Genomic DNA, 57,671 nt, shown 5'->3' on the forward strand with positions numbered 1-57,671 from the left:
AGCGGGACATGGATGTCCCGCGCCCCGCATTCGGACAGGATGTCCGACTAAGGGGCGGAGCAATCCCCAGCCCGGCGAACGACGCCCTTCCGCAGGAGCAAGCCGGGCAACGCCAAACTTCAAGCCCCAAAAGAACAGGGGCGCCGAAGCGCCCCTGCTATCACCGTCCCAAAGCAACCGCGCCTTACGCCGCGCGCAACGCCTCGGTCACCGGCAGCCGCGCCGCGCGCAGCGCCGGGAACAGGCCGCCGACCAGGCCGATGCCGAGCGCCCACTTCAGGCCGTTCCACAGCAGCTCCGGCGAGACCTTGAACTGGAACACGACCTGGCTGAAGTTGTTGCCCAGTGTCGACACCGTGTAGCCGTTGAACACCAGCCACGCCAGCCCGGCGCCGATCAGCCCGCCCAGCAGCGCCAGCAGCATCGTCTCCAGCATCACCGCCACCACCACCGGCACGCCGCGGAAGCCGATCGCGCGCATCGTCGCGATCTCTCGTGCGCGGCCCGCGACGGCGGCGAACATCGTGTTGAGCGCGCCGAACACCGCGCCGATCGCCATGATCGTGCCGATCACCTTGCCCAGGATGTTGATCAGCTTGGTCAGACCCTCCGACTGCTTGGCGTAGTAGTCGTGCGTGGTCTGCACGTCCAGCTTCAGGCGCGGATCGCCGGCGAGCGCGGCCTTCAGGCGGTTGAAGCCGTCCTTGCCATCGAGCTTGGCCGTCACCGACTGGAACGCCTGGCGCTGATAAGCCGGTCCGAGCACGTCGACGTCGGCCCACAGTTCCGAGTCGTGCGAATCGCCGGACGAGAACGCACCCACCACGGTCCACATCTGGTTGGCGAGCTTGAGCTGCTTGCCGACCTCCAGGCCGACGAACTGCTTCTGTGCGCCGCGGCCCACCACCAGCTCGCGCATGCCGGGGTTGAACTTGCGGCCTTCGACGATCTTCAGCTTCGGTCGCAACGTCCACGCCATCGGACCCACGCCGCGGAACTGCACGTTGGCGTCGGTGCCGTCGGCTTTGCTGACCAGGTTGACCACCTGCGACAGCTCCGGCGAGAACACCTGCTGGCCGTTGGCGTCGCGCGCGATGCCGGCCAGCGACGAGATCAGCGGCACCTGGTCGCGGGTGATGACCGAATTGGTCTCGGCCTGCGAACCGCCGCGCAGGATGATCGCGGTTGTGTCGCTGCCGGTCTGGTTGAGCGTGGCCTTGAAGCCTTCGCCCATTGCCAGCATCGCCACCAGCACGCCGACCACGCCGGCGATGCCGACCACGATGACCGATGACGCACCCCAGCGTTGCGGCAGGCTCGCCAGGCCGATCTTCGCCGCCTCCCATGCCAGTCGCCCGGAGCGCGTGACCAGCAGCCAGGCCACGAACAGCACCAGCACCGCCAGCACCAGGTACCAGGGCAGCAATGCCCAGGCCACCAGGCCGGCGATGAGCAGGAGGGCGATGCCCAGATTGATCAGGAATTTCATCAGGATCTCCTTGGCTCAGCGGCCGGCGAGGGCATCGACGATGTTCAGGCGCATGCCACGCAATGCCGGCAGCAGGCCCACGATCACGCCAATGGCGAGCATCAAGCCCAGTCCCAGTGCCCAGGTCTGCCCCAGCACCGTCGGCAACTGGATCATGCCGCCGCTGGCCTTGCTCACGCCCGGCATCAGCAACGCCGCGATGCCCATTCCGATCACGCCGCCGAGCACCACCAGCAGGATCGATTCGGCCAGCACCAGCCACAGCACGCTGCGGTTGGAGAAGCCGATGGTCTTGAGCACCGCCAGTTCCGGAACGCGCTCGCGCACCGCCTGCGCCATCGTGTTGCCGGTCAGCAGCAGCAGGGTGAAGAACACCGCAGCCATGATGCCCGTGACGATCAGGCCGATGTCGGCGAACTGCTTGGCGAAGGCCTGGTTGAATGCCGCCTCGGTCTGCGCCTTGGTTTCGTGGTCGGAGTTGGCCGAGAGCGAGTCGATGGTCTTGGCGACGCCGTCGGAGTTGGCGCCATCGGCGACCTTGACGATGTACCAGCCGACGCGACCCTTGACGTAGTCGTTGGCCTCGTCGAAGTACTTCCAGTGGAAGAACAGCACGTTCTCCTGCGCTTTCATCTTCTCGTCGTCGATGCGGAAGATGCCATCGAGCTTGAACGACCAGTTGTTGCTGCCCTGGGTCGGGAAGATGGTCGCCTGCAACGGGATGGTGTCGCCGATCTTCCAGCCGTGGCGCTTGGCCAGAGACTCGCCGACGATGGCGCCGGTGCGGTTGCCTTCCCACGCCTTGCGCTGCTCGGCCGGGAGCTTGAACTCCGGATACAGGTCCAGGTAGCCGGGGCCGACGGAGAAGTTGGCGAAGAAGTTCTTCGGATCCTGGTAGATGCCGCCGAACCAGGCCGCGTAGGCCGACTGCTTCACGCCCGGGATCGTCTTGATCTGCGTGTCGAGGCTGTACGGCAGCATCTGCGTGATCGACAGGCGCGAAGCAACGACCAGGCGGTTGGCGCCGGTGACGCTGCCACCGGAGTTGAACGCCACGCGCACCGAGTCGAGCATCCCGAACAGCAGGAATGCGGTTGTCACCGACAACAGCGTCAAAAACGTGCGGGTCTTGCTGCGGAACAGCGCGGCCCAGATCAGGTGCAGGTATTTCATCTCTGCTTCCTCGAATCTCTGATGATTCCTTCTCCCGCGCGCGGGAGAAGGGGCCCGAAGGGCGGATGAGGGCAGGCGGCCGATAACCTATCCGCGCGCTGCCCTCACCCCAACCCCTCTCCCGCAAGCGGGAGAGGGGCTATCGATGTGTCAGTGCTCCACCGCCAGCTCACGCTCGACCAGGGTGCCCTTGTCGAGGTGGATCGTGCGCTGGGCGTGGTCGGCGGCCTTGGGATCGTGGGTGACCATGATGATGGTCTTGCCGTGGTCGCGATTGAGCGACTGCAGCAGCGCCAGGATCTCCTCGGCGGACTGGCGATCGAGGTCACCGGTCGGTTCGTCGCAGATCAGCAGGGTCGGGTCGGATACGATCGCGCGGGCGATCGCCACGCGCTGCTGCTGGCCGCCGGACAATTCATTCGGGCGGTGCTTGCCGCGATCGGCCAGGCCGACCAGCTGCAGGGCGATCTCGGCGTTGCGCTTGCGCTGCGCCGACGACAGCTTGGTCAGCAGCAGCGGCAGCTCGACGTTCTTCTGCGCGTTGAGCGTCGGCATCAGGTTGTAGAACTGGAAGACGAAGCCGACGTTGTGGCTGCGCCACTGCGACAACTGGCCGGCACTGAGCGTATCGATGCGCTGGCCGTCGACCTGGATCTCGCCGCCGGTGGGCGAGTCGAGACCGCCGATGAGGTTGAGCAGGGTGGTCTTGCCCGAGCCGGACGGGCCCATCAGCGCGACGAAGTCGCCCTTGGGGATGTCCAGGTCGATGCTATGCAGCACCTCCACCTTTTCCGGACCGCGTTGATAGGTCTTCCTGAGATTGCGGATCGAAACCAGCGTAGACATTGCGACGTCCTCGATACGGTAGGAGGAGGAACTGCGTGGACTTCCAGTTTGGATTGCTGTGCGGTCGGATTTCTATTCGCTTGCCGAATCGCCGTCCTGCTCGGCGCCGGCGGCGGCAACGCGCACGCGGTCGCCATCGGCCAGACTCGTGGGAGGATCGAGCACGACCGTCTCGCCGCCTGAGAGGCCCTGCGTGACCTCGCGGTCATCGCCCAGGCTGCGGCCAACGCTGACTTCGCGCCGTTGCACCTTCTCATCAGAGACGACGAAGGCGAGTTGCTTGCCGTCGCGATTGCTGATCGCCGCGGCTGGCACCAGCACGCCCGGCTTCTGCTTCGGCGCATCGGCCTTGCCGGCTTCCAGGAAGCTTACGCGCACGCCCATGTCGGGGACGATGCGCGGGTCCTTGGCCTTGAGCGCGACGCGCACCTTGACCGTGGCCTTGCCGCGGTCGGCGGCGGGGATGATCGCGATCACCTCGGCCGGGATCTTCCAGTCCTGGTAGGCATTGAGCGTCGCCTCGACCGGCATCTTCGGCTGCACGCGGCCGATGAAGGCCTCGCCGACCTCGACCTCGATCTCCAGCGAATCCATGTCGACGATGGTGCCGATGCCGGTACGGGTGAAGCCGCCGGTAGCCAGCGGCGAGACTATTTCGCCCGGCTGCGCGGCCTTGGCCGTGACCACGCCGGCGAACGGCGCGCGCACGATGGTGTTGTCCACGCCCAGGTCGGCGATGTGCAGGCGGTCGCCGGCAACCTTGGCGTTGCGTTCGGAGGTGGTCAGCTCGGCGCGCAGCGAATCGCGCGCGGCGATGGCTTCGTCGTACTGCGCCTTCGACACCAGCTGCTGGTTGACCAGCGTCGACAGGCGGCGGGCGTTGGCTTCGGCCTCGGACAGGCGTGCGCGCACGCTCTCGACCTGGCTGCGCGAGGCGCCGACCTGGGCGTTGGCGAGCGTGCGTTCGGCGTTGGCGTCGATCGGATCTAGCGTGGCCATGACCTGACCTTCCTCGACCTTCTGGCCTTCCTCGATCATCACCTCGCGCACCTTGCCGGTGATCTTCGCCGACACCGTAGCCATGCGTCGGGCGACCACATAGCCGGTGGCATCGAGCACGGAGGCGTTGCCGCCGTTGCCGATGGCGGTGACGGTCGCGGTCCGGACTTCGACCGCGCGTTCGCGGCCGAGCACGGCCCACGCCGCCAGTACCAATACGAGCACACCCGCAGCGACGGCGAGCGCGATCCACAGGCCGCGGCGTGAAGCCGGCGGCGGTGGCGCGCTACGGTCTATGCGCAATTCCTTGAGCAGGTCGGACGAGGCAGTCATATGCACACCAGACGCAAGACGGCGCCTAGTGTGACGTCACAGAACCGATTGCGCCAACCTGCCGGAAGTCAGTTTGTGCAGGAGCCGAACGGGCCCGGAGCAGGGGGACGGGGCAGGGATATCGCTATCACTACGTCGAGGACAGCTTCCTGAGCAGCCCATAGGCGCCGCGCAGACCTTGCGCTTCACCGCCGGCCGGACGGCCCGGACGGTCGCTGTCGTTCCAGCTGTAGACGTCCAGGTGCGCCCACTTCTGCGTGGCCGGAACGAAGCGCTCCAGGTAGATCGCAGCCGCAATGCTGCCGGCCATCTTCGACGGGCCGCCGTTGGCGATGTCGGCGACGGTGCTGGTCAGGTAGCGCAGGTACGGCCGCCACAGCGGCATGCGCCACAGCGGATCGCGCTGCTCGATGCCGGACTCCAGCCACAGCCGCGCGACGTCTTCGTCGTTGCTGTACAGCGCCGGCAGGTCCGGACCCAATGCGATGCGTGCGGCACCGGTGAGCGTGGCGAAGTCGAGCAGCAGCGCCGGCTTCAGCTCGCCGGCATAGGTGAGGGCATCGCACAGGACCACGCGGCCCTCGGCATCGGTGTTGTCGATCTCCACCGACATGCCCTGGCGCGTGGCGATCACTTCGCCCGGGCGGAACGCATTGGGGCCGATCGAATTCTCGACCGCCGGCACCAGCAGGGTCATGCGCAGCGGCAGCTTGCGCGCCATCACCAGCTCGGCCAGGGCGATGGCATGGGCGGCACCGCCCATGTCCTTCTTCATGTTGCGCATGCCGTCGGCCGGCTTGAGATCGAGGCCGCCGGTGTCGAAGCACACGCCCTTGCCGACGATGGCGACGTGCGGGTGTGCTTCGTCTCCCCAGCGCAGCGCGATCAGCCGCGGTGCGCGGTGGCTGGCGCGGCCGACTGCATGGATCGCCGGGAAATTGCGGGTAAGCAGGTCGTCACCGCTGATGACCTCGATCTGCGCGCCGAAACGCTCGGCCAGTTCGCAGGCCACCTGCTCGAGCTGGTCCGGGCCCATGTCCTCGGTCGGCGTGTTGACCAGGTCGCGCACGCGGATGCATGCGGCGAGCTGGGCGAATGCTTCGTCGTCGCCGCGGGTCTGCAACTGCGCCGGCTGGCGCAGCGGTTGCTTGTAGCGGTTGAAGCGGTAGCTGCCCAGGCCCCAGCCCAGGTGCAGCGCCGAGCGCGCCTCGGGCGCGAGGTCGGTCGCCAGCGACCAGGCACGCACCGGCAGCGCGTAGGGCGCGTGGCCGTACGAATAGGGATCGAGCAGATCGGCGACACCGATCACCGCAGCGGCAATGCCACCATCGGCGGCGGGCAGCGTGATCGCGGTCCATGGCGAACCGTCGAATGCCTGCGCATCGAGCCAGGCCAGTACCGAAGCCTCCTGCGTCGCGCGCCACTGGCCGATCGTGTCGCGGCTGACCACGTGCAGTGGCAGGCTGTCGATGCTCGCGTCGGCGAAACCGTGCGGGATGCTCATGCGGTCAGGAGTTCCGGTTGTTGTGCGATGTCCAGCCAGTCGGCCAGTGCGGACAGTGTGGTGAATTCGAGGTCGGGGCGGAGGTCGGCGTGCGGCCAGCGTGCGCTTTCGCGATTGATCCAGCAGCTGCGCAGGCCGGCGCGATGGGCGCCGACGACGTCCATCTCGACGTCGTCGCCGACGTGGAGCACGTCGCCGGGTGCCAGCTCGAGCTGGCGGCACGCGGCGTGGAAGATGCTCGCCGCGGGCTTGGGCGTGCCATGTTCGCGCGCCCCGAGCTGGAAGACGAAGTGCGCGGACACGCCGACGCGTGCGAGGTCGGCATTGCCGTTGCTGATCGCCGCCAGTGGCACGCGTGCGGCCAGGCGTTCGAGCGCGGCAAGCGAATCGGGATAGAACTCGACGCGGTTGCGCTCGGCGTAGAAGGTTTCGAACGCGGCGTCGGCATGGACCGGATCGTCGCCGCTGAGTTCCATCGCCCGCACCAGGCTCAGCTTGCGCAGCTGGCTGAAGTCGTGGGCGAGGTCGGGACGCTCGATGAACACGCGCTCGCGCAACTCGCGCATGGCGGCGATCGGGAAGCGCCGCGCGGTGCCGGGGCAATGCTGCTGCAGCCACTCGTGCAGCACCTGCTCGACCCGCGCCCCGATCGGCGCGAACGGCCACAAGGTGTCATCGAGGTCGAGGGTGATGGCGCGGACGGGGAAATGCATGGCGATATTTTAGCCTGTTTGCGGTGTGAACCCCTGACTCCATCGCCATCGCCATCACCATCACCATCACCATCACCGTCATCCCTCCATCACCGTCATCCCGGCGAACGCCGGGATCCAGTTCGAAGGCTCAAGGCTGGAGGTGAAAGGGCGGGCGCTGCCCATGGGTTACGGGCCTGGATCCCGGCGTTCGCCGGGATGACGGTAAGGGCCGGGGACGGTAAAGGGTGGGTTGGGCTACCTCACTCCAACAGCCGCGCCCAGCCCCCCATCCCCTCGATCCGGTCCAGCACCAGCTTCACGCACACCAGCAACGGCACCGCCAGCAGCAGGCCGATGATTCCCCACAGCCAGCCGAACAGCATCAGCGCCAGGATCAGCACCAGTGGCGACAGGCGCATGCGCCGGCCGAGCACGATCGGGGTGACGATTTGCCCTTCGATGGTGTGCAGGATCAGGTAGATGCCCGCCGGCAGCAGCGACGGCAGCGGCTTGTCGAACGCGACGAAGCCCATCAGCAGCATGATCACGATGCCGATCAGCGGGCCCACGTACGGCGCGAAGTTGAGGATCGCCGCCATCGTGCCCCACAGCAGCGCCTCCTGCAGCGGCACGCCGAGCCAGTACAGCGCACCGGCCAGGGCCAGGCCCAGGGCGACATTGATCAGCGTGATGGTCAGGACATAGCGCGAGATCTCGCGCTCGATCGAATGCAGGAGGTCGACCGTGAGTTGCTTCTGCTGGCGCGTGGGCAGCAGCGCGATCGCGTTGCGCTGCAGGTTGTCGCCATAGACCATGAAGAAGAACGTCAGCAGCACCACCGCCAGCACCGACGCCACGCGCCGCGGCGTCGCGGTCAGCGCCTTGTAGGGTTCGTTGAGTTCGGTGCGGATCACCTGCACCGGCTTGCCGGTGCTCTCGCCACCGGCGGCGCGGGCGATGTTCTGCGCGGCCTTGTTGGCATCGAGCATCGGCTTGGTCAGGTCGCGCAGCTTGGGCGCGATCGACTTCATCTCGCGCGGCACCTGCCGCACCCACTCGCCGGCCGGTTCGATCAGCTGGTTGCCGAGCGCGCCCGCCGCCGCCAGGCCGCCGGCCAGCACCAGCACCGCGCCGAGAAAACGCGGGATGAAGAGCCTCTGCAGGCCGCGGATGATCGGGTTGCCGACCAGGGCGAAGAACATCGCCAGCAGCACCGGCAGGATCAGTTCCTGCGCCGCCCACAGCGTGTAACCGACCGCGAGCGTGGCCAGCACCACCGCTGCACTGGTCGACCGCGGTCGCGGCTGCAACGGGCTCGGTGGAACCTCGCCGTCGTCGGGCAGTCCCGGCTCGGAAGGTGTCTCGGGTTCTGGGATGCTCAAGTTTCGACTGGATCGACGACGGCGACGCGTGCAGCTTGCACAGTTGCCTCGGCGCGCGCCAGCGTCGCGGCGTCCTCGTCTTCGGTCGTCGCGGTCGCAGCAGTGGCCGGCCCCGCTGAGCCGGCCGCCGCGTCGGCACTGGCGGCTGCATCCTGCGCACCTTCGGCGGCGACTTTGGCGCTGCCGCTGGCGAACAGGCCCGACACCATCGTCAGCACCTGCATCAGTCCGCCGCCCTTGCTCAGGGTGCGCAAGGGTTCGGCGCGGCCGACGACGAACCCGGCGACCAGGCCGGCGATCACGATCCTGCCCGGCGTCCACGCCTCGCGCCACGAGGTGCGCAGCCGGTCGAGGTCGGCGGCGACGCCGCGCTCGCTCGCCTCGAGCACGTCCTCGGCCTGCTCGACCTTCTGGATCAATTGATCAAAGCGCATGGCGCGATCTCGCGGAGAGGGTCACGGCATTGGTCATGGCGGCGCTGCGTCAGTGTCCTGGTCGTTCTTCTTCGGAGGGTTCTGGCTGGCTTGCGCATGGCGCCTGGCCGCATCGCGCGCGGACTCGCTCGAGCCGGGGCCGGGCATGATGTCGGACAACTCGCCGATGCCCAGCCGCGCCAGCTGCCGGCGCGTGGCCTGCAGCCGGGTGTGGTCGAAATAGTGCATCGCCCGCCAGCAGGCGTAAGCGGTGACGGCCAGGCTCAGCAGCGCGGCGACCAGCATCGCCAGCAACCACGACAGGCCCAGGCTGGTGAGCAGGGCGACCAGGCTGCCCATCAGGAACAGCCACGCCGAGGCGCCGAAGACGATCGCCACGCCGGCGAAGGCGAGGGCGCGACCGAGCGCGCTGCGCGCCAGCGACAGATCGGCGGCGACCAGGCTGCGCATCGCTTTCGCCGATGCGGTTGCGGCGCTGAGGCTGGCGCGTGCGGTGGCGCCCAGATCCTGCAGCGTCTCCCCCAGGTCAGGCATCCGGGCCGATCTCCCGGGCTCCTGGCCATCGGGCGCGTTGCTGTCGGGGTCGCGCCCGTCGGGTTCGCGTCCGTCAGGCGCGCGCTCGTCCCCGGCCTGGCTCACGTGGGCTTACTTGTCGCCGCTGCGGGCGAGCTTGGCGATGATCCAGCCGGCGGCGAATGCCACGCCGAAGGAGGCCAGCGGACGCTCGCGGATCAGTTCGGCGGCGCTGTCGATCAGGTCACGGCCCTTGTCCATCAGTGCATCCACCTGTTCGCGGGCGACGCCACCGGCCTGTTCGGCCGCAGCGATTCCCGACAGCGCGGAGTCGGCCAGGTCGGCTTTCACGTTGGCCTTGCCAACGCGCAGTTCATCGCCGGCCGCAGTCGCCGCGCCGCGCAGCGCCTCGCCGGCATCGGCGGCTGCCTGCTTCAGGTGTCCGCCTGCTTCGCTCAGATGGGTCTTCATGCCGTCGCCGGGGGTGGAATTCATCAGGTACTCCTCCAAAGGTCGCAGGTCTGTCCTGCCCAATGTGACTTGAAGTCAGGGTGACCCAAGGTCACTGCATCGGCAAGTTGCCCTGCCGGCCGCCGCCGCGGACGACGCGCAGGATCAACTGTGCAGGAGCCTGCGTGAAGCTGGCGCGGAAACCCGGAAGATCGTCGAACTTGCCGGTGGTGGCGGCCGTCACGATGTCGTCCTTCTGCAGGCCGTTCTGCGCGGCGCGGCTGCCACGCGCGACCGATTCGACCAGCACGCCCGAGTAACCCGACTGGCGCAGGCGCTCGGGCAGTTCGGCGAACACCGCGCCGGCCAGTCGCGGATCCAGTTCCATGCCCTGGAACGATTTGGGTTGTTCGCGCAGCGAAGTGGCCAGCTGGATCGCCTTGCCGTCACGACGCACGTCGAGCGCGACGCGGCTGCCCACCGCCTGCAGGCCTTCGAAGTTGCGCAGCGCATCCGGGTCGTCGATGCGCTCGCCGTTGGCGGCGACGATCACGTCGCCCGGCTTGAGTCCGGCCGCGGCGGCACCGCCACCGGAGTAGACCTGCGTGACCAGCGCGCCGCGCGCCTCGTCCAGGCCCAGGCCCTGCGCCAGTCGCGCATCGACCGCCTGCGATTCCAGCCCAAGTGTTCCGCGGATGACCACGCCGTTGTTGGCGATCAGCTGGCCCATGATGTTGCGCGCCAGGCTGGTGGGGATGGCGAAGCCCAGGCCGATGTTGCCGGCCATCGAGCCGCGCGGGTTGAAGCTGGCGGTGTTGATGCCGACCAGTTCGCCGTTGAGGTTGACCAGCGCGCCGCCGGAGTTGCCGGGATTGATCGAGGCGTCGGTCTGGATGAAGTTCTGGAAGCCCAGCCCGCGCAGGCCGGTACGGCCCACGGCCGAGACGATGCCCGAGGTCACCGTCTGGCCGATGCCGAAGGGATTGCCGACAGCGACCACGAAGTCGCCGACGCGCAGCGCATCGGAGTTGGCCAGCGGCAGCGCGATCAGGTTCGGCGCGGCGATGCGCATCAGCGCCACGTCGGTATCGGGATCGGACCCCAGGAACTCGGCCTTGAGCGTGCGCCCGTCGGCGAGCGTCACCGAGACTTCGTCGGCGCCTTCGATGACGTGGTGGTTGGTCAGCACATAGCCGCGCTGCGCGTCGACGATCACGCCCGAGCCGAGCGACTCGTTGATGCGCTCCTGGGTCAGCTCCGGGAACATGCGCCGGAACATCGGGTCGCCGCCGAACGGGCTGACCTTGACCCGCTGCTTGGTGTGGACGCTGACCACGGCCGGGGTGACCTTGGCCAGCATCGGCGCCAGCGACGGCAGCGGCTGGCCGCTGACCACCGCAGGCAGCGCGGCGATCGCCGGAACGGTCGCGGCGGCGGCGGGAGCGGCCTGGGCGGGCGTTTCCAGGCCGTCGCGGATCGCGGTGGCGGCAAAGCCGCCGAAGGCGGCGGCCAGGGACAGGGTAAGCAGGGTCGGCAGAGGGCGCATCGCGTCGTTCTGGGTGGAGGGAAGGTGGGCGTCCGCCGCATGCTGCGGCTGAACGGCACAGTGTCTGGCAAGACCACTAAATAGGCCATGAAGTTTCCGGCATCCGTGCCGTCTCCGCAGCCCCCTCCAGCGGCAATCGCGCCCGCACCGCCCTTGCAAGTGCACGTGCCGCAGTGCGTCGCCGACGGCCGTCACGAATTGAGACAGCGATCAAAAAAGCGTTGACTAAATCCAGGACCGGGTTTAGCTTGAACCCTCGCCTCTGCCCACTACATGTAGTGGTTTGCAGGCGACGGGAGCCCAAAGCTAGGGATTTCCGGCTTAAAGTTGCAGTACTGTGAGCGTCCTCGGGGGATGGCGCGGAACGGGAGCAAGATGAGCCCTTATTCGAACCAAAACCAATGCTTCGCGGACGCGCAAGACCGGTCGCGGGCATCGCCGTCGGCGACCCTGCCGTCGACGGGCCTGCTGTCGACGGGCATTAGGTCGACGTTGGCACAGCGGCAACCAATATAAGAATCCACCGGCAGCGGTCCCGATCCGCTGCCAGAACGAGGAGAAAGGACAGGCATGAGCACAGTGCGCCTCGAGGCGGTCAAGGCGGCCGCGGCTGACAGGGAAATCCCCATGCAGCCCGCTTCCCAGGACATCTGGGACAAGAAGTACCGGCTGAAGACCAAGACGGGGAAGGCCGTCGATTCCGATATCGACGCCACCTACCAGCGCGTGGCCAAGGCCCTGGCCGAAGCCGAGCCCAATGCCGAGAAGCAGCAGTACTGGAACGAGCGGTTCGTGTGGGCGCTGCGCCGCGGGGCCATTCCCGCCGGCCGCATCACCTCCAACGCCGGTGCCCTGGAGCACAAGCCGGCCACCTCGACCATCAACTGCACCGTCTCGGGCACCATCGAGGACTCGATGGACGGCATCCTGGAGAAGGTCCACGAAGCGGGCCTGACCCTGAAGGCAGGTTGCGGCATCGGCTACGAGTTCTCGACGCTGCGTCCGCGCGGCGCCTTCGTCGCCGGCGCCGGCGCCTACACCTCCGGCCCGATGTCCTTCATGGATATCTACGACAAGATGTGCTTCACCGTGTCCTCGGCCGGTGGCCGTCGCGGCGCGCAGATGGGCACATTCGACGTCTCCCATCCGGACGTGAAGGACTTCATCCGCGCCAAGCGCGAAGACGGCCGCCTGCGCCAGTTCAACCTGTCGCTATTGATCACAGACGGCTTCATGGAAGCGGTCGACACCGACGCCGACTGGCCGCTGGTGTTCCCGGTCAACATGAAGGAAAAGGGCGACATCAACCTCGACGACGCGACCCAGGTCGTGTGGCGCGAGTGGCCGACCCACCGCAACTACATCGTCCGCGAGGACGGCCTGGTGGCCTGCAAGATCTACGGCCACATCCGTGCCCGCCACCTGTGGGACATGATCATGGTCTCGACGTACGACTACGCCGAGCCAGGCTTCATCCTCATCGACCGCGTCAACGAGATGAACAACAACTGGTGGTGCGAGAACATCCGCGCGACCAACCCCTGCGGCGAGCAGCCGTTGCCGGCCTACGGCGCCTGCCTGCTGGGCTCGGTCAACCTGACCAAGTTCGTGCGCGACCCGTTCACCGACCAGGCCTCCTTCGACTGGGAGGAATACAAGGAAGTCGTGCGCGTGTTCACCCGCATGCTCGACAACGTGGTCGAGGTCAACGGCCTGCCGCTGGAACAGCAGCGCAACGAGATCATGCGCAAGCGCCGCCACGGCATGGGCTTCCTCGGCCTGGGCAGCACCGTGACCATGCTGCGCATGAAGTACGGCAGCAAGGAGTCGTGCGAGTTCACCGAGCGCATCTCCCGCGAGATGGCCGTGGCCGGTTGGGAAATGGGCCTGGCGCTGGCGAAGGAAAAGGGCGCCGCGCCGATCATGGACGAGCTGTTCGCGGTCGACGCCGAGATGCTGCGCAAGCGTCCGGAGATGGTCAAGGACGGCTGGAAGATCGGCCAGGACATCCCGGGCCGCGTGCTGCACGCCCGCTACAGCCGCTACATGCAGCGCGTCGCCGCGGTGGCGCCGGAGCTGGTGGACGAGCTGGCCGAGACCGGCGCGCGCTTCACCCACCACAGTTCGATCGCGCCGACCGGGACGATCTCGCTGAGCCTGGCCAACAACGCCTCCAACGGCATCGAGCCGTCGTTCGCGCACCACTACAGCCGCAACGTGATCCGCGAAGGCAAGAAGTCGAAGGAAAAGGTCGATGTCTACTCCTACGAGCTGCTGGCCTACCGCGAGCTGATCAACGCCAAGGCCATGCCGTTCTCCGACGAGGAGCACGCCAGGCTGCCGGAGTACTTCATCTCCGCCGACGACATCTCGCCCAAGGAGCACGTCGACGTGCAGGCCGCGGCGCAGAAGTGGGTCGACAGCTCGATCTCCAAGACCGCCAACGTCCCGACCGACTACCCGTACGAGCAGTTCAAGGACATCTACCGTTACGCCCACCAGCAGGGCCTGAAGGGCTGCACCACGTTCCGCTTCAACCCGGCGGCCTTCCAGGGCGTGCTGGTCAAGGAAGCGGACCTGGAGAACACGACCTACCGTTTCGAGCTGGAAGACGGCAGCGTGCTGGAGGTCAAGGGCAACGAACAGATCGAGTACGACGGCGAGATGCACACCGCCGCCAACCTGTTCGATGCCTTGAAGGAAGGGTATTACGGTAAATTTTAGGTGATGGTTATAGGTATTAGCTTGTAGAACAATATCTTAGGTGTGTTTAGTGTCTGTCTTGATGTCTGGCACGATGGGGGGTATCTTCTCGTCGTGCCAGCTTTCTTCCATTTCAAGGGAAGACAGACATGGAGTTGTTCTTCACTGATTCACAGTTCGCGGTGGGCGCGACGCAACGCCCCCGCGTTCCCTTCGTGCTTGACGAAAAGATGGAACTGGTCAGTCCGGTCAATGAGTGGCTCTTTAACGTAGCCGTAATCAGTGGGCGAACTCGCAACAAGCCTTTGACCTGGCAGGCGTACGGCTATCGCATTGTCGACTTCTTCAGTTGGCTTGAAGCTCGAAAGCTACGTTGGGACGCCGTCAACAAGAAGCACATCGCGCTCTACCGAGACTGGAGCTTGGAGCGGTGTGAGCCGGGCACAGTTAATGCGCATTTGTCGGCAATCGCCTTGTTCTATGCGTTTCAGGTCAAGCAAGGTTCGATAGAGCGGACTCCGATCGATCGGGTCGACCTGAATAGCCGGACCTTGAACGTGTCCGACCGCGGTCGCGGAAAGCGTCGAAAGAAGTACGATGTGACGGTCCCTGCGCCGATAACGCTTCCCCAGCACTTTGCCTTGGACGAGATGCGCCTGCTTTTAAGGGCCGCAAATGACTGGGAAGAGCAGTTACAGATGGCAGTTTGGGCGATGACAGGCATGCGCCGCGCTGAACTGGCATCCATCGAGTTCAAGGCCGTCCAATCCTTGACTAAGCGACTGATGAGCTCAGATCGCCCGATGCTCTCCCTGCGGCTAACCAACACAAAGAACGGGGATTCTCGCGACGCATTCCTGACCCGCGGATTGGTTAGCGAACTGCACCATTGGGGCATGCTCGTGCGTCCCCAACGAGCGGAACTGTACAGACAGCGGTACGGCGAAGAGCCGTCGGCGTTCTGGTTGACCGCAAAGGGAAAGTTACTGAACCTGAGTTGGCTCAGTACCAAGATCAGCAGGATTGGGCAGTCGGTAGGAGTGCATGCGAACCCGCACAAATTCCGTCATACATTTGCGACTGATACGTACGCTGCGACGGGCGATCTTCGAAAGGTTCAGAAGCTTCTTGGGCACAGGAGCATCAGTTCAACAGAGATCTACGAGCACACCGGCGATTTCGACGAGAAAGGCTCACTGGAGCGCTACCAGCAAAGCATAGATGGAATCCTCTCCGCGGAGGTGCGCCGTGGGTGACATCGCGAGACGCCGTAAGGACTACAAGCCTGCATCGGGCGGGAAGCGAGTCGTCCCGATGCGAAACGAGCCTCCTGGTTACGCGTTCCGCGCCAATGGTCTCGAAATCGACCTTTCGCGATATAGGCTTACGAGAGGAAAGGGCGACATCGCGTGGAACTTCGCGGTCGCCATCTGGAGGAGACGCATTGCGTTTCGGGCGAGGACGCTCGAAACGTATGTGGTTGCGATAGATCGCTTCTTCGAGTTCATACGTGCCAGACACCCACAAGTGGCGCGAGTGTCCGAGCTAACGACCGACGTGCTCGTTGACTTCAACTACTGGGCACAGCGCCTTGCACAGCGACGGCGAGGTGAAAAGCCCCTCGCAGAGGGGACTCCGTTGCGTTGGTGGAAGTCGCTTGCCGCTGTGCTCACCGAGTTGCTGCGTGATGACGACAGCAAATTGCCTCGTGACCTGATCATTCCTTGGGGCGTCACCAAGGGGCATGTTGATAATCAGACAAAGCCCTACACGGTCAAGGAAAGGGATCAGATCATCCGCGCCTGCCACAGGGCGATCGAGGGCACGCGGAAAGAGGTCGATGCAGTGGGGTGTGAGAACCTCAAGGGCAGCGGGATGATCAGGCTCATTCCCTACCTCCTTCTGCTCGCGCTAAGAACAGGATTCAATGCAGGGGTTCTGCTGGGACTTGAGATCGGTTGTGTGGTGCCGAGCAACATATCCGGTCTGGGATGGGTGAGGGGTGGGATCAAGTTCCGATCGGGGCTCACACCCAACCATCCGGTCAAACCGAACCCGGACATGAGCACTCTTCCGCTTTCGCTGCGAGAGGCGGAGCTGATTGCCGAGGTGGAAAAACTAACGGGGTCAGTGCGGCAAGAGGCCGCACAATGTTATCGAAGGCTACTCTGGCTGGCGCGGCCCCGCGGGACCGGAACGGGCCGGCAGGCGATTCCTCTCGGCGAGACAAACTACTTCCAACCGTTGCGAGCATTCGCCGAACGATACGATCTCCGGGACGACGAGGGTGGACGCTTGGTACTGAACTTGAGGCGGTGCAGGCCGTCGTTCGCCGAGGGGCTGTTGAAAGCCAATGGTGGCGACATCATCGAACTGAAGAAGCGGCTCACGCACAAGTCCCTTCGAGCAACGATGCGCTACATCGATCCCGATGCCAAGGAGCGCAAGCATGCATTTCGCTTCGCTGGCCTTGCCATGCAAGCCTGGGCGCTCGGAGAGGGATCTCTGCCAGACAGGCAGGCGCTGGCCAAGGATCTGCATCTAGGTCCTGAAGAGGTTGACCGGCTCTTGAGCGGAGAGCACAACATGCGGGTCGCCAAATGCAAGAATCCCTGGAACTCTCCGGTCAAAGGGGTCAAGCCCGGTGAGGCGTGCTCGGAGTTCATGGTGTGCCTGCGTTGTCCCAACGTCGTCATCCTGAGAGAAGACGCCCATCGCCTGTTCTCGTTCTACTGGTTTATCCACGCCAAGCAACATCGGATCGATCGGAAACGATGGGAAGCCGGCTACTGCTGGATTCTCAAAGTCATCGATGAGGAAATCGCGCCGCGACTGGGTGATACGCAATGGATTGAACAGGTGAAGGTGGCGGCCAAGGCTAATCCCCATCCGCTGTGGGAAATAGATGACGACTGGGAGTCGGAAACGTGAACCGGGGCGCCAAAGAGCGAGCCGCCCGGCCGGCTGCGTCAGATCGGGGAAATCACGTGACCCCGAAATCCAGGCTTTATGACGATCGGTGGGACTACCGCCCGGTTTGGACTGACAAGAGCGTTCCTCCAAACAGCAAGGTCATCAAATGGGACTTTGAACTGGCAGACAAGCGGACTTCGTTCGCAGATCCCGAGCACACGGCGCTAAGGAGAAGTGCGCAACGGGCACTGGACGTGATCCAGAAGAACAATGGCGCGACCCTGAGGCCTTCTACTGTCAAGAGGGTATTTACGGACATGAAGTCGCTGCTCCGGTACATGGTCGCGCGACGAATCTGCCAGTTCTCAAAGATTACGGCCGGTCAGGCCAAAGGTTTCATCAGGCTGACGGTGGACTCGGACCTGTCCCCAAACAGGAGGCTGGGCCATCTCAAGATTCTTGAGTACCTCTACGACTTTCGCCTTCAGCTCAATGACGCGCTGGCATTCCAACCGTACCCGAACGAGTCAGCGTTCGAGCTCTTGGGGAATGTCAATCAGGAGAGGCGCAATCGCAAGACACCGGTCATTCCTGATTCTGTCGCTACGGTGCTGATCCGGCATGCGGTCAGGCTAATTGATGACTCCGCGGCCATTCTTGACGCGCATCTTGCTCGCGAAGGCGCGTGGCCGTGTCGTGGGCAGTCTCGCGCGGCCCGCGACAGGGCCAGGCGCAGCGCGGCGGCAGGGGCCGGTGTATCCGATGGCTTGGAGTTGACGCGCCAAGTGACATTGCTTCGTACCGCCTGCCTGATCGTCTTGCTGTTCTTCGTGGGCGTGCGCAAAGGTGAGTCCGCCAGCTTCCACAAGGCAAGCTTGACCACGGACGATGAAGGTTTCCTATGGCTGGATGGCCTGACCACCAAGCTGCGCAGGAAGCGAGCCAAGTGGATGGTTCCACCGGTGGTGCAACAGGCTGTCTCAGTAGCAACTGAGTTGTCGCGGCCCTATGCCGAGAAGCTTGCTGCCGAGAGGGATTGGCTGGAGGCGGCGATCGAGACGGTCAAGTCGCCGCGGCGAAAAGCTGCCTATCAGGCCCGCCTGCGAGAGATTGATGAGATCAAGGACCAGTTGTTCTTGTGCGTCGGCGCCCGGTCGGAGCCTAGCGAGTTCGGAAACCGCATATCCGTTCTGACGAACACGTATGACTGTCTGCGCGCTTTTGTCAGAGAATTTGACATTCGTTACGAAGGCGAGCTGTGGCGTCTGGCGTGTCACCAGTTCAGGCGGACATTTGCCCGCTTCATGGCCGCCAACCTGTTGAACCTTCGCTACTTGCAGGAGCATTTCAAGCACATGGCGCTGGACATGACTGCGTGGTACGACGTGGACGATGTGGAAATGACCGGATTAATCCTCGAGTACTACGAACAGTTCAAAACGAAAGTGCTCGCAAGGATCATGGAGACGGGCATCGTTGCCGGGAAGGCGGCCAAGGGCTTTCGCGCGGAGCGCAACTCGTTGTTTCTCGGGCTGGCGTCCCAGGAAGGCAAGGATTCGTTTGTTTCCGGCCTGTCTTCGGCCATCAACTTCAAATCCACTGGCATCTCTTACTGCATGGGATTTCGTGACAGGGGGCTGTGCACTGGGGTGGTCGGCTGCATGTTGGATCCAAGAAACGTCCGGGCATGCGAGAACGCATTCGTCCCCGCGGAGTTTCTGCCCGCATGGAAGCGCATGGAAAGGCGAAGCGTGCGGGCATTGGCGCAAGGAGACCTAGGTGTTGTCGAGAGGGATGACCAGCTTGATCTGCTTGCCAATACGATCAGGCCGATCATTGCGGAGCTGACAGGCGAGGTGGAAGGATGAGTGTCCCCAGGAAGGCCGCCGGCATAGTCGAAGGCGCGAAGGATCGCGCGATCGACGTGCGCCATGACTTCATCCTTGCCCTCAAGAGGATCCAGGAAGGAGCTGCACTGCATGTCCGGGTTCGACCCAAGCAGAAGATCACGCCGGCGATGGTGGCTAAAGAGGCCGAACGTGCGAGGAGCCAGCTGTATGCCACGCACCGTGATCTCCTGGGACAGATCAGCGAGGCCAATACGAAGCGAAATTTGCCAAAGCAAGAGGAGAATCGCCAGCGGCGGAAGACAGAGCTTGAGCTTAGAGCGCTGATTGCAGCGCTGTCCCGGGACAAGGAACTGCTGGCCCAGCAGAACTATCGGCTCCAGACGGAGAACGACGAGCTCAGAAGTGAGATTCAATCGGCCGCGTTTGTCAGTACGCGTCCTGCCCAACCGGCTAAGGGCCGAAAACGGACGAGGCGGACGTAGGTTGGCCTGCTTTTGGAGTGATACTTACTCCAGATGCTGGTGATGAGTTCGTCCAGGTAGGTAGGTGAATCGACCAGCCGTGCCGCGATCGATTCCGGTAACCTGGACGGCGGCGCTTCACGATTGAGCGCAGAAACCGTCATTCGCGCTGATCCATCGTCGTTCTCGCCTGCCACCGACGCGTTTCGACAAGTGAACATGCACACGCTAACTCGTGGCGGAGCCAGCCACAGTGACTTAATGGCTCCGCGGTGAAGGCTCCTTCCCCGAGTTTGTGCAAAGATCAGTAGCCTTCGGAGAGGGCGGCGCCGGCGCGTACTGGCTGATACGCACGGACTGACCTAGTCGGCCATTTGGATGCGGATACGAAGGGTGAAGAACGCGTCGCGCTGGACGGCACACTCCCAAGGCATGGATCGCACGCATTGCCTTTGTGCCTGCTTCTGGCCGATCCCGATCATTCCAGCGAGCGCACCAGCAAGAGACCATCATGAGATCTTCAGGGGCCGCGGAGTTCCTCGAGCGTCGTAACATCGTGGGGCGTCATTGAGCGAGGTTGCATGCCGGAGCCAACCTACCTATTCCTGGACACCGAGTGGGCTGACGCCAACGGCGCCGACCTAGTAAGCTTGGCCTTGGTGAGTGAGGACGGCCAGCTGGTGTTCTATGCGGAGCACGCAACCTTGCCTGCAGAGGCGACTGATTTTGTCCGACGCGTGGTCTATCCGCTGCTGGAGCGAGGTCCGGCGGCCATGTCCGACTCCGCACTTACAGCCGCGCTTCGCGCTTTCCTGACGCACGTAGATGAACCTTGCGTGCTAGCCGATCATCCAAAAGATCTAGGGCTTCTGAAGCTAGTCCTGGCCGGATTCAATCGGTCCGATGCAGGGATCATCAACGATATGCCTTTGCCATCGCTCGTCATGACATGCATGGATCGCGAAGGGCTCACCACGCTGCTACTGGAGAGTTGGTTCTTGTCTCACCCCCAAGCGGCGGCCAAACGACATCACGCCTTGGTCGATGCACACGCGTTGCGCATGGCCTGGCTAGCAGCTACGGGGCGCATACGGGCTGATTGGACCCACACCGACTACCTGTAGGCGGGCACACAGAGCAGCGCCGATGACTGCTGTTGCGTCGCCCGGAGGCTCGGCCTCGCCCGTCCCCTGTCTGTCGACCAGGAATGGCCGCGACGAGGGATCAATGATCGAGCTGCGCGTCAAGGTACTCGCGGACGGCCCGCAAGTCATCCACACGTCCATGAAGCATGCGCGCCAAGGCTGAGTCGCCACCGAACAACGGTGCTGTATTGGGCTGACGAAGCCAAGCATGTACGCGACCAGGATCGTGGAACAGCTCCGCCAGCGAAGCGTAGATTCCGAACAGATGAGACAGTCGTTCGAGTGTCGCCGGCGGAAGCGGTTCCTCGGGCGCTCGCTCACGCCACGTCCCCACGATCGCTGGAAACTCGCCGAGCAAGGTCGCTTCCTCCGCGGTATCCAGCTCCCATGCCGCAGAAATGCGAAAGAAAGTGCGCAATACCGCTCGCGTAGCGGCAGGGCTATTGAGGTCTGTTGTCGGCACGTTGTGCATCACAAGTAGGTGCTAGATAAGCGAGGATACCGAACTGACCATCTCTTCGCGGGGACAGTTCACATCCCCAAGGCCCGCTTGGTACGGCGCTTCCTCCCCTCCTCGCAGGACTACCGAACTTCGTTCACGAGGTGATCAACCAACTCAGAGTGAGGATCACTGTTCATTGGCGAGCCGCGGGATTGAGGTCCTGTGAGTTTAGCCCATCCCCGATGCTGTCCCGGATGTCCGTATATGGACTCCTCCCGTGGCCGCAAGCATCCTGCATCCGGCGCCCTCGTCGACTGCGCATGTATATCCGGCCTCGGACTACTGCATCGCTTCGATGCTGGGCCTTGATGGGCTATTCGCGCGTCGGCTCCCAATCGCTTTGACGTGCTTACGCACCAGGTCTAGGGGTTGCCGACGCCGGTCCGACCGGTTTGCCATCTGCAGGTTGTTCGCAATCGTTTGGGTGGCTTCCTCTTGCCACCCCGTTTGAAGTGGTAAAGGAGGGGACAGACGAACTCGTTCTCGCGCAACGTCGATTGCTCCCGCGGCGACAGCAATAGCGATGCGGCCAGCCGCGCCGCGTAGGAATCACTCCCGGATACTCCCAAGAATGCGGAAGTCGCTTCGGCGTCGCCAATCGAGGGACAGGCCGAAAGTCGGCGCACACTAACCTTGACGGAGGTCACAGCACCGATGGAGCGCGCCTTGACAGACGCGCGAACGATTCAGGATGCTCGCGAACAGAGCAACAGGGGGCCGCAAGGGAATGGGATCAACCGACGTGATGGATCTTCGCTCGATCCAACCCGAGGACTGCGCGCCTCACTGCGCTTGGTTGACGTAACGGAAAGCAGGACCAAAGTGAAGACAATTCTGGACACCTGGTAGTGCACAACGAGAAACGTGTGCATGTGGTCTCGGCGCCAATGACGTCGCTCGTTCAATTGCTGATCCTGGCGCTGCCGCTATGGGGATCGCAACCATCCTACGCGGCCGTGTTCCATGCACGCGAAGGTGATGCATTCCTTGCCTGTATCGAAACTGCTCGCTTGCAGGTCCAGCGAAAGCCGAATGTCTACGAGTCGCCGTACTGCACCAAAGAATCAAATGCTGGAGGACCCTACTGGTACTGCAGGGTTCTCCAGATAGCTAATGGTTTGCAGAATCCTTGCTGGGACTTTGACGGGACACACAGATATCCCGCCACAGCGTCTTGCCTCACCGAACCGGCGTCAACAGCACTAGCACTACCACCGGTCAATGGCATGCAGTGCATTGCTGGCTGTTCCAAGCGAAGCGACGGGCAACAACTCATACCGAACGGCGATGTCTGCCTTGTCATCCTGCCGGTGCTGGACAAGTCGAACGAGTGCGACATTCCATGACCTCCTTGGGTCGCATCACCCGGAATCGGGTGCTACTTTGGCTGCAACTGTTTACTGGCTCTGCCCAAGCGACGATCGACAATCGAGGCGATCCTTGTACAAGCGGAGAAAGCACCTGTGATCAGGGGACCGCCTACACGTCCGCGATTACGTGGCCGGGGGCAGCTCTCGGGATAGCGACAGGCCAAATCCAGAACTCGACCTCTTGTGCCAAGGGCCTACAAACAGCTCTCATTGGGCCAAGTACAAGGGCCACTACTTCTCCGCAGAGTGTGCGTCCTCCGGCGGCATCTACGACCTATCGAGCCCCCCACTTCTACCACCCCGTGAATATTGTCGTGTCAATCTCACCCTGTCATCCCAACCCAAGCACCGCCAGGCGGACTCTTATGACATCCCGGTTCCGAGTGCAGGGGGGACGGTCTGAGTTAGGCAACATCTAGCGAGCGCACGTGCGCTGAACCCTTCTCGATAGTACGAAGGCCAACGAATGCAAAGTTCCCTAGTGTCCTCCTGGCACTCAACAGGCCCACAAGTGCTGTTGTTGCTTGTCCTTGCTTTGTGCAGTGATCACGCCTTGGCAACCGTCGACAACCGTAACGATCCCTGTGCGAGCTCGACCTCTAGCCTGTGCGATCAAGGCGCTGCTTATGCGACGGCCATCCGATGGGCGCAAATCGGCTACGCACTTATGGATGACTACGCAAAGAGCCGCACAACCCCTTGCGCGCGAGGTCCGTTTACCGGCTCAGGATCTGCTACGGGCAAGAAGTACTATCAAGCTGCGGCATGCAATGCCTCGGGCGGATTTTCCGCACTTTCTACCTATCTATGGACATCGCAGTTCTACTATCCAGTCGCCAAGACGTGCGAGGCGCGCCCTTCAGTCTCGTCTCCAGCGCCCGCGAACGGCACGGAATGCCAGAGCGGATGCGAATACAGTTCAGATGGCGTGGGAACGACGACACCAAGCGGCCAAACTTGCGCTCCAGCTAACCTCCTGCCAGACAAAGGCAACGAGTGCTATACCAACTAGTTCGCGGGTCGATAGAAGCGAGGAGAGGCAAGGATGTCCGGCAACTACGTCAATGCGATCGTACGGTGGGCCATACCGCTCACCTTCCACTCTTTCACCCGCTTGGGCACGAGCTCGACGAGGACCTGTAGCGCCCGAAAGGGCCGCACTCGTCCTGTGTCTGCGCTTATAGCTTCGATCTTCGTTGCGACCAGTTTCGTACTGCCGTCCACGCACAGCGCGTACGCAAAGGGATATCCAGACCAAGGGGCCGCCTACGCTGCTTGCATGGCGGACATGGCGGGCTTTGAGGCGTGGGCTGCTACGGCGCCCGGCGGTTGGAGGATCGAGGCGCCGCACCGCTGCCTTCCCCAGCATGGGCTCGACTATTATCTCTGGAAATGCGCGTCTCGCTCTGGAAGCGACGCTGTTAGGGACTGCCGACAACCGTATGCGAAAACGCTCGGAGATGTGGAGTATTCAGCCAGAAAGGTCAACAGCTGTTCTGCGCGCCCAACAATTCCGGTCGGCGCCAACGTTGACGGAGCGAGCTGTCAAGGAGGCTGCGAATACCAGTTCGAACACATCTCCGCATCGGAGAGCGTCGGATCACCAACTGGAAACGTCTGCGCATCAACCTACTTCCACGTCGAGAAGGCGAATGAATGCTGAGTAGGACACATATTCTGGAGATGCGAGGTTAAGCTCACGATGACAGGCGGAGACCAGACCGGGTGTAGGTGCTTTACCTAGTGGGAGTGCTGCTCCGCATCAGGCTCATATGTTGGCCATAACGATTCCCGTGATCACTGTCACATCGAAGCGGGAGACCCCTTGCCCTGGAACACGGCTGCTGTTCAATTCTTCAAAGGGGTAAGCTGCAGCTCCGTCGGCAAGAGAGCAGTCCAAGGATATGGGGGATGAGATGCCGGAAAATCGCTCTGTGCGGAAGCGACGCGTTGCGCGAAGTCACCTCGCACCTACTACCTTCGCATTCCTCTTCCTTTCCTGCTTTGCGTACATCAAAGAGGCTAGCGCCCAAGACTACAGTCTGTGTCGGAGTGATCGATTTGGTATCACGCCGCTCTGTGAGGATGAAGGCGTCGCCGTTTCGGTCGTGTGGCAGCTGGCCAATGCATACATCAGCAACCACAACCGAGCTGCAACTATCGGAAAGACGTCAGGACATGTATGTCCTGTCTTCGCACGGGGGCCAAGTAGATCCCGATTCACCGCCCGATTTCAGTTCGATCAGTACACGTGCAATGAAAGCGCTGGATTCTTCGACGCCGTTGGGCGGGAGTGGAACACGATCAACAGCTGTGCTGCGCGGCCAGCCCAGAGTAGGCCGCCAGCCCTCTCTCAAGGTGCAATTGAGTGCGAATCTGGGTGCGAGTTCGTGCAACAGAGCAACGTTGATGGCACCGGCAAGGCCATTTCAACTGGCAACACTTGCGCCCCACCTGCGTTCGACTCAGCCAAATGCAGTCAATGTCAAGCGTCAGCTGGGGATGAGTTCTTTGGGATGTGAATCGAGGCGCATCACCAGGTTACTGGCTGGTGCCTAGCGTCACCTTGTAGCGAAGAGCCGACCGGACCCTGCTCGGAGAGCAGAAGTGAAAACAATCTGGCGCGGAAGAGCCTGAGCGGCACCTATCAAAGAGGATACTAAATTGGTAATGGACTCTGACTCGGCGGTTCCGCTCTACAACCATCAATCGCAAGCATTCCGCCAGTTTCGCCCGGAAGCACTGGCTCGTTACACTGCCATCGCATCAATTGTCGCTGCGATTTCAGTGCTATGCATGCCTCGTGCAGAGGCCCAGTTCGTACAGCAGATCAACATGTTTGCGGGTAGTAAGACGGAAAAGTCCGCTGACTACGCCGATGCTGGCGGCCATCTTGGCTTTACGCGCTACTACACCAGCGTCGCTATCGCCAACAACCCCGGCTCTACCTTAGGCAGTCGCTGGCGCCATGAATATCAAGTCAGTCTGCCGTCGGCTGGAACCGGCTTGCGCAGGCTGAATCGCCCGTCCGGAAACAGCTATGTCTTCCGCCAAGTTGGCACGGCCTGGGTTCCGGATGCCGATGTAAGTGAGCGCCTGACGGCAGTGACCGGCGGCAGTTGGCGTATCACATCACTCGACAATCGAGTCGAGCAGTTCAACAGCGCCGGCCGGCTCGAACGCATCGAATACCCAGATGGCGACGTCGTCCAGGTCACCTATGATGGCAGCGGTCGACCCAATCTAGTGACCGATCGTCGCGGTCGTACCTTAGTACTCGCGTACCTTGGAACCCTCCTCGACAACGTCCAGCTCCCAGACGGCAAGCTAGTCAAGTACTTCTATGACGGACAGAATCGACTCACCTTCACGTCGTACCAAACCAACGACGCCACCCCGCCGCAGTTCGCGAGCGTTGGTTATCTATACGAAGATGCGCGCGATCCGCAACTGCTGACAGGCAGAGTTGACGAGGCTGGCTTACGTGACGCCACGTGGGAGTACGACTCGAGTGGGCGAGCGGTTTCAAGTCGTCGCGGCGCCCCAGAAAGCGAGATTGATCGCGTCACCATTACGTATGGCATTGACCAATCTTGGGTCACAAATGCATTGGGCGATACCTCGGCGTTTGGGTACCAGCTACAACTTGGCCGCGCCAAGGTGGCATCCAGCCAAAAGCTCTGTGGAACTTGCGGCGGGGGAGCATCTCAGGCCCGCACCTACGACGCGAATGGCTATCCTGACATCACAACAGACTTTCTAGGCACCACAACAAACTATGATTACAATTCTCGCGGCTTGCTGACGCAGCAGATTGACTCTGAAAACGTTTCTGCGTCGAAGCGCACTACGCAGACCGACTGGCACGCTACCTTCGCAGTTCCTACTGAACGTCGCACTTATGACTCGGCCGGGATACTGGTCGCGCGAGCAAACTGGACGTACAACAGTCGCGGCCAGACCCTGACTTCGGCAGTAACAGATTCGACAAATGGAATCTCGCGCGTCGTAACCACGACATATTGTGAGCAGGCCGACGTCACGTCAGGTGCCTGCCCGCTTCCGGGGTTGGTGACGTCCACGAACGGCCCGCGTACGGATATCAGCGACGTCACCTCATATCGGTACTACCCTTCCGATAGTCCCGACTGCGCCGCGCAGGCCGCTGCCTGCTCTTGGCGCAAGGGCGACCTATGGAAGGTGACGGACGCTCTAGGGCACGTGACAGAGACGCTGCGCTACGATGGCGCTGGTCGCGTGCTGTCTGTAAGGGACGCCAATGGAGTGATCACCGACTTTGCGTACAGCGCGCGAGGCTGGCTAACCGCACGCAAGGTGCGGGGGTCAGGTGCAGGCTCTGAGACAGATGACCAAATCACGCAGATCGCCTATTACCCGACTGGCCTAGTCAGCAGCACTACACTGCCGGATGGCAGCTTCACATCCTATGTGTATGACTCCGCGCACCGCCTGATCGCCGTAGTCGATGCCGATGGAAATAGCATCTACTACACGCTCGACAATGCCGGAAATCGAACAAAGGAAGTGGTTAAGGGCAATGACGAAAGCCTGAAGCGTAGTTTGTCTCGGGTCTACAACGGGCTCAGCCAGTTGCAAACCATCAAGGATGCGGGTGGTCATCCCACCGGCCTCACGTACGACGCAAATGGCAATATGGACACGACCACGGATGCGCTCGGTCGAGTCAGCGACAACACCTTCGACCCCATGAACCGTCTCACCAAGACCATCCAGAACGTGGGAGGCATCAACGCAACCACCGAGTTTCGCTACGACGCCCTGGACAATCTGACTGAGGTGATCGATCCCAACGGGCTGACTACGAAGTACAAGTACAACGCGTTCGGGGATCTGACCCGTCTAGAGAGTCCGGACACCGGCGCGACAACCTATGGCCACGATAGCGCCGGCAACCTCAGTAGCACGCTGGATGCCCGAGGTGAGCCGACCAGCTACAGCTATGACGCACTTAACCGCCCAACTGGCGTCACCTATAGCGACGCTGGCTTGAACGTCGCCTACACCTACGACTCAGTTCAGATTGAGTGTGCCGCCGAGGAAACGTTCGCCATCGGTCGACTTGCTCGAATGGATGACGGCAGCGGCAGTACCCGCTACTGCTATGACCGATTCGGCAATTTGACTCGCAAGGTTCAGGTTACCAACGGTCAGGCGTTCACGCTTCGCTATGCCTACACGAAGGCCGGTCAGCTCAGCGGCATCCAGTACCCGGATGGCACGGTGGTCGACTACGTCCGCGACGGGCTTGGCCGGGCCACGGAAGTCGGAGTGACCGCTTCGGGCGGAACCCGCCAGGTGTTGTTGACTGGCGCCACTTACCACCCGTTTGGCCCTGTAGCCGGCTGGACCTTTGGCAACGGTCGCACGATGACCCGCACATTGGACCTGGACTATCGGCCGAAGACAATCATGAGCACAGGCACCGGCTCAGGCGGCTTGAATCTCGGCTACGGCTGGGACGCTGTAGGAAACGTAGCCAGCCTCCATACGAGCGGCCTAGAGCAGCCACCGCGCATCACCTTCGTCTACGACGCTTTGAACAGACTGACCGCATTCAAGGACGGCCCGACGGGGACTCCAATTGAGCAGTACAGCTACGACGCTACCGGCAATCGAACCAGCTTCATTAACTCGGCTGGCGCGCAGACCTATTCCTACCCCACCGATAGCCATCGACTCGCCTCTGTGGGCGGTGTTGCCCGCAGCTACGACGCGATCGGTAACACCACGTCGATCGGCGGCACCGCACGGGAGTTCGCATACAACGCCGCCGGCCGCATGAGTCAGGCCGAGCGCGATAATGCCGTGGCTATGCAGTACGCCTACAACGGTAGGGGCGAGCGGGTCTGGAAGTACGTCGACGCCCGAAACACCTACATCATCTACGACGAGGCGGGACATTGGATCGGCGACTACGAGAACGGCAATGCGCCGACTCAACAACTGATCTGGCTCGATACTCTGCCAGTCGGCGTTATCGCTGGCGGCGAGTTGCACTACGTTGAACCCGATCACTTGGGCACGTCGCGAGCAGTGATTGAGCCGCAACGGGATGCGGCGGTGTGGTCGTGGGACTTGGCCAGCGAGGCTTTCGGCAACAGCTCGGTGAATCAAGACCCGGATGGCGACGCAGTTTCGTTCGTTTTTGACATGCGCTTCCCGGGCCAACGGGATGACACAGCAAGCGGCCTCAGTTACAACTATTTTCGCGACTATGATGCGGGCAGCGGCCGTTATGTGCAGAGCGATCCGATTGGATTGGCCGGCGGTGCGTCCACGTACGGATACGTAGGTAGTTCGCCCATGGTATTTGGTGACCCACTCGGCCTTCAGCGGGTTATGCCAATGCACAGGCCGCCGTCTGCAGCAGCCGGCGGCACGATGGACGATCTCTCAGAACCTTGGATGCGCGGGGATCTTTCGGGCCAGGTCTCTACGTGGCTGTCTGAAACGCTTGGTAATCGCCCGCGCAACATGAATCCCGAACAAGAACGGGCATACGACAGGATTTGCAAAGGTCAGGACGACAAGTGCGGCACGCTAAAGCAAGTCACACAGCAACGGATTAGTGAGGCAAAGGTCAAGCAGGGTAAGATGTTCTTTGACCAGATGCTTTACGAGCATGCGTTCTCCACGCGAAACCCGGGGGCCACTGGGGGAATGAATACAACATGGATTGGGCATGCAGACGATCTTGCAAACCGAATCAGGACAATCTATGCGCAGATTTCTCTTGGAAAGCTAATGGGGTGCGATATGTCCGCGGAAGAGCGTATGGCACGTACTCTTTTCGTGCCGACGGCCCCTTGGAGGTAGTATGAAAGTTATGGTTGACATCAGTCTCTTTAGTTCTCCGACGACTTCCTACGCTTCTATTTGGGGTGAGTTGGATCTTGCAGCGTCGCCTAACGTCGGCGATGAGATTCCTCTCCTCTCGTCCGTTGTTCCGATGCCACGAGCTATTGGAGGACAGAAATTGAAGGTCGACAGCAGGCGATTCGACGACACTCAAGGCGCGCCCTGCTCACTACAGCTGACAGACCTAGTAGTGGACAGTGATGATGATGCTGAAGCGATCGCGCAGTACTTCGAGAAGGCGTTCGGCCTAACAGTGGAGAGATATAGGGGTTTCGCCTGAAGCCCTGACGCAAGTCCGGCGTCGGCAAACCCCTAAATGTCCTGGTGCGTAAGCACGTAGAAGCGATTGGGAGCCGGCGCGCGAATAGCCCAAGCCCGGCATCGCTAGGCGGTGCATTCAGTCTGAGGCCGGATATACGTGCGCAGTCGACTAGGGCGCCGGATGCGGGATGCTTGCAGTCAGAGGAGGGGTCCACATACGGACATTAGTCTCTTGGACTTGCGAGAGGTTCGCAGTTGACCATTTCGCTCCGGAAGCCACCAAGACGCGACTTGGCGTCCGCGTTGCCTTGTGCCGCAGATCTCTCAAGCCAAGACAAGCGGTCAACGCAGTTCGGCGCGGACCACGACTTAGACCACAGGTTGTACTGGGCCGTAGCCTCAAAGCATCTGAGGCGGTGGCGTCATTTGTAGTGTGACTGGCGCGCCAGCGCCCGTGCGGGCGACACGCAAAACATTGCGTCCAGGCGATGCATCGCGGGCATCCAGTTCTATTGCGTGCACCGGGGAGAGATGATCAGTGGACCAGTTCAGATTGATCACGCCACCGAACGATCATGATCAGGTCACCGACACAGCGTGAGCCATCCTTTCTTCGACACCTTTGAGTGGATCGGTGTCTAACACTCGAAACCTCTTGCCTGACATACGTGGAAGGTCTGCCGAAGAATCGGCATCAAGTGCCTGCAGACTGGGCCGCACGGTTTCGATAGGGAACCTGTAGTAGGCCCCACCGGTGTAAACCCGATTCCAGAAGATCCGGTCAAGGCACTCAAACAGATTTTCCCGACGATATCGAAGTGGTTGATGGCTGTAGAGAATGCGCGGGAAGATGTCAAAGGCACACGCAGAAGGCAGGTAATGCGCCGGATCGTCTTCCAGCGCCTCGCCCTTCCGGGCCAAGCACAGTAGTGCGATGAATGCCCCGAGGGAATATTGGTTGCGGATCGCCAACGTCTGCTCACGATCCAGCATCGAGTGATGGAACCTCCCCATCTGATCGGGGAGACCATCCATGAACAGGATCCTCCTGACCGGCATCGGTGACCCTTCAAGCAGCCTATGGATTCGCTGCATGGGTGGTGGGTCTTGGACTAGAAGCTCCCACAGCGGCAAGTCTCTCCAGAAGCTAACGTGACACTGCCCTTGGACCGCTCCTCCACCCGGGCGATGGTGTCGTCGTGCGGCGGGGCCTTTCCTTGGCGCCAGCGGCGAAATTTGTTCGAGGCTGATTCGTCGCCATCCCCTTGATATGGCTTGCGCCGATCAACTCGCCACTCAAGTTCCTTAGGCGAGTCTGTGCCGAAGTGTGTTGCCAGTGCGCGCACAGGGCGCTATCTCATATCTCCACGGGCGAACCCAGCTCCACCAATCGCGTTGTCGGAATCCTAAAGAAATCTGTCGCCGGCGCTGCATTGCGGTGCATGAATCCAAACAGCTTGTCGCGCCAGATCGGCATGCCTTTCTTACAGCTTGCGATGATGGTTTCACGGCTGGGGATAGGCGGCCTCGACCCCGACGAGATGTTCGGCGCTCATGCCGGCTTCTAGCGTATCCATCCACGCAAGAAACTCATCCCAATTGTTCAGGCTGAAGATTCGTACGCCGTAGCGCGACTCCAATCCGACAGACGGTTGACGAACCAACTCTGCCATAGGCGTATCCATGACAAAGGCATCGCAGTAAGGTGCGTACAGAGAGATGTGCTTGATGTCATCGAATACGCCGCTGAGGCGTTTGCGTGCTTCCGAACGGTTCGCATAGGCGCCGCGCTTCACCATGCTTTTCAGCGTGGCAAAGAGACGCGCGGAAAGCCACTCGTGCGGTACTTCGGCGAAGTGATCGGACTTGAAGAAGTCAGCGCAACACTGCAGCTGCTCCAGTTCCGGCATGTCTTTGGGCAGGTGGTCGCGCAGGTATCCCACCATGCTGGCCGTGATTGGGGAATCTAGGACTGCGCCAACATCCCCCTGTCGTATGCGATTGACCTTTTCGATGTAAAACTGCATGTAGAGGCGCCCGGCATCGTGGTATTCGAGTGCTACATCCTCGTCGAACGTTTGGGTCGATTGCTGCCAGGCGTCGAGGGTCATCACCAACTGATCCACTGCCTCTGCCTTGAGGCGGCGCTTGGCTTCCACGTCGTGCCAATAGCCGCCGACGTCGATAAAGAAGTAGTCGTCCCAGGCATCCAGCTCGCCCCGAATCGCATCCGCACTCTCGATCTGATGCTGGGCGCAATCGCCTTTCAGGTAGGCTGCGAACGCCTTTAATACCTGGGCCGTTTCGATGTTGTAGCTCCGCTCGAACTCCATGCCGCGGGCGGCAAGCTTGATGAACTCCATCAGCTGTGTACTAGTCTTGTCCTTGTATCCGCGCCATTGGTGCGTCTCATCTTCGTGCACCGACGAGTACGGCGCGACCAGCAGTTGGAGATGGCAGGCCTGCTTCACGCGCTCGATAGCGGCCAAGAAGCGCTGGTCGCTGCCACGGAAGGCGTGGGAGAAGAAGAACTGGTCGAGATACAACACCTTCTTGCGGATCTCGGGGAGCCAAGCGGCGGATTCGTAGCTGCAGGCCTTGCAACCGCGCAGGACATGATCGCGCCGAACCAAAACGTTTCCGAATGTGTTCTTGCCCTTGCATGCCGGGCAATCACCGAGTACGCGCGTGACCAGCATGATTGCGCCTTACCAGGACGAGAGCCGGTGCACGACCGGCATCTGTTGAGTGTCGTCTTTCATCGCCTCAGCCGCCGGTTCGCGGCCGCGGACGCATCTTCGTGGACGGCGTCGCGTTCATAGAACTCGGCGATCTGCTGCAGCATCTGGGAAACGAATGGGTGGCTGTACGCGAGCGCCGAAGCGTACCGTTGGTAGCTGGCGGCGAGATCGCGCTCCTGCTGGCCGCCTTCCCCGCGCCATGTTGCGCCGCGGCCGTTGTACGTGGCCAGCGACATGCCACTTGTCATCGCCCGGGAACGGACGTGTTCCAGCGCCTCGCGGACCGGTTCCGATGGCCAGATTCCGTCGGCGCCGATCTGCTTGCTGTAGAGCAGTTCGCCGATCATCTTGTCCGCGGATTCGAGGCGGCCGAAATCCTTCGCCAGACGGCGGGTTTCCTCGATCCAGGCAATGAGGGCTGCTTCGTCGACGCTGCCATCCGCCTGGGTACCGGGAAGGTGCCGGATGTGGGTGAGCAGGGAGTGGGCACGGCTTGCCGTCGCGGTGGCGACTTCTGGGTTCTGGATCCTCCACTCGGCAGGATCCTCTCCGCTGTCGGCGCGCCGGTAAAGATAGGAGAGGATCTGCACGTACAGCAGTGGCGACTTGGCCAGCTGGCGTTCCAGGTTCGTGGCCTTGGCCCTGGCCTGTTCGATGGCATCGATATAGGTGAACTCGAGAGAGGCCATTGCGTCCTCGGCAATCTGCTTGCTCTCGTCCAGTATGGCAATGGCCTTCGCAATGCTGTGCCCGGAAAGCATGTGCGTGCCCGCGGACTCATCGCCGATCGTCGCCACGCTCAACAGAAGCGAGTAGAGGATCTGTGGCTCGATCTTCTCTAGGTCTATCGACACGAATTCGAATGCCGCCCGCGGTCGCTTGGCGTCGACCAGCCGTGCGATGGCGACATGATACTCCTCTTGGCTCTGCCCTTCCCACCTGGGCATCACGTCGGCCCAGTACCGTTCACGCAGCGGGGCATCCAGGACGTTGGCGTGACGCCAGGTCGCGCTGCTAAACGGGGCGGCCAGCAGCAGACGGGCGATACCGTCGGCATCACCGTCCTTGGTCAGGGCAGCGATGCCGTCGGCCATGAGGGCATCAAGGTCGGATTTTTCGCGGCCGTTGAGCACGCCCGAGATCGCGCCGTCGATCGCGCGCCGGTGTTGTTTGTCCTCTTCCTTGATCAGACGCAGCAGGACCTTGAGGCTCTTGTCGAAATCGATGATGGAGTTCGACAGGTGCCACCCGGCCGTGATGGCGGCGTTTCCGGACACGCACAGACGGACGAAACCTTCGTAGCCCTGCGCATCCCACACTTCCTTCAGAGCCGACACCCGCAAGGTAGCGATGCGTTCCTCGCGCTTGCGGAAGTCGTAGTTGTCGTCCTCAAGCTCGGCTAAGGATTCGTCCACCCAGTGGTTGGTGAAAAGCCATTGATGGCTAACCACCGCGTCCTGCGGTGCGAGCGATTCATAGGCGGCCCGTGATTTGGCCCGGTTGCCGGCGGACATGTTGCGCCGTCGGCCGCGACGGGTATCGGTATGGCGCCGGATGCGCTCGCGCAGCGCAGCCATGTCCTCTTCGGATGGATTCGAGGCCCTCCACGCGTCGATGGCCGACCACAGGAGATCCGCGCGCCCGTCGTCGAACTGGTGGACATGCTCGACGAGGTCGCCCAACGTGTGGTGGTCATGATGTGGCCAGTCGATCGCAAGGTCGATGGCCTTGATCCGGAACTCCCGGTTCTCCTTGCCCTGGTCGACTCCGCCTGCGCCGATGCCTTCGCTGCGCCACCGCGGTCGTGAACTGCCGCTGGCATTGTGTGTGTTGAGTTGCGCGAGGCAGATGCGCCAGCCGATCTTCGGGTTCCGGCGGCACAGCCGCTCGAGCGAAGTAGTGCGCTGTGGCGCGCTTGCCGCGGTCTGCGGCATCCACCAGAGGAAGATGGCCTTCAGGCTTGCTTCGGGCTTGTTGCTGATGTTGTCGGTGATCTCGATGGTGGAGAGCGTGGCCAGGATATCCACGACCCGGGGCATGCGCTCCAGATCCCAGGCCAGCGATTCCAGCGCCCACAGCAACCCCGTGCGCGGGCAACTCGAGAACGGGGAATTGCCGCCTGAACCCATCAATGCATGGATCTTGGGCGAATCGCTGGCAAGGTCTTCCTCGACGATGTCCAGGAAAACCTCGGGAGAGGCTTCCGCGTAATGTTGCAGGTCACGGCGCTGGGAGAGCCAGGTGCGCTCGTTGAACGGCGTCAGCAGTGCGCGGACGAGAGCATCGACCTTGCCGCGGCAGTTGATGCCGAGCCGTTGCCCGAACAGCCTGTCGCCCGATACGGCCAGGAGCACCAGCGATTCGCAGATGCCGGCGCGCAGGGTTCCCGAGTGGTCGCGGGACTTGCCGTAGAAGGAGGCGGCCCACTGCTCGTCTTCCGGTAGATCCAGCGCGGGGTCGGTTTCCGAAAGCACCGTCCTGGCGACATCGAAGAAGCGGTCGATCATGCCCTTGGTGATAGCGGCACTGCAGGCCGTCAGGATGTCGACCTTCGAGATCACGCCGGCGACATTGCCGGCTTCCCAGATCGGCGTTCCCTGTACGTGCCGCAAGTGGGCGAGGACTTCTTCCACGCGTTCGTAATCTGTGCCGAACAGCGCCGCCAGCACTGCACGATCGGCTGCCATGGTCGTGACCCAGGCGCCAGCTAGACTCAGGCGGATGATCTGTGACGCCAGCGCGGGATCCTGGCTCCAGCCAGGTTGGCGGATGGCAGGAATCGTGGACAGCGCGCGGCGAAGAATCGTGGGGTACTGGCCGGAGACGCGCGCCAGCCGTTCGGCCTCGTGTTCGTCGACGCCCATCGCCTGCATGCCCTTTTGGAACGAGTCGTCGTCCAGGGCATCGAGAGCGATGTCGGCGCGGTCGTCCAAGGAACTGCGCGGCCTAATCAGGATGACTGGTTGGTTCCGATACAGCCCCGCGATCGCCTCTTCGGCTTCGCGGGAGGTGACGATCGCGATGAAGTTGGTGGATGCCCGCACCGCCTTCTGCAAGGCGACGGCGGAGTCGACCACGATGCAGCGGCTGTTGAGCCAAGTAGTGGTGTCGTCCACAGCTTCGGCAGCACAGTGGAGGAAGGCCAGCGCTTCTTCGTTCGATTCGGCGCTGATGATCAGCGGCCGGCTGGTCGGATCGCGCAGCCAGTCCGTGATAACCCCTTTTGCCGTTTCGGCCTGTCCGGAGAAGAGCTCCCTGCTCAACCGAGGCTCAGTGGCATCGGCCCATTGGGTCCAGCAGCTTTCAAGCGAACGCAGGCCTTCGGTGCTGGCGCCTATCAGTTCTGCGAACCATGTTTGCGTGGCGACCGATTGCTCTAGCCACTGCTCTAGGTCTCCGGCGTCGAACGCGCGCACATCGCGGAAATGCTTTTCGGCGCGACGCGCTTTCTCCCATGCTTGCTTTTCTGGCCACTTGCGGGGGGTGACAAAAACGAAGGTCGTGTTCTTGCGCTCTTCTTCCGGTACGAGGCGTAGACGCGCCTTGTAATCGGACTGCGCTTTTCGATCGGGATCCGCGTTGCAACCGAATTCCCAGCCCGAGACCCCGATCGGGATCCACGGCGTGGCCGCACCCGAATCGACGTAGCCATCCCAGCCCGGCCGTTCGGCGTCGTCGTAGGCAGGGAAGTCGACCTTGCTCAGATCGATGCCGGTGGTGTTCACCAAGCGACGCAGCAGCGCTGCCAGCTGTTGCCGCGGTTCGATCCGCCCCGATGCCCAGGCCTGGATGTCATTGGCGCGGATTTGCAGGAAGCTGCGGGCGTAGGTGCGGACTGGCATTTCGGCCTGCCGACCTCGGGAATGGGTGTTCTCGATCTCCGCCTGGACCTTGAGGAGCTCTTCACTGTCTGCCCCGAATGCCCGCTGCAGCCGCAAGGCCATGTCGGTAGAAAGGGAGGCGTTGCCGTTGAGCAGCTTGGACAGAGTGGGACGGCTGACGCCTAGCACCTCGGCAGCGGCCTTGACCGAGACGTCTCCCGGTAGGACGTGCACCTTGATGTATTGGCCGATGTGATCGAAAGCTGTCTTAGCGTCCATGAGAATAATCATGTAGCGTGTTGCGCTACACGCTACACATCATTAAACTGCCGGTCAAGCGCTGGCTGGCGTGGCATTCCGTCCGCTCGGGATGCAGGCGCGGACCGACCGGCTGCGGATGCCGTTGCTGAGGCCGGAGTGGCGGCTGGTGCTCCCATGACCCTGTGCGCATGGTTGTTCTCGGCGCCCCTGACTACCGGCTGCCGGCTGTACCAGGCCGCGATTCCCGCGCGCGAGGGGGGCCGGATAGCCTGCCGCCCTTCAGTGCTCCGAGCCGACCCCCTCGACACAGGATCCTGCGGCTGGTAACGCCTCAGTTTGAGGCGCACTGTGACCATTGCTACGATAGTCTCTGTGACTATTAACATGTATTTAACAACGCGTTCATTTATAAGGCATTGATCTGAAAAGTGTTATTTCGATGTTCGTGAAAGCATCGAAACGAACACCGCTGTATAAAGCTGTTCTTATAAATAGCGGAGTGTGACATGGCCCGTCGGAAAGCTTCCATCGACTTATCTGGCTTGCTGAAAGTCCGAGGTCCAATGCTGACAAGCGATGTGGCCCACGTGTTTCAGCGCAACGGCATTCAACCTGCCGCAGCCAGGCAGCGTACGTCTCGTCTGCCTCCGGACACTACCGCACTAAAGGGAGTGACCTTTCCGAAGCGAAAGCGCTTCATCTTCCACAAGGACGATATTGGTACGGGGCGCTACTACCGGGCGTTGGAAGAGGCGATTCATGCCGAGAATCCACCACTCTCATCTGCGTTGCGCGCGCTCGATTGTCGCGACGGCATCATGCCACTGAGCCAGTTCACCATTGCTTGCGGTTGTCCGATCCGCCAGAAGAACCAGGTGTCTGCCGAGCGCGCCTTGGCTGGGCTCCTCGGGACCAACCTCGTGCACAAGGTCGACGTGTCAGGCATTGGGGAATGCCTTGTCCGAGGCGGTACGGGCGGGATTGCCGCCGATCGCGTCACGAGGATGCGTGCGAGGTTGGCGGCCGAATCATTTCTGCTGGATGCGATGGCGGGGTGGCTAGGTCGCATGAATATGGTCAGTCCGCAGGTCGTGAAGATCCGTGGGGAGGATGGCAACCCAACGTTCTCCACGTTTGAGTTCGATCTATGCGGCCCTTCCTATTTGGCACCGTTGGTCCAGGTCAAAGCGGGGAAGCGGGCCCCGGGTTTCATGGTTGCGGATGTCGTTCTAGGCGGGGAGCTGGACGGGAAAGGAGTTGAACCCTTTCTCCGAAAATGCACTCTACTCACGAACGCGCGCGGGCGGCGTCCGTTCCTGCCAATGCTCATCGCAGAAGGATTCACCCAGGACGCGCTCAATCGCTGCCGCAGCGCGGGGATAGTAGCGACCCGGGCCGAAACGCTATTCGGTCGAGATGTCGCAATGGCACTGGGATCGCTGCTAGAAGTGCTCTCGTCGAGTGCTGCCGCTCCCCCAGAGCGTCTCGATTTCATATTCAAGCGTCTTAGCGCTATCGAAGGCGCCGCTGGGAATCTGCGAGGCGCGCTGTTCGAAATGGTCGTAAGTCACATGGTTACCGAACTGGAGGGAGGGAGCGCCAGCATCGGCGTGCTTCTCCAAAATTCTGAAAGTGGCAGGTGTGCTGAAGTAGATGTGCTTCTAAAAAAACAGAGAAAAGTGGTCTGCTATGAGTGCAAGGGACACCAGCCAACCAACGTGACGAAGGCGCAAGAAATCGAACGCTGGATAAAGGACAGAATCCCCACTTCCTACGGCGCACTTGTCGAGCAAGACGCCAGTATCCAAGTAGCGTTCGAATACTGGACCTGCGGCACGTTCGATGATGAGGCGTTGAAGTTGCTCTCTGAAGCAGCCGCGTCGACGCGGCGATACAAAATTGCATGGAAGTCAGGTGACAACATACGGCAGTACGCGACCGGACTAGCAGCCAAAGGAGTAAGGAAGCACCTGGCTGATCACTTCTTTGCCCATCCTTTGACTAAAGCGCTTCGCTAGCTGGAATGATCGTACCCAGGGCTCTATTTTCCTGTTTCGAACGTCCGTCAGCGTGCGTTCGGGATCCAGACGGCCGCGAGACTATGGACGTCTTCGGCCCAAAATCAGGGCCAAAATCAGGGTCAGAGTGGACTTCCGAAGAAGTCGACACTGGCCCCGTTCTGCTGAATGGCAATGGCGGGCGAACGCTGCCTGCGAACGTATGCTTGACGGCCCCTGTCCGCCACTACGGTGCCTAGGAATGGCCATTTCGCCGGAACGCTTTGAGGTGCCGTGGCAGGATTTGCTCGGTGGTGGGCAGCTCGATCGCGTCAACCTTGTGCTCTTGGGTGCGGGGCACTCCTCGCGCCTGGCCCGCCTAGTGTTCTTGGTCCTCGCCGGGATGACGGACAACCTGAGCCGGCCCGCCTTCCGGCAAGCCGTGGTGTTGTTACCTCCTGACATCCCGGACACCGTGGTTGCGGATGTGGTGGCAGACACCGCGCAGTTCCGGGGCTTTGCGTTGGACGCCAAGGAGCTCGACGTGTTGTCCCGCCAGCTGCTGGTCCATCAGCTTGCGTCGTTCGACACGGCCGACGTGCTGCACGCCGTGGCGGCAGCCGCGCCCGGCAGCTTTGTCATCGTCGTCGACGGCGCGCGCTATCGGCCGGCAAACCGTGCGCCGGCGCTGCCGACGTCCCTGCAGGCGCCAGAAGATCGTTGGGTGCCGCCCCTGATCGAGCTCGCCACGCACTGCGTGGCGCAGGCCGGGGACACCTACGTCCTGGTGGATGTAGGCGAATACCTGCCGGCGCTCGAGCGCAATGTCCAAGCGCTGCAGGACCTGGACTGCACCGTCTGGGGTGCCAGTGCCTCGCAGGCCATAGACGATGAACAGATGGCGCTGTTTCAGGACTGGACACGGCGCGTCGAGAGCGGTGACATCTTGTCCGTGCTGGGGGAAATGGATGCGCTCGTAGGCGTGTCCGTACCGGCGCGGTTGCTACTTAAGATCCAGATTCTGCACAAGGGTGGGCGCACGGTTCGAGCGTTGGAGTTTCTTCGACAGTATCTTCCCCATCTCGCCGACACTGCCACCGACGTCAAGTTGAAACTCGCCACGATCGCACTGGCCGGTGAGGATCTCGGCCTCGCGCGGCAGTTGCTCGAGTCGAGTGCGGACCATCTGTCCGATCTGGACCTCAACGAGCTGGCGCTGGAGCTGACGCAGTCCATCCCGTCGACGCGCATCGAAGCGCAATGCCTGACGTGGCTGGCTCGCTACTTTCCTGCTTCTTCGGTGCTTGAGGAGCATCAGCTACGACGACTGCTCTTGGCCGCACGCGATGGGCAACCGGTTCGGCCGGCCGACTGGCCGCAGTTGCCGCTGGATGACTACGTCGACACGGTGCTGTTGCCATTGCGTGCCGCGGCTACGCCGGACTACGCGGAACTTGTCGAGCAGGCCGACGCGCGGTGGTTCGCTCGGCAGGCCGAGACGCGATTGGCGGCCGCTCTCGACGCGCGACGGCGCGCATTGCCGACGCACGTGGCGGCGATCACGCCCTCAATCGACCCGCACTCGGCGCTGGCGCGTCCCGCAGTAAACCTCCTGCTGTGGTCGATCGAACGGCTAATCCTGACCGGCGACGACCGGATGCAAGAGGATCTGGCCGATGCTGTGATGTTCATCCTGCTCTATCTGGCTGTCCATCCCTCGGATACCGCATCGCGGGAACGCCTGGACGAACTGTTGTCGGTCGACATCGCCGGCCCGGTCGGCGTGGCCCTACTCGCACACGCTCTGTTGCGCCTGGCAGCCGCACCGGCGGTGGTGCCGGCGGCGCTGCCTGCCGCGGACGGCGACGTGGATGAAGCGCAGTTCATGCGTTTCTATCGCGACGCGGCGGTATGGCTAAATCGGCAACGTGCCATCGATCTCGCCACCGTCGTGTTGCCGGAACAACTGTTGACCTTGCCGGCCAACACCGCGCTGCACTTTCTCAAACGGATGGTGCAGTTCGTGATCGAAAAAGAACAGGCGGATGATGGTCACACCCTTCGACTAATGCTAATGGTCGCTTTCGCCGTCGCACCGCATGCCGGCCGCCGAAACGACGACTTGGAGATACTGCGCCTGGTGACCAGTCGTCTCGTGGTTAGCGGCGAGGCCCAACTGGCCCGCGACCTCGTAGAAGCTGGGTTGGCCGCGACGCAGGGACGACCGGAGCGCCTTCGCCTTGCCTGGTACGCGTACGGCGACGTCTTCCACCGCATGCACAATGGTGCCCGCGCCCTCATGGCCTTCGGCTGTGCGCTAGCCACGCAGGGTCAGGTGGAGTTGGAGCACGCGTACTACGAGACGATGGGGGTTGTTCGCGCCTTGCGCGACACCGGGCTGCTGGGGCCTGCCCGTCAGTTTCTGGACCGGTGTGAACAGCTGTTGATCCAAATGGGGGTGCACGCGCGCGCCGGACATCGCATCGAGACGATGCGCCTGGGATTGCAGATGTCCGAGCTCAACGCAGTCGACTCCCGAGACGGCGCAGCGTGGTCCGCCTTACTCCGGGCGATCGACGCCAATCTCCAGGTCGTCATGCGCGAGCAGGATGAACTGGCGACCGTTCTGATGATGGCAGTACAAATCCTGCGCCGAGCCGAAGGTCTGGAACTGGAGATCGACCCGCAGACGCGGGACCGGACTCAGGAGGCCTTGAGCGCGGTGGGTGAAATCACCGCTGAGCTAGTGCAATTGGCATCCAACACCGCGGTGGGGCCTGAGCGATTGCTCGATCGCGCCCGCGCCGTGCAGCAGGCGCGTTATTCCGACGACGTAGGCTTCGACGTCCAGTATCTCGTGCGCGCGGCGCGCATTGAGTTGTCAGAAAACGCGACGCTCGCCGACGCGACGACGGCGAGCTTCGCGGCCGAGTTGACGACCGATCATGCGATCGCGGTGCCGGGGCCCGCTGAAGGCGGTTGGCTGCCGGCGGCCATCGAGGAGCCGGCGAGGACATTAAGAGATCTTTCGTGTCGGGGGCTACGCATCGAGATGCTGGCCTTCGACAGTGCCGACCGGCTCGTGCGGGTGAGCGCCGAAGCGGGCACGCTCACAGTGCATCGAGAAGACGCCACGTTCTCGCTGCGCGGACTCCACGCTTGGTCGCTCCGCTTCCCCTACGAGTACGGGCTCGACATCAACGAGCCCAATCTCTTCTATACGAGCATGCGCGAGCTGGGCCTGTCGCAAGGCGTAGGGGACCGGGCCGTCTTCGTTCTCGATACCCGCTTGCAGCGTCTTCCTCCGCAGTTGTTGTTGATCGATGGCGAGTTGCTCGGAAGCGGAACATCGGTTGCTGTGGCGCCATCACTAACTTGGCTCAGAGCCGCCACGTCGGCTCCACGTAGGTCCTTCGCGCCGTCCGCCGCGTGGATCTCAACCGCCGTGGAAGGAAATGGGAACGGAACATTGGCGACGGTAGCTGACCGTGTGACGGACGTACTCGAACAGCATGGGGTTGCGCTGCAGACAGGCGCGCAACTCCCCGAGCAGCTCAAGGGTGCCCAACTGGCCATCGTCGCAGCCCACGGCGGACTAGCGGACGACAACCGCTTCTTCAAGGTTGTGTCCGATGAAGCACAATTGCGGGTGAGTGCGGTGGCACTCGCTCGCGCTCTTGAGGGCGCCGGCGTCGTCGTCTTGTTCGTGTGCAGTGGTGGCCGACAGGATGAGCATCCGGTCGCAAGCACGACCGTGGGGTTGCCCAAGCAATTGCTCGATCGCGGCAGCGCGGGGGTCATCGCCTCGCCGTGGCCACTGGATTCACGCGTGCCGTCGCATTGGCTGCCGGCGTTCCTTGCCGAATGGGAAGCCGGCGCAGCGCTGATCGATGCCAATGCCGCGGGCAATCGCGCCGTGGGTGCGCAGATGGGGAACGATCCGCGCGATGCGCTGGCGATGACGCTCTACGGCAATCCGTTCCTGAAGCGGGTGGACCTGGTCGACCCCTGACGCACGGGGCGGCCAGCTATGGCGAGCCTAGCGACAGCGTTTCGCACTTAGTGCAAAGCCGTATCCTATGTCCGCTGTCGGCCGGGAGCCATCAGCGCCAACCGATACTGGCATTCTGATCGACCACCAGGCCGGAGAGCATGATCAGCTTCTCGGTCTACTGATCAAGCCTCACTGGTCCTAGTGATCAATGTTGCCGGTGTGCGCATCTATCGTGCCCGCCGAAACGACTCCGTCGGAAACAAGCAGGCCGTCCATGGAATGCAGCGAGACCTTCACATCGCCGGACTGCGTCGAAAGCCAGAGTGTCGGCTGGTCGATGTCGACGACAAACTCCTTGACTGGATCTCGTATATCAAATGGCGGCGGATCAGTTTGCCAGCAGTTCGCTGCCAGGTTCGCTGGACGACGCATCGCGCTGAACGATACTGAGGGGGTCCATAGACTTGACGTCCAAGCGTGGAAGTTCGCGTCAGAGCGATACTAAGTTATTCTTAGAGGCTGGACAACACGCGGGCGCAGGGCCCTGAGCATGGCGCCGGTACCCCCGCCCACAATCGACGACCTCGGTGTCCGAGGCTGCCTCTATCTCGCAGCCCTACTAATGGCGCAAGAGCGCCGTCTACCAGTAGCGCCCACACTTCGCTCTAGCCTGCTCGTACTTGACCAACTGCGGGAATTGGGCGTGATCCGCGTCCCTTGGCCGGAACTGCGTTGGGAGATTGAGCCCAAGGCAGAAGAGACACCTGTGGAGCAATTGCAGTGGAGATACAACTGGGGTGCGTACATCCGGGATGGACTCATCGGTGCACTCGAGGAATATCTACAGTCGATACCGAGGGACGAGTACGGGATCGCGCTGCGACTTCGCTTTTGGGATGAGCTGGCAATTGCGGAAGCGGAGCGATTCTTTGAACAGCAATTGGTCAAACATCAGTTTGACTCTACCTGGGCCCAGGACATCGTCTTCGCATATCGCGATGCACAGGCTTGCCTGTCAATTGCTCAGTGGCGCTACTGTTGCTGGGCTGCCACTCGCCAAGGAGCCTCCGTCGCGCAACAGCAGCGAATCAGCAGCGCCGCCGCGATCCGTGAAGCCATCTACGCCGAACTCTGCCGTCGCGTGAGCCGTGTGAGCACGGGGGTGTGGGGCAACTGCGCACTGCCACCCTTTCATCCTTCCCCCGACGCTGCGCTATGCAGATTGTTCACCGGGCATTTGACGAGTCAGAGCATGGAATTTTGGACGATGGCACCATCAACCGAAGCGCTGCTGCTGCCAAGAGTTGTTTAGACTGGAAACCCGATCAGCGGCGACAAAGGCATGAGACCCATCGTGTGCGGCCTACGCTTTGCGATGGCCGGCGGGCGTTGTTTAGTGCCGGGCTATTAGGCCATCCCCCAAGGGGTTGTGGTCGTCGGCCCCAACATATGCCATATTTGGTGCCAGAGTTGGGGGGTATGTGACAGACACTTTCACTAATAGAACGTACGGCAAGTTCTAAGCGCTGTCGTTGCGAGCGCGGCGAGGGACCTGCTTTCAGGCGTCAGGCAGCATCGGCACCCGGGGGAAGCAGGTTCCTCGCACTTACAAGTCGATGGCAGCGGCAACAGGCAGGAGACGGCCTCGACGCCTCCACGCGGAATCCGGGCCGGTTCCGCGTTCATGTACGCGGCCCAGGCGCGCGACGCATTCATCGTGCCGTGCAGCTGCAGCAGGTATAGCATCGCCCTTGCAACACCCCGATTACCGCACTACGCCAACCAGTTTTGACGCCCGTCAGGAGGGCACATGAGCAATGGCAACGGAGTGACGGCGACCCTGTCGCAGGCCGCCGATAACGTGAAAGAAACCGCATCCAGCATTTCCAGCGCGGTGATGCACCGTGCCGAGGAAGCGGTGGCGTCGGTCAAGACCACCGCCAAGAAGGCGCGCAAGGCCGCCAAGAAGGCGGTCGGTACTGCCAAGAAGAAGCTCGCCGCTGCCAGCGCAAAGGCCAAGAAGGAAGCTTCGTCGCTGAAGGCGAAGGCCGGCAAGAAGGTCGCGAAGAAGGCCACGAAGAAGGCCGCAGCCAAGAAGACCGCGAAGAAGGCGGTGAAGAAGGCTGCGGCGAAGAAGACGGCGAAGAAGGCAACGAAGAAGGTTGCCAGGAAGGCCACCAGGAAAGCTGCGACCAAGAAGGTCGCGAAGAAATCAGCCGCCAAGAAAGCTGTGAAGAAGGCGCCGGCCAAGAAGGCCGTCGCCAAGAAGGCGGCGAAGAAGGCAGCCAAGCGACCCACAAAGAAGGTCGCGAAGAAAGCTGCCAGGAAGTAAGTGCCCCGATTGGTCGCCGCGTCCCAGCGGCGCGGCGACCGCCTTAAGCGACACACATAACTAGATCAGCATTACCGCACCAGGAGCGGGTTCATGGCCGTCAAGATCAACAAGAAAATCAAGGGCTACAGCGTCGTCACCCCGGAAGACAAGGCGAAAGAGGCTGCGCGTCCCGCGCCCGTCGCCGCGGTCGAGTCGCTGCCGACGGCCGACGTCATCCAGATGCACGAGCGCATCGAGCGCCCCGAGATCCTGATCGGCTCCACCTACAAGATCAAATCGCCCCTGTTCGAGCACGCGCTGTACGTGACGATCAACGACATCGTCCTCAACGCCGGCACCGAGCATGAGCTGCGCCGTCCCTTCGAGATCTTCATCAACTCGAAGAACATGGACCACTTCCAGTGGATCGTCGCGCTGACGCGCATCATGTCGGCCGTGTTCCGCAAGGGCGGCGACGTGACCTTCCTGGTCGACGAGATGAAGGCCGTGTTCGACCCGAAGGGCGGCTATTTCAAGGCCGGCGGCGTCTACATGCCGTCGCTGGTGGCCGAGCTGGGCAGCATCGTCGAGGACCACCTCAAGTCGATCGGCCTGATGCACGACCCGGAGATGAGCGACGCCCAGCGCGCCCTGATCGCCGAGAAGCGCGCCGCCTACAACCAGCTGTCAAAAAAAAACTCTGACGTAAGCCACGGCGAACTGTTCCCCGAGCCGCGCATCAGCGACACCCCGCGCAGCGAGGACGTCGAAGTGACCGGCGAAGGCGCCAGCTTCCCGCCTAGCGCGACGATGTGCCACAAGTGCAATACCAAGGCAGTCGTGATCATGGACGGCTGTGCGACGTGCTTGAACTGCGGGTACAGCAAGTGCGGGTGAGCTGACTCAACGAGTGGCCCGGATTGCCGCAGGGGCTCCTTTCGGAGCCCCTTTTGCTTCCTCGGATGCACCGCATGCTTAGACTGACCGACCTCAACCTGCCGCTGGACCACTCCGAGCCCGCGCTGCGCGAAGCGATTCTGGCGCGGCTGGGCATCACCGCCGACGAGCTGGCCGGCTACACCGTCGCCAAGCGCAGCTATGACGCGCGCCGGCGCGGCGCGATCGTGCTGATCTATTCGGTCGACGTGGACACCCCGCGCGAAGCCGACATCCTTCGGCGGTTGCAGCTGGACGCCGAAGTCGCGCAGGTCGCGCGCGCCGGCGACAGAAGCAAGGTGATGCGCACGCCGGACACGAGCTACAAGTTCGTGGCGCGCGCGTCGGAGAACCTTCCGCTGCGCCCGCTCGTCATCGGCATGGGACCGTGCGGTCTGTTCGCGGCCCTCGTGCTCGCGCAGATGGGGTTCCGGCCGATCGTCCTCGAGCGCGGCAAGGCCGTGCGCGAGCGCACCAAGGACACCTGGGGCCTGTGGCGCAAGAAGGTGCTGAATCCCGAATCCAACGTGCAGTTCGGCGAAGGCGGGGCGGGCACGTTCTCCGACGGCAAGCTGTGGAGCCAGATCAGCGACCCCAAGCACTATGGGCGCAAGGTCATCGACGAGTTCGTCAGGGCTGGCGCGCCGGAGGAGATCGCCTACGTCAGCAAGCCGCACATCGGCACGTTCCGCCTTGTGTCCATGGTGGAGGAGATGCGCGCGACGATCGAATCGCTGGGCGGCGAAATCCGCTTCAGCCAGCGCGTCGACGATCTGCTGGTCGAGACCGACCGCGACGGTACGCGCCACGTGCGCGGTGTGACGCTGCAAGGCGGCGAGCAACTGCGCGCCGATCACGTAGTGCTGGCGCTGGGCCACAGCGCACGCGACACGTTCGCGATGGTGCATGCGCGCGGCGTCTTCGTCGAAGCCAAACCGTTTTCGATCGGATTCCGCATCGAACATCCACAATCGCTCATCGATTCCGCCCGCTTCGGCGCGCAGGCCGGGCATCCGCTGCTCGGCGCGGCCGACTACAAGCTCGTGCACCATTGCCGCAACGGCCGCTCGGTGTACAGCTTCTGCATGTGCCCGGGCGGCACCGTGGTCGCTGCGGCCAGCGAGCCCGGGCGCGTGGTCACCAATGGCATGAGCCAGTACTCGCGCAATGAGCGCAACGCGAATGCGGCGATCGTCTGTGGCATCACGCCAGAGGATTACGCGCGCTATGGCGAGGGCCCACTCGCCGGCATCGAGTTGCAGCGGCACTGGGAAGCGCGGGCGTTCGAGCTCGGCGGCGGAGAGTACGAAGCGCCGGGGCAGCTGGTGGGCGATTTCCTGAAGGGTCAGGCGTCGAGCGCGTTCGGCACGGTGCTGCCCTCGTACAAGCCCGGAGTGCGCCTGGGCGATCTGGCGCCATCGCTGCCCGAGTACGCAATCGAGGCGATCCGCGAGGCGCTGCCGGCGTTCGAGAAGCAGATCCGCGGTTTTGCGATGCACGACGCGGTACTGACCGGCGTGGAAACCCGCACGTCCTCGCCGGTGCGGATCACGCGTGGCGACGACGGCCACAGCCTGAACACGCGCGGCCTCTTTCCGGCAGGCGAAGGCGCTGGCTACGCGGGCGGCATCCTGTCGGCCGGCGTCGACGGCATCCGCACAGCCGAAGCGGTCGCGCTCGACATCGTTTCCCGCAGCACGCGCGCCGCGTAGCGTTCGCGGTCCGAATACGGCTACGGTCCGCTCGCGCGGGCCTTTTCCTGGCCGCCATTTTCCCGTCACTCCCGATTCACGCCTGCGGGCGATAGTGGCCCGACCGGTCACTGGAGCAGACGTCATGGCCAAACCAGCTGTCGTACTAGTGCATGGTTTCTGGGGTGGCGCAGCCCACTGGGCCAAGGTCATCCTCGAGCTGAAGAAGCTTGGCTACGGCGACATCCACGCGGTGGAGAATCCGCTGACATCGCTGGCCGATGACGCTGAAAGAACGCGCAGGATGGTCGCGCAGATCAGCGGCCCGGTCGTTCTGGTCGGCCACTCCTATGGTGGCGCTGTCATCAGTGAGGCCGGCAATCAGGCCAATGTGGCCGCACTCGTCTTCATTGCAGCGTTCGCCCCCGATGCTGGCGAAAGCCCCGGGGGCATCACCCAGCAGCACCTTCCGGCGGCCGCGCCGAACCTGGCGCCCGACAGTGATGGCTATCTGTGGCTCAAGGCGGACAAGTTCCACGAGAGCTTCTGCCAGGATCTGTCCGTCGACGAGGGTTTCGTCATGGCGGTCACCCAGAAGGCACCACTGGCGAGCACTTTCGGTGACACCGTTACCGACCCTGCCTGGAAGCACAAGCCGAGCTGGTACCAGCTCTCCAGCGAGGATCGGATGATCGCCCCCGAGAACCAGAAGCAGATGTCCGCTCGCATGAACGCACGCAAGGTCGTCGTTCTCGATGCCAGCCACGCGTCGCTTGCTTCGCGCGCATCTGACGTTGCTGCGCTGATTGACGAGGCTGCCAAGGCGACCGCTGGCTGATCCGTCTGATGGCCAGGAGCACTGGCCCTACGAGACCGAACCCACTTCCCCGTATTCCGCGGGCAACTTGGCGTAGAACAGGTGCAACCCTTCCTCGTCAAGCACGTCCAGCAGGAGCTTGGCTTCCTCGTCGCTGACGAGGAACTCGACCAGCACCGGTTCCTCGCCGGCCAGTTCGAAGAAGCGCTGCTCATGCAGTCTTCCGTGGCGCCCGAACCCTGCCATGGCCTTGAATGCCGACCCACCGTGGATGCCAAGCTTCTTGGCGCGATCGAGCAACCACTCGTACACCATGTATCCGTGGAACTTGCGGTTCTCGTACGTGTAGAAGCGAAGGTGAACGCCTTTCATGTCAGCACTCCCAGGGACTTCATGAGCGATCGGACGAGGAACACGCCGGCCAGCGTCGCCAGCAGTGAACCCGCCAGGTGCGCCACGATGTGAGCGCATGCCCAGCGGTACTCACCGCGTAGTAGCAACGTGATCGACTCGCCGGAAAAGGTGGAGAAGGTCGTCAGACCACCGAGGAACCCGGTCGTCAGCGCCAGGCGTAGCTCAGGCGGAAGGCTCTCGTATTGAGCGAAGACACTGAGACAAACGCCCATCAGCAACCCGCCAACGAGGTTGGCGGCGAGCGTTCCGAGTGGCAGGCTCGGGAGCGCCGGATTGAGGAAATACCCCAATACCCAGCGCAGCAGGGCGCCAAGGCCAGCACCGGCAAAGATGACAAGACCAGCAACGACATTCATACGGCGCTCCTGTGAACGGAGCCGAGCGCACGTGAGGAAGTCGTCAGGAAATCGGCGACACCTGCGCGCACCCGGATATTCCGGGTAGGGCAGGCATCATCAGCCGAGGCGGCGGTTTGCCCTTTGTCAGGGCCGGAGGAATGCCATCTCCAAAATCAATACTAACCCCCTGGGGGGTTTCACCGTCAATACCCGAGATTGCAACCCCCATCGACGCCATGTCGCAGATGGCGGGATGCCAGGAGGGGTTTTTCGACTTCAGCAGGATCGCCGGCCCGTACCGGCCCTCGGCCCGGTGCGGCGGGAGATGCGGCCCGACAGGAGCAACTCGACCGCGACGCCCACATCGGCAGTGTCCACTACACGGCCGCTGATGGCATCGGCGTAGACGAAGGATTCGGTCACCCGGATCACCAGGAACGCCATCGTGTCCAGCGGCAGGGGTACCTGCAGTGCGCCGCGCTGGACTTCCCGCTCCAACAGCCCGCGCATGGCGGTGACCACGCGCGCCTGCAGCGGGCTGGCCTGTGAAGTGAGGAGTCGCAACGCATAGTCGGGGTCCTGCGCCATGAAGCGGCGCAGCGGGGAGAAATCGAGGATCGCCGCCACCAGTCGCGAGCAGACGTCGGCCACCCGACGCGGTCCTCGGCTTCGCAGCCCGGCATCGGCCTGGTCGATTGCCTGGGAACACAACGACCAGAGGATCTCTCCAAGCAACAGCTCGCGGCTGCCCACCCAGCGAAAGAGCGTGGCCCGGCCGATGCCCAGTTCCGTTGCCAGGGCGCCGATGTCCACCCGTTCACCAGCCAGCCATTTGCGCTGGGCTGCGCGGAAAGCGTCCTGCGGCGTTACGCGGGGGGTGGGGCGTTGCCGCAGGGAGCGCGACAGGCGGGTTTCGGCGATGGGGCCAGGCATGTGCCGGAGTTTAGTCGTTCGAGACACTTGACTCAACATGAGTCATATTGGATAAACGACTCATATTCACGGAAGCGAACCATGCACAAGACGCCCATCGCCGATCGCCGCCATCTGGACTTCGCGCTGTACGAACTGCTCGAAGTCGCGGATGTATGCCGCTATCCGCGCTTTGCCGAGCACGGGAGGGAGACCTTCGATGCAGCCATCGAGTTGGCGCACCAGGTCGCGGTGGAGTCGTTCCACCCGCACAACCGTGCGGCCGACCTCGCCGAGCCGCATCTGATCGACGGCAGAGTGGAGATGATTCCGGAGATCGGCGCAGGCGTGCAGGCGATGATCGATGCCGGCTTCGTCGCTGCATTGGCCGACAGTGGCGAAGGCGGCATGCAGTTGCCGTTCGTGGTCGCCGCAGCGGCCGACGGCATGTTCGCCTGCGCCAATGCGTCCTTCTGCACCTATCCGGCGCTTTCACGTGGGGTCGCCAACCTGTTGGCGGCCCACGCCAGCGAGGCGCAGAAGCGTCGCTACATGATGCCGATCCTGGAAGGTCGCTACTTCGGCACGATGTGCCTGTCCGAGCCTCAGGCCGGCTCGTCGCTGGCGGACATCAAGACCACCGCTTACCCGCAGGCGGACGGCAGCTACCGGCTCAGCGGCGCCAAGATGTGGATCACCGCAGGCGATCACGAGATGGGCGAGAACATCATCCATCTGGTCCTGGCACGGATCGAGGGGGCGCCGCAGGGCGTGCGTGGGATCAGCCTGTTCATCGTGCCCCGCTGGCGAGTCGATGCCGATGGCAACCGCACCGAGCGCAACGATGTCGTGCTCGCCGGCCTCAACCACAAGATGGGCCAGCGTGGCTGCATCAACACCTTCCTGAAGTTCGGCGAGGGCGGCGATTGCCATGCCGAACTGGTCGGTTCGCCGAACCACGGCCTGGCCTGCATGTTCCACATGATGAACGAGGCGCGCATCGGTGTCGGGATGAGCGCGATCCAGTTGGGCTTCGCCGGCTACCTGTACTCGTTGGAATACGCGCGCGAGCGCCGCCAGGGTCGACACCCGGACCAGCGGAATCCGGATGCGCCTGCGTTGCCGATCATCGAGCATGCAGATGTGCGTCGCATGCTGTTGGCGCAGCGCGCCTACGTAGAGGGTGCACACCTGCTTGGCCTGTACGCGGCGCTGCTGGTGGACCGCTCACACGATCCCGATCCGCAGATCCAGCGCGAGAGCACCGCTCTGCTGGGCTTGCTGACGCCGATCGTCAAGGCGTGGCCGTCGGAGTGGTGCCTGAAGGCGAACGAGCTGGCCATGCAGATCCTGGGGGGCTACGGCTACACCCGCGAGTATCCGGTGGAGCAGTGCTACCGCGACAACCGCATCAACGCCATCCACGAAGGCACCAACGGCATCCAGGCGCTGGATCTGCTGGGCCGCAAGGCGCTGGAGGGGAACGGTGAAACGTTCTGGCTGCTGGCGGCGCGGATCGAAGCGACCTGCACCGAGGCAGACAGCGATGCGGAACTGGCGGCCCTGGCGGCGGACCTGCGCGATGCATCCGCACAGGTGGCAGCCGCGACCTGGGCCGCCGGCGCGCGGATGGGTGCAGGAGAGGCCCGCCTGGCCCTGTCCAACGCGCACCACTACCTGACGGCGCTCGGCCATGTCTGCGTCGCGTGGATGTGGCTGTGGCAGGCAGTGGCGGCGCGGCGCGCACTGCCGGCGGCGGCCGCGCACGACGTCGCGTTCTATCAGGGGAAGCTGCAGAGCTGCCGCTGGTTCTTCGCGGTCGAACTGCCGGTCGTGGCGCATCACGCGAAGCTGGTGACGCGCGCGGACGACAGCGCGTTCGCCATGCGGGACGAATGGTTCTGAGGCCGGCTGCAACGCATCGGGGAAGGGCATGGAACGAGTGAACGAACTGCAGGCGTGTGCGGATGTGACGGTGGAACAGCGTGCTACCGCACGCGTGGTGCTGGTATCGGCGGCAGCGGCGTTGGGGGGCTTTCTGTTCGGATTCGACACCGCGGTGATCAATGGCGCGGTGGACGCCGTTCGCAGCGGCTTCGGCCTGAGCGCGACGCAGACCGGTTTCGCGGTGTCCTGTGCGCTGCTTGGTTCGGCGCTGGGCGCCTGGTACGCCGGCTCGCTGGCCGACCGCTTTGGTCGCGTGCGGACGATGCAGGTGGCGGCGATGGTGCTGGCGGTCAGTGCGGTGGGTTCAGGACTGGTGCTCGGGATCTGGGATCTGATGCTGTGGCGCGTGGTCGGCGGCATCGGTGTCGGCGTAGCCTCGGTCATCGCACCGACCTACATCGCCGAAGTGTCGCCGGCGCACGTGCGCGGCCGGCTTGGGTCGTTGCAGCAGCTGGCGATCGTGCTCGGCATTTTCACGGCCCTGCTCAGCGACGCCTGGCTGGCCGGTCTGGCAGGTGGCGCGGCCAAGCCACTGTGGCTCGGTCTCGAAGCGTGGCGCTGGATGTTCCTGGTTGCGCTGATGCCAGCGCTGGTCTATGGGGCCTTGGTGCTGGCCGTACCGGAGTCGCCGCGCTACCTGGTGGCCAAAGCGCGCCTGGTGGAAGCCAAGGAGGTACTGCGCCAGGTGCTGGGAATGCGCAGCGAGGGTGCGCTGGAGCGGAAGGTCGCCGATATCCGTGACAGTCTCCGCAATGAAGTCCGGCCGGCGCTCAGCGATCTGCGCGATCCGCGTGTCGGCCTGCTTCCGGTGGTGTGGATCGGCATCGTGCTGTCGGTGCTCCAGCAGTTCGTCGGGATCAATGTCATCTTCTACTACTCCTCGACGCTGTGGCGTTCGGTTGGCTTCAGCGAGGCTGACTCTTTCACGATCACCGTCGCCACCTCGGTGGTGAACGTGCTGGTGACACTGCTGGCGATCGCGTTGGTCGACAAGGTCGGGCGCAAACCGTTGCTGGCGGTTGGTTCGGCCGGCATGGCGGTGGCTTTGGCACTGATGGCCTGGTGCTTCTCGCGCGCCAGCGGTAGCGGCACCGAACTGGCGCTGCCCGCGCCTTGGAGCCATATCGCGCTGATCGCGGCCAACGCCTACGTGGTCTTCTTCGGTCTCAGCTGGGGGCCGATGGTATGGGTGCTGTTGGGCGAGATGTTCCCCAATCGCATACGCGCAATGGCACTGGCGGTCGCTGCCTCGGCACAGTGGATAGCCAACTTCGTCATCACCAGCAGCTTCCCGTCGCTCGCCGAGATCGGCCTGGCGTTCGCCTACGGCCTGTACGCGCTGTTTGCGTCGCTGTCGCTGGTGTTCGTGCTGATGGCGGTGCGCGAAACCAAGGGGATGGAGTTGGAGGACATGCGCGAATAGAAGTACGGGACCGGGGCGCCCGGATACATGGGTTCGGACGGTCCAACTCCTGCAGTTCGCGACGGTTGTGCGGCGATGCACACGCTCGCCACATCGCTGCGCCGATAGCCGATGTTCCAAGAGCGCGCGTTCCACTTGCCCCTGGGAGCGAGGCGATGCGCTTTTGAAGGATGTTTTTGAATGAACGCATGTCGCAATAAAAATATTTGCAAGCATTGTTGACTGCAACTAACAGTCATGCTTGACTGCAAATAAAGCAGCGGCGTCCCGGCGGAATTCCGACCCGATGGGATCGGAGGCGACGAGGCGAAGCGAGAACAAGGGGGCTCCAGGCATCCGTCACCGCGGCGATCCCGCGCCGGATTCCATGGTGCGAAAAGACACGGGAGGGGGAAGCAATGCGCAACTCAAGCTTGAGATCCACGAGAAAGGCAGTACTGGCCTCGGTGATCGGTGCCAGCCTGGCCGCCATGGCAGCCAGCACGGTCAATGCCCAGGAACCATTGGCGGCTCAGCCCGCGGAGAAGAAGGACGATCCAACCAGGCTCGATGCCATCGTCGTCACTGCGACGCGACGCGAACAGCTCCTTCAGGACGTGCCCGTCGCGGTCACCGCAGTGTCCGGCAAGACGATCGACAAATCCGCTTTCCGCGAAGCCACCGACATCCAGTACCTGGCGCCGAACGTCACCTTCTCGGCAACCAATCCGGTGTCCAACGGCGGCGGCTACCAGATTCGCGGCGTGGGTACCCAGACATTCGATAGCGGCGTGGAGCAGACCGTCGGCCTGGTGGTCGACGGAGTCGTGATCGGCCTGTCGCGGGACCCTGGAGCGACTGGTTTCAGCGACATCGAACGGGTCGAAGTGCTGCGCGGACCCCAGGGGACGCTGTTCGGCAAGAACTCTTCGGCCGGTGTCATCCAGATCGTGACCAAGCAGCCGAAAATCGGCGAGAACGCGGGCGATCTGAGCCTGTCCTATGGCGAGCGCGACGAGCAGATTGCGCGCGGCTCGGTCAACCTGGGGATGGGCGAGAGCGCGGCGCTGCGGGTTTCGGCCTTCTACCAAAGCCAGGACGGTGCCATTCCCTACGTGGCCCGCGATGAAGGCAACGTGGGAGATCGCGAGAACAAGGGCGCGCGCGCCAAGCTCCTGTGGTGGGCGACCGACAATCTGTCGCTGCTGTTCTCCGCAGAGCACCAGGAGGGCTTCGCGCGCGACGCGCACACCATCGAAACCCTCAGCACGTCGCCGCTGTACAGCTCGCAGTTCGCCCGCTTCGACGAGAAGCCCGGGCATGGCGTCTACAAGAGCTTCCAGGACGGCGACTGGACCGCGGAAACCCAGGTCGACGCCGCGTCGCTGCAGATGGATGTGCTGATGGGCGACCACACCCTCACCTCCATCAGCGCCTATCGCAAGCTTGAAGTAACCCAGTTGGCCGACATCGATGCCGCGCCGATCGACATCTTCAACAACAGTGACGGCGGCGTGGACAGCAGCCAGTTCACCCAGGAAGTGCGCCTGACGTCGCCGTCCGGCGAGCGGTTCGAGTATGTGGCGGGTGCCTATTACTACCGGACCGATGTCAACGGCTGGGCGGCCCAGGTCGGCAATCTCTACGGCCTCTTCGGCGTGCCGGTAGTGCTCGGCGGCGGGCGCCGGGACCAGGCTGGCGACAACCGCAGCCTCGCGGCCTTCGGCCAGGGCACCTATGGGTTGACCGATTCGCTGAAGCTGATTGCCGGCGTTCGCTACACCAGGGACAAGGTATGGGGCTCGCTGCGGGTGACCCCGTTGCCCTTCCCGGCGGTTCCGATCGGCATCCTGCCGCCTTACGACGGGAAGTTCGAGGAGGAGAACCTATCGGGCCGCATCGGCCTGCAGTACGACCCCACCGAGAACCTGATGCTGTACGCGACCTATGCGCGCGGTTACAAGGGTCCTGCCGTCGACGGCACCACCGGTACGCCGCACGAGGTGAGGTCGGAGACGGTCGACAGCTACGAACTTGGTGCGCGTTCGACCTTGCTGGATGGCCGTGTGACGCTCAATGCCACGCTGTATTCGTCCGATTTCAAGGACTTCCAGGCACAGACACTGGACCTGAGCGCTACGCCGCCGGCGTTCGCTCTCTCGAATGCCGGATTGATGCGCGTGCGCGGCGTGGAGCTGGAGTCTTCCCTGCGCGTCACCGAGAACTTCGACCTGTCCCTGGCTGCGACCTACAACGATGCGCAGTTCAAGGATTTCCGCAGCACCTGCTACGCGGGACAGCCACAGTCGCCGGTCGTTGGCGAAGGTTGCTACGTCGATCCGGTCACCGGTCTGCAGGTAGCCAACTTCGCCGGCGAAAGTCTGCCCAATGCTCCGGAGTGGACCTACATCGTGCGCGGTTCCTACCAGCATCCGTTCGCCAACGGACTGATGTTCGACGCCGGCGCGAACTGGGCCTGGCGCAGCGAGGCGCAGGCTGTGGTGGCTGACCCCAATGCGGTCGTCGACGCCTATGGCCTGTTGAACGCGAGCGTCGGGGTTGGACGACAGGACGGGCGTTGGCGGGTCGGGTTGTACGCGCGCAACTTGCTGGACGAACACTTCTACGCGCCCTATGCCTCCGGTCCCACACTCAATCCGGGTGGCTACTTCCGGATCATGAGTCCGGATGCCTTCCGCACGGTGGGCGTCAATCTCAGTCTGAAGTTCTGAGCGGTCTGATCATCACAGGAGATTGATCCGATGAAACTTTTCTTTTCATGCATCGCGACCGTGGCGATGGCAGCAGCGGTCGTCGGCTGCGCGAGTACGCCGAGCGTGTCGAGCGCTACCGCTGCTGCGACCAAGGCGGTGTCCGTATCGGCGCCGGGATTCTCCGTGGCCTCGACCCCGCTGGAGGCACTGGCAGCCGACGCCGATGCACGCGCGGCCGTCGTGAGGCACCTTCCGACGATCTTCGAGCATCCGGCGTACGACTCGTTCAAGTCCATGTCCCTGGAGGCACTCCTGCCGTACAGCCAGGGTGCGCTGACGGAGGATCGACTGAGGGCGCTTCAGGCCGATCTGGACAAACTGCACTAGAAACGCTGAAGGAATACCGCAATGAGCACCACATTCGATCGCAGGTCCGCCCTTGCCCTGATGGCCAAGGGAATGGTGGCCGGAGTTGTCGGCGGCAGCCTCCCCGGCAGCGCCGGGGCGGCCCCGCCACAGCGCAAGCCGCCGGCCCCCGGAGCTTTCCTCTGGGGGACGGCGGGTGCGGCCCATCAGATCGAGGGCGGCAACTACGCCAGCGATCTGTGGGTGATGGAGAACACCAGGCCGAGCTTGTTCAAGGAGCCATCGGGCGATGCCGCCGACACGTACCATCGCGTCGAATCGGACATCGCCCTGGCGGCTTCGCTGGGCTTCAACACGCATCGATTTTCGATCGAATGGTCGCGCATCGAACCCGAACCGGGCCAGGTATCGCGAGCGGCGCTGGACTACTACCGTCGGGTGCTGGAGACCATTCACCGCCATGGCATGGTCCCGTTCGTCACCTACAGCCACTTCACGGCGCCGCGGTGGTTCGCGGCGGCCGGCGGATTCCAGACGCGCGACGGGATCGAACCTTTTGTCCGCTACTGCAGTCTGGTCACCCGCGAACTGGGCGAGCTCATGGGTCTGGCGGCAACCTTCAACGAACCCAACCTGGGCATGCTGGTGAGCTGGACACCGTCGATCAGGCAGCTGCGGCCGTACATCGACGCTGCCTGCGCGGCGGTGGGTGCCAACATGGGAGCGCCGAACTGGATGCCGCCACTGCTGGGCGACTCCCGGATCAAGCAACCGATCATGATCGAGGCGCACGATCGGGCCTATGCGGCGATCAAGCAGATATCCGCGGGCCGCTTCCCGGTCGGCATCACCCTGGCCCTGAATGACGACCGCCCGGCGCACCCCGGTGTCATCGACGGCATCGAGCGCAAGCGGGCCCAGGTGCTGCTGCCGTGGCTGCAAGCGGAGGGCGACTTCGTGGGGGTCCAGAACTACACCTACAGTCTCGTCGACACCGATTCCGACCTGCCCACGCCAGCCGGCGTCGAGCAGACCCAGATGGAATACCCCTTCGCGCCCGAGGCCCTGGAGCAGGCGATCCGCACCGTGTCCCGACATACTTCCAAGCCGATCTACGTCACCGAGAACGGCGTGGCCACGGAGGACGACGCCCGGCGCGTGGCGTTCATCGACCAGGCGGTCGACGGCGTTTTCAGCTGCCTCCGCGACGGGATCGACGTGCGCGGTTACATTCATTGGTCGCTGCTCGACAATTGGGAATGGTTCGCCGGCTTCCGGCCAAAGTTCGGCCTGGTTGCAGTCGATCGCACTACCTTCGAGCGCACGCCAAAACCCAGCGCCCATCACCTCGGCCGGATTGTGCGGGCCGGATTGCCCAAAGGACTCAGAGCACGGTGACCACATCCAGGAAGGCCCCTCGACGCACCCAGGAGTCGCGCAGCGCGGCCACTCGCGCCAGGCTGCTGCGCGCGGCAATCGATTCGCTGTACGCGGACGGGTACGCCGCCACGACGACGACGGTGGTGGCCGAAAAGGC

The 57,671-nt window shown here is 62.9% G+C and carries 41 protein-coding genes, 1 pseudogene and 1 riboswitch (1 of these 43 running past the window's edge); of the genes and pseudogenes, 22 read left to right on the plus strand and 20 right to left on the minus strand.

What is annotated here, in order from left to right; genetic code table 11:
* Window positions 1-184: 184 nt before the first annotated feature.
* The 11 genes from AC3A3X_RS13050 to AC3A3X_RS13100 all read right to left on the minus strand — a co-directional run bounded on the left by AC3A3X_RS13050 (window position 185) and on the right by AC3A3X_RS13100 (window position 11,364).
* The gene (locus AC3A3X_RS13050) at window positions 185-1,489 is read right to left on the minus strand and encodes an ABC transporter permease (protein ID WP_487583457.1); all 1,305 of its coding nucleotides are present in this window, start codon (window positions 1,487-1,489) and stop codon (window positions 185-187) included.
* A 15-nt stretch (window positions 1,490-1,504) separates the two neighbouring features.
* On the minus strand, window positions 1,505-2,662 hold the full coding sequence (locus AC3A3X_RS13055) for an ABC transporter permease (RefSeq protein ID WP_487583458.1): 1,158 nt from the start codon (window positions 2,660-2,662) through the stop codon (window positions 1,505-1,507).
* Between the two features lie 150 nt (window positions 2,663-2,812).
* Window positions 2,813-3,508, minus strand: a complete 696-nt coding sequence (locus AC3A3X_RS13060) for an ABC transporter ATP-binding protein (RefSeq protein WP_487583459.1) — start codon at window positions 3,506-3,508, stop codon at window positions 2,813-2,815.
* 72 nt (window positions 3,509-3,580) lie between these two features.
* Window positions 3,581-4,840, minus strand: a complete 1,260-nt coding sequence (locus AC3A3X_RS13065) for an efflux RND transporter periplasmic adaptor subunit (RefSeq protein ID WP_487583460.1) — start codon at window positions 4,838-4,840, stop codon at window positions 3,581-3,583.
* A 130-nt stretch (window positions 4,841-4,970) separates the two neighbouring features.
* A complete protein-coding gene (locus tag AC3A3X_RS13070; protein ID WP_487583461.1) occupies window positions 4,971-6,344 on the minus strand; it encodes a leucyl aminopeptidase family protein in 1,374 nt (457 codons plus the stop codon).
* Complete coding sequence (locus AC3A3X_RS13075) at window positions 6,341-7,057, minus strand: HAD-IA family hydrolase (protein WP_487583462.1); 717 nt, start codon at window positions 7,055-7,057, stop codon at window positions 6,341-6,343. The genes AC3A3X_RS13070 and AC3A3X_RS13075 overlap by 4 nt, the downstream gene beginning before the upstream one ends.
* A 242-nt stretch (window positions 7,058-7,299) precedes the next feature.
* Window positions 7,300-8,415: an AI-2E family transporter gene (locus AC3A3X_RS13080; RefSeq protein ID WP_487583516.1), complete on the minus strand. Its 1,116-nt coding sequence runs from the start codon at window positions 8,413-8,415 to the stop codon at window positions 7,300-7,302.
* Between the two features lie 2 nt (window positions 8,416-8,417).
* Complete coding sequence (locus AC3A3X_RS13085; protein ID WP_487583463.1) at window positions 8,418-8,855, minus strand: hypothetical protein; 438 nt, start codon at window positions 8,853-8,855, stop codon at window positions 8,418-8,420.
* A gap of 33 nt (window positions 8,856-8,888) precedes the next feature.
* Window positions 8,889-9,389, minus strand: coding sequence for a phage holin family protein (locus AC3A3X_RS13090; RefSeq protein ID WP_487583464.1), 501 nt, complete (start codon window positions 9,387-9,389; stop codon window positions 8,889-8,891).
* A 111-nt stretch (window positions 9,390-9,500) separates the two neighbouring features.
* A complete protein-coding gene (locus AC3A3X_RS13095) occupies window positions 9,501-9,863 on the minus strand; it encodes a hypothetical protein (RefSeq protein WP_487583465.1) in 363 nt (120 codons plus the stop codon).
* A 67-nt stretch (window positions 9,864-9,930) separates the two neighbouring features.
* Entirely contained in the window at window positions 9,931-11,364 is a 1,434-nt protein-coding gene (locus AC3A3X_RS13100; protein ID WP_487583466.1) for a trypsin-like peptidase domain-containing protein, read from the minus strand.
* A gap of 570 nt (window positions 11,365-11,934) precedes the next feature.
* Here AC3A3X_RS13100 and AC3A3X_RS13105 point away from each other — a divergent pair.
* The 6 genes from AC3A3X_RS13105 to AC3A3X_RS13130 all read left to right on the plus strand — a co-directional run bounded on the left by AC3A3X_RS13105 (window position 11,935) and on the right by AC3A3X_RS13130 (window position 20,415).
* The gene (locus tag AC3A3X_RS13105; protein WP_487583467.1) at window positions 11,935-14,088 is read left to right on the plus strand and encodes an adenosylcobalamin-dependent ribonucleoside-diphosphate reductase; all 2,154 of its coding nucleotides are present in this window, start codon (window positions 11,935-11,937) and stop codon (window positions 14,086-14,088) included.
* Window positions 14,089-14,216: 128 nt separating this feature from the next.
* Window positions 14,217-15,323 (plus strand): tyrosine-type recombinase/integrase, encoded by a 1,107-nt coding sequence (locus AC3A3X_RS13110; RefSeq protein ID WP_487583468.1) that lies wholly within the window; start codon window positions 14,217-14,219, stop codon window positions 15,321-15,323.
* 280 nt (window positions 15,324-15,603) lie between these two features.
* Entirely contained in the window at window positions 15,604-16,998 is a 1,395-nt protein-coding gene (locus AC3A3X_RS13115) for a hypothetical protein (protein WP_487583469.1), read from the plus strand.
* Window positions 16,999-17,054: 56 nt separating this feature from the next.
* Window positions 17,055-18,848: a hypothetical protein gene (locus AC3A3X_RS13120; RefSeq protein WP_487583470.1), complete on the plus strand. Its 1,794-nt coding sequence runs from the start codon at window positions 17,055-17,057 to the stop codon at window positions 18,846-18,848.
* On the plus strand, window positions 18,845-19,312 hold the full coding sequence (locus AC3A3X_RS13125; RefSeq protein ID WP_487583471.1) for a hypothetical protein: 468 nt from the start codon (window positions 18,845-18,847) through the stop codon (window positions 19,310-19,312). The genes AC3A3X_RS13120 and AC3A3X_RS13125 overlap by 4 nt, the downstream gene beginning before the upstream one ends.
* 638 nt (window positions 19,313-19,950) lie before the next feature.
* Window positions 19,951-20,415, plus strand: a complete 465-nt coding sequence (locus AC3A3X_RS13130) for a hypothetical protein (RefSeq protein ID WP_487583472.1) — start codon at window positions 19,951-19,953, stop codon at window positions 20,413-20,415.
* Between the two features lie 100 nt (window positions 20,416-20,515).
* Here the strand turns inward: AC3A3X_RS13130 and AC3A3X_RS13135 are convergent, their stop codons facing one another.
* Window positions 20,516-20,908: an MbcA/ParS/Xre antitoxin family protein gene (locus AC3A3X_RS13135; RefSeq protein ID WP_487583517.1), complete on the minus strand. Its 393-nt coding sequence runs from the start codon at window positions 20,906-20,908 to the stop codon at window positions 20,516-20,518.
* An 878-nt stretch (window positions 20,909-21,786) separates the two neighbouring features.
* Here AC3A3X_RS13135 and AC3A3X_RS13140 point away from each other — a divergent pair.
* From AC3A3X_RS13140 to AC3A3X_RS13150, 3 genes are all read left to right on the plus strand, one after another.
* The gene (locus tag AC3A3X_RS13140) at window positions 21,787-22,284 is read left to right on the plus strand and encodes a hypothetical protein (RefSeq protein ID WP_487583473.1); all 498 of its coding nucleotides are present in this window, start codon (window positions 21,787-21,789) and stop codon (window positions 22,282-22,284) included.
* A 2,694-nt stretch (window positions 22,285-24,978) separates the two neighbouring features.
* A complete protein-coding gene (locus tag AC3A3X_RS13145; RefSeq protein ID WP_487583474.1) occupies window positions 24,979-29,166 on the plus strand; it encodes an RHS repeat-associated core domain-containing protein in 4,188 nt (1,395 codons plus the stop codon).
* Between the two features lies 1 nt (window position 29,167).
* Window positions 29,168-29,488, plus strand: a complete 321-nt coding sequence (locus AC3A3X_RS13150; protein WP_487583475.1) for a hypothetical protein — start codon at window positions 29,168-29,170, stop codon at window positions 29,486-29,488.
* Window positions 29,489-30,048: 560 nt separating this feature from the next.
* Here AC3A3X_RS13150 and AC3A3X_RS13155 read toward each other — a convergent pair.
* The 4 genes and pseudogenes from AC3A3X_RS13155 to AC3A3X_RS13170 form a co-directional block, all read right to left on the minus strand.
* The gene (locus AC3A3X_RS13155; protein ID WP_487583476.1) at window positions 30,049-30,504 is read right to left on the minus strand and encodes a hypothetical protein; all 456 of its coding nucleotides are present in this window, start codon (window positions 30,502-30,504) and stop codon (window positions 30,049-30,051) included.
* Window positions 30,505-30,826: 322 nt separating this feature from the next.
* Window positions 30,827-30,982, minus strand: a pseudogene (locus tag AC3A3X_RS13160) (KUP/HAK/KT family potassium transporter); the annotation flags it as partial.
* Window positions 30,975-32,168, minus strand: coding sequence for a hypothetical protein (locus AC3A3X_RS13165; RefSeq protein ID WP_487583477.1), 1,194 nt, complete (start codon window positions 32,166-32,168; stop codon window positions 30,975-30,977). The gene AC3A3X_RS13165 and the pseudogene AC3A3X_RS13160, both read right to left, overlap by 8 nt.
* 59 nt (window positions 32,169-32,227) lie before the next feature.
* Window positions 32,228-36,322, minus strand: a complete 4,095-nt coding sequence (locus AC3A3X_RS13170) for a HigA family addiction module antitoxin (protein WP_487583478.1) — start codon at window positions 36,320-36,322, stop codon at window positions 32,228-32,230.
* Window positions 36,323-36,798: 476 nt separating this feature from the next.
* Between AC3A3X_RS13170 and AC3A3X_RS13175 the strand changes: the two genes are divergently transcribed.
* Window positions 36,799-38,310, plus strand: a complete 1,512-nt coding sequence (locus AC3A3X_RS13175) for a hypothetical protein (RefSeq protein WP_487583479.1) — start codon at window positions 36,799-36,801, stop codon at window positions 38,308-38,310.
* 241 nt (window positions 38,311-38,551) lie between these two features.
* Window positions 38,552-42,301 carry a hypothetical protein gene (locus tag AC3A3X_RS13180; protein WP_487583480.1) on the plus strand — a complete coding sequence of 1,250 codons (3,750 nt, stop codon included), beginning with the start codon at window positions 38,552-38,554 and terminating at the stop codon, window positions 42,299-42,301.
* Between the two features lie 180 nt (window positions 42,302-42,481).
* Here AC3A3X_RS13180 and AC3A3X_RS13185 read toward each other — a convergent pair whose 3' ends face one another.
* Window positions 42,482-42,715: a hypothetical protein gene (locus AC3A3X_RS13185; protein WP_487583481.1), complete on the minus strand. Its 234-nt coding sequence runs from the start codon at window positions 42,713-42,715 to the stop codon at window positions 42,482-42,484.
* 271 nt (window positions 42,716-42,986) lie between these two features.
* Here AC3A3X_RS13185 and AC3A3X_RS13190 point away from each other — a divergent pair, with 271 nt between their 5' ends.
* The 5 genes from AC3A3X_RS13190 (at window position 42,987) to AC3A3X_RS13210 (ending at window position 48,062) form a co-directional block, all read left to right on the plus strand.
* Window positions 42,987-43,595, plus strand: coding sequence for a hypothetical protein (locus tag AC3A3X_RS13190; RefSeq protein WP_487583482.1), 609 nt, complete (start codon window positions 42,987-42,989; stop codon window positions 43,593-43,595).
* Window positions 43,596-44,093: 498 nt separating this feature from the next.
* Window positions 44,094-44,615: a hypothetical protein gene (locus AC3A3X_RS13195; RefSeq protein WP_487583483.1), complete on the plus strand. Its 522-nt coding sequence runs from the start codon at window positions 44,094-44,096 to the stop codon at window positions 44,613-44,615.
* 93 nt (window positions 44,616-44,708) lie between these two features.
* On the plus strand, window positions 44,709-45,494 hold the full coding sequence (locus tag AC3A3X_RS13200) for a TSCPD domain-containing protein (RefSeq protein ID WP_487583484.1): 786 nt from the start codon (window positions 44,709-44,711) through the stop codon (window positions 45,492-45,494).
* A 74-nt stretch (window positions 45,495-45,568) separates the two neighbouring features.
* Window positions 45,569-47,245, plus strand: coding sequence for an NAD(P)/FAD-dependent oxidoreductase (locus AC3A3X_RS13205; protein WP_487583485.1), 1,677 nt, complete (start codon window positions 45,569-45,571; stop codon window positions 47,243-47,245).
* Between the two features lie 124 nt (window positions 47,246-47,369).
* On the plus strand, window positions 47,370-48,062 hold the full coding sequence (locus AC3A3X_RS13210; protein WP_487583486.1) for an alpha/beta hydrolase: 693 nt from the start codon (window positions 47,370-47,372) through the stop codon (window positions 48,060-48,062).
* Window positions 48,063-48,089: 27 nt separating this feature from the next.
* On the opposite strand, the gene AC3A3X_RS13215 is transcribed toward AC3A3X_RS13210, so the two are convergent.
* From AC3A3X_RS13215 to AC3A3X_RS13225, 3 genes are all read right to left on the minus strand, one after another.
* Window positions 48,090-48,413, minus strand: coding sequence for a DUF190 domain-containing protein (locus AC3A3X_RS13215; RefSeq protein ID WP_487583487.1), 324 nt, complete (start codon window positions 48,411-48,413; stop codon window positions 48,090-48,092).
* On the minus strand, window positions 48,410-48,811 hold the full coding sequence (gene crcB, locus AC3A3X_RS13220) for a fluoride efflux transporter CrcB (RefSeq protein WP_487583488.1): 402 nt from the start codon (window positions 48,809-48,811) through the stop codon (window positions 48,410-48,412). The genes AC3A3X_RS13215 and crcB overlap by 4 nt, the downstream gene beginning before the upstream one ends.
* Before the next feature lie 83 nt (window positions 48,812-48,894).
* A riboswitch (Fluoride riboswitch) is annotated at window positions 48,895-48,971 on the minus strand.
* A gap of 98 nt (window positions 48,972-49,069) precedes the next feature.
* Window positions 49,070-49,726: a QsdR family transcriptional regulator gene (locus AC3A3X_RS13225; RefSeq protein ID WP_487583489.1), complete on the minus strand. Its 657-nt coding sequence runs from the start codon at window positions 49,724-49,726 to the stop codon at window positions 49,070-49,072.
* Between the two features lie 81 nt (window positions 49,727-49,807).
* Between AC3A3X_RS13225 and AC3A3X_RS13230 the strand changes: the two genes are divergently transcribed.
* From AC3A3X_RS13230 to AC3A3X_RS13255, 6 genes are all read left to right on the plus strand, one after another.
* Window positions 49,808-51,610, plus strand: coding sequence for an acyl-CoA dehydrogenase (locus tag AC3A3X_RS13230; protein WP_487583490.1), 1,803 nt, complete (start codon window positions 49,808-49,810; stop codon window positions 51,608-51,610).
* A gap of 28 nt (window positions 51,611-51,638) precedes the next feature.
* Entirely contained in the window at window positions 51,639-53,075 is a 1,437-nt protein-coding gene (locus tag AC3A3X_RS13235; protein ID WP_487583491.1) for a sugar porter family MFS transporter, read from the plus strand.
* A 413-nt stretch (window positions 53,076-53,488) separates the two neighbouring features.
* Window positions 53,489-55,786: a TonB-dependent receptor gene (locus tag AC3A3X_RS13240; protein ID WP_487583492.1), complete on the plus strand. Its 2,298-nt coding sequence runs from the start codon at window positions 53,489-53,491 to the stop codon at window positions 55,784-55,786.
* 30 nt (window positions 55,787-55,816) lie between these two features.
* Window positions 55,817-56,155 (plus strand): hypothetical protein, encoded by a 339-nt coding sequence (locus AC3A3X_RS13245; protein WP_487583493.1) that lies wholly within the window; start codon window positions 55,817-55,819, stop codon window positions 56,153-56,155.
* A 21-nt stretch (window positions 56,156-56,176) separates the two neighbouring features.
* Window positions 56,177-57,532: a glycoside hydrolase family 1 protein gene (locus tag AC3A3X_RS13250; RefSeq protein ID WP_487583494.1), complete on the plus strand. Its 1,356-nt coding sequence runs from the start codon at window positions 56,177-56,179 to the stop codon at window positions 57,530-57,532.
* A protein-coding gene (locus AC3A3X_RS13255; protein WP_487583495.1) for a TetR/AcrR family transcriptional regulator crosses the window boundary here: on the plus strand, window positions 57,529-57,671 show its beginning. The gene runs 520 nt beyond the window's last position; 143 of the gene's 663 nt are visible here — the first part of the coding sequence; it begins with the start codon at window positions 57,529-57,531; its stop codon lies beyond the right edge, outside the window. Before AC3A3X_RS13250 ends, AC3A3X_RS13255 begins: the two co-directional genes overlap by 4 nt.

This window comes from Lysobacter sp. Soil_N_23 (assembly GCF_057656135.1).

Bases quoted from the DNA above. Each gene is read 5' to 3' on its own strand.
- AC3A3X_RS13200 (WP_487583484.1), top strand. From the start codon at position 44,709: ATGGCCGTCAAGATCAACAAGAAAATCAAGGGCTACAGCGTCGTCACC.
- AC3A3X_RS13230 (WP_487583490.1), top strand. From the start codon at position 49,808: ATGCACAAGACGCCCATCGCCGATCGCCGCCATCTGGACTTCGCGCTG.
- AC3A3X_RS13205 (WP_487583485.1), top strand. From the start codon at position 45,569: ATGCTTAGACTGACCGACCTCAACCTGCCGCTGGACCACTCCGAGCCC.
- AC3A3X_RS13185 (WP_487583481.1), bottom strand. From the start codon at position 42,715: ATGCGTCGTCCAGCGAACCTGGCAGCGAACTGCTGGCAAACTGATCCG.
- AC3A3X_RS13170 (WP_487583478.1), bottom strand. From the start codon at position 36,322: ATGATTATTCTCATGGACGCTAAGACAGCTTTCGATCACATCGGCCAA.
- AC3A3X_RS13180 (WP_487583480.1), top strand. From the start codon at position 38,552: ATGGCCATTTCGCCGGAACGCTTTGAGGTGCCGTGGCAGGATTTGCTC.
- AC3A3X_RS13050 (WP_487583457.1), bottom strand. From the start codon at position 1,489: ATGAAATTCCTGATCAATCTGGGCATCGCCCTCCTGCTCATCGCCGGC.
- AC3A3X_RS13225 (WP_487583489.1), bottom strand. From the start codon at position 49,726: ATGCCTGGCCCCATCGCCGAAACCCGCCTGTCGCGCTCCCTGCGGCAA.
- AC3A3X_RS13125 (WP_487583471.1), top strand. From the start codon at position 18,845: ATGAGTGTCCCCAGGAAGGCCGCCGGCATAGTCGAAGGCGCGAAGGAT.
- AC3A3X_RS13100 (WP_487583466.1), bottom strand. From the start codon at position 11,364: ATGCGCCCTCTGCCGACCCTGCTTACCCTGTCCCTGGCCGCCGCCTTC.
- AC3A3X_RS13110 (WP_487583468.1), top strand. From the start codon at position 14,217: ATGGAGTTGTTCTTCACTGATTCACAGTTCGCGGTGGGCGCGACGCAA.
- AC3A3X_RS13195 (WP_487583483.1), top strand. From the start codon at position 44,094: ATGAGCAATGGCAACGGAGTGACGGCGACCCTGTCGCAGGCCGCCGAT.
- AC3A3X_RS13090 (WP_487583464.1), bottom strand. From the start codon at position 9,389: ATGCCTGACCTGGGGGAGACGCTGCAGGATCTGGGCGCCACCGCACGC.
- AC3A3X_RS13210 (WP_487583486.1), top strand. From the start codon at position 47,370: ATGGCCAAACCAGCTGTCGTACTAGTGCATGGTTTCTGGGGTGGCGCA.
- AC3A3X_RS13250 (WP_487583494.1), top strand. From the start codon at position 56,177: ATGAGCACCACATTCGATCGCAGGTCCGCCCTTGCCCTGATGGCCAAG.
- AC3A3X_RS13135 (WP_487583517.1), bottom strand. From the start codon at position 20,908: ATGCACAACGTGCCGACAACAGACCTCAATAGCCCTGCCGCTACGCGA.
- AC3A3X_RS13145 (WP_487583474.1), top strand. From the start codon at position 24,979: ATGGACTCTGACTCGGCGGTTCCGCTCTACAACCATCAATCGCAAGCA.
- AC3A3X_RS13055 (WP_487583458.1), bottom strand. From the start codon at position 2,662: ATGAAATACCTGCACCTGATCTGGGCCGCGCTGTTCCGCAGCAAGACC.
- crcB (WP_487583488.1), bottom strand. From the start codon at position 48,811: ATGAATGTCGTTGCTGGTCTTGTCATCTTTGCCGGTGCTGGCCTTGGC.
- AC3A3X_RS13150 (WP_487583475.1), top strand. From the start codon at position 29,168: ATGAAAGTTATGGTTGACATCAGTCTCTTTAGTTCTCCGACGACTTCC.
- AC3A3X_RS13060 (WP_487583459.1), bottom strand. From the start codon at position 3,508: ATGTCTACGCTGGTTTCGATCCGCAATCTCAGGAAGACCTATCAACGC.
- AC3A3X_RS13165 (WP_487583477.1), bottom strand. From the start codon at position 32,168: ATGCTGGTCACGCGCGTACTCGGTGATTGCCCGGCATGCAAGGGCAAG.
- AC3A3X_RS13155 (WP_487583476.1), bottom strand. From the start codon at position 30,504: ATGGATGGTCTCCCCGATCAGATGGGGAGGTTCCATCACTCGATGCTG.
- AC3A3X_RS13070 (WP_487583461.1), bottom strand. From the start codon at position 6,344: ATGAGCATCCCGCACGGTTTCGCCGACGCGAGCATCGACAGCCTGCCA.
- AC3A3X_RS13065 (WP_487583460.1), bottom strand. From the start codon at position 4,840: ATGACTGCCTCGTCCGACCTGCTCAAGGAATTGCGCATAGACCGTAGC.
- AC3A3X_RS13175 (WP_487583479.1), top strand. From the start codon at position 36,799: ATGGCCCGTCGGAAAGCTTCCATCGACTTATCTGGCTTGCTGAAAGTC.
- AC3A3X_RS13235 (WP_487583491.1), top strand. From the start codon at position 51,639: ATGGAACGAGTGAACGAACTGCAGGCGTGTGCGGATGTGACGGTGGAA.
- AC3A3X_RS13075 (WP_487583462.1), bottom strand. From the start codon at position 7,057: ATGCATTTCCCCGTCCGCGCCATCACCCTCGACCTCGATGACACCTTG.
- AC3A3X_RS13245 (WP_487583493.1), top strand. From the start codon at position 55,817: ATGAAACTTTTCTTTTCATGCATCGCGACCGTGGCGATGGCAGCAGCG.
- AC3A3X_RS13215 (WP_487583487.1), bottom strand. From the start codon at position 48,413: ATGAAAGGCGTTCACCTTCGCTTCTACACGTACGAGAACCGCAAGTTC.
- AC3A3X_RS13085 (WP_487583463.1), bottom strand. From the start codon at position 8,855: ATGCGCTTTGATCAATTGATCCAGAAGGTCGAGCAGGCCGAGGACGTG.
- AC3A3X_RS13095 (WP_487583465.1), bottom strand. From the start codon at position 9,863: ATGAATTCCACCCCCGGCGACGGCATGAAGACCCATCTGAGCGAAGCA.
- AC3A3X_RS13105 (WP_487583467.1), top strand. From the start codon at position 11,935: ATGAGCACAGTGCGCCTCGAGGCGGTCAAGGCGGCCGCGGCTGACAGG.